This window comes from Caulobacter sp. 602-2, from assembly GCF_011043625.1.
Lineage (GTDB): Bacteria > Pseudomonadota > Alphaproteobacteria > Caulobacterales > Caulobacteraceae > Caulobacter.
On record NZ_JAAKGT010000005.1, the window covers coordinates 279187 to 336556 of the forward strand.

The following is a 57370-nucleotide window of genomic DNA, read 5'->3' on the forward strand; positions in this document are numbered from 1 at the left end:
GGTGGAAAGGCTCGCACACCGCCCGGCGGATGATCGTGGAATACTGCAAGTACCTGGCGATCCTGGGACGCGAGGCGTTCCTGAACCTGGGTCCGAAAGACAAGCCCGCCGAGACGTCGGCAACGGGGAAAGACTCTTGATCTATCTGCGCTCGTTCCTGTTCCAGCTGTTCTTCTGGCTGTGGTCGGCGACCATGGCCATCCTGATGCTGGTGACCCTGGCCCTGCCGCGCCCGGTCAATCGCGCCGCCATGCGCCTGTGGTCGCAGGGCGTGATCCTGGGCCTGCGCTTGCTGGCGGGCGTGCGGGTCGAGGTGCGCGGCCAGGTTCCCACCGGCCCGGCCCTGGTGGCCGCCAAGCACCAGTCGATGTTCGACGTCTTCAGCCAGTTCGCCATCCTGCCGGACGCCTGCTTCGTGATGAAGAAGGAGCTCCTGATGGTGCCGCTGTTCGGCTGGCACGGTCTGAAGGCCAAGATGATCGTCGTCGACCGCGACGGCCATTCGACCGCCCTCAAGAAGCTGGTGCGCGACAGCGTCGACCGCATGAAGGAAACCCGCCAGGTGGTGATCTTCCCCGAAGGCACCCGCGGCAAGGTCGGCGAACCGGGCGACTACAAGCCCGGCATCGCCGCGCTCTATCGCGAACTGGAGCTGCCGGTCACCCCGCTGGCCCTGAACTGCGGCCAGCACTGGGTGCACAAGAGCCTGCTGATCCAGCCAGGCGTCATCGTCTTCGAATACCTGCCGCCCATCCCCGCCGGCCTCAAGCGCGGCGAGTTCATGCGCGAACTGCAGACGCGCATCGACACCGCGACCAAGGCCCTGGAGGACGAGGGGATCTGATCCGCCTGCGGCGGATCCCCCTCAGTCGCTCCGCGACAGCTCCCCCAGAGGGGGAGCATCTAGAGCGCCAAGATCCTCCCCCTCCGGGGTGAGGTGGCCCGGAGGGCCGGAGGGGGGCTGCGCGTCAGCGCAGCTCAGCCCTCCAGCCCCTCCACCATCTTCAGCAAGGCCTCCATGGCGTGGTCGCGCACGCCATCCTCGCGCAGGTGACCGACCAGATCGCGCAGATAGTCGATGTTCGGCCCCGACAGCCCCCTGGCGCCGGCGATCAGCTGCGCCTGCTGCTCGAGGGTCAGCGCCCCGGCCCACTGGCCGTGCTTGCGATCCGACAGGAACACCAGGGCCGGGACCTCGCCGTTCCCGTCGATGCGCAGCTTCGACCAGGCCTCGAAATAGGTCTCGGTCGGCTGCTCGCGTTCGCGCAAGTAAGCGTAGACCTCTGGCCAGGCGCTTTCCGCCACCCGATAGGCCACGCCGCGCACCGCGCCGCCGGGAGCCAGGCCCAGCACCAGCCCCGGCCGGTCGTAGGTGCCGCGGTGATGCACCGAATAGATGCAGAACGCCCGCCTGCGCCCATGGAGAACCGCGGTTCTTCGGTCTATGAACGGGAACCCGGGCCGCCACATCAGCGATCCGTAACCGAACACCCAACGATCGCCGCCCTGCGGCTGCTCGCTCGCCACGCCCAAAACCCTCACCGACCGGAACAGCCCCTTCGCCCATGACCCATAGCGACCCGACGCCGTCCCGCAAGCCCCGCCGTCGCGGCCTCGTCTTGCCTTTCGTGCTCGCGGCCCTGGTCTGCATCGCCTGGAGCGTCGGCTGGTTCTATCTGCGCAACGAGATGATCAAGCGCATGGACGCGACCTCGGCCCACCTGAAGGCCGAAGGCTACGACCTGTCGTGGACCAGGCGCGAGGTCACCGGCTTTCCGTTCCGCCTCGACGTCACGCTGGAGAACGCCCGAGTCGCCGAGCCCTCCGGCTGGGCCGTGCGCGCGCCGCAGCTGAAGGGCGAGGCGATGATCTACGGCATCGGCCACTGGATCATCGTCGCCCCCGCCGGCGTCGTCCTGACCCGTCCCGAGAAGGGCGACGTGACGATCACCGGTCAGGCCCTGCGCGCCAGCCTGGCCGGCTTCGACCAGTATCCGCCGCGCATCTCGGTCGAGGGCGCCAAGCTCGCCTTCACCACCGCCGCGGACGTCGAGCCGTTCCCGATCAGCTCCACCGAGGCCTTGCAGTTGCACCTGCGCTCGGGTCCCGATGACCAGGGCGCGATCCTGTTCAAGGCCGACGGCGCCAAGGTCGCGTTCACGGGCCTCTTGGGCCGCATCGCCCAGGACCGCACCGCCTCGCTCTACTGGGACTCGCGCCTGGCCAAAGTCTCGGCGCTGCGCGGCGACAACTGGACCGACGCCGTCCGTGACTGGACCGCCGCCGGCGGCGCGATCACCGTCGAGAGCGGCAAGCTGACGGCCGGCGACGCTTTGATCGAGGCCAAGTCGGGCGCCCTGACCGTCGACCCGAACGGCCGCCTGCAGGGCGCGCTCGACGTCACCGTGCGCGAGAAGCCGACCCCGGCCGAGGCGATCACCGACGCCCGCTCGGCGGCCGCCGCCCTGGCCACGGCCGTCGGCAAGGACCCGACGCTCAGCGCCACCCTGGAGTTCCAGAACGGCCGCACGCGCCTTGGCCCGTTCGACACGGGCCCGTCGCCGATGGTCTATGTGCCGCGCTAGGAAGACCAGCGCCTCACGTCGCAGGACCCGTCGGACCGCATCTTCAGCAGGTGTTCGTGCAGGCTCGTCCCGCCGGCGATCTCGGCGCACCGTCGCGGATCCTTCTCGTGGACCACCTTTGAGCCCGCAGGAGACGCGTGCTGGCAGCCCGCCAGGATCGAGGCCGCGAGGCTCAGGGTGATGAGACGTCCGTTCTGCATGGCTCCAGACATGCAAGCGATGCGGCCAAGCCGCAAGGCGCCGACAGCCCTTCGGCCGCCCAACGGGGCAGCTCTCCGCCCCGCCGAACGACGCAATTTCCTTCCCCGGCGACGCGGCTATTGCACCCTTCGCGGCAAGGACTATGTTCCGCCCCTCATTTTCGGGGATAGACATGGGTCGCGACGCGGACGAGACGCCGCCCTCGCTGGACGAGGTCCGATGGCGCATCGACGCCATCGATAGCCAACTGCTCGCGCTGATCGACGAGCGGGCCGGTCTTTCGCGCGCCGTGGCCGCCGCCAAGCAGGCCGCCGGCGACACCGGCTTTGGCCTGCGTCCCGGCCGCGAGGCCCTGATTGTCCGCAAGCTGCTGTCTGCGCAGCGCGAGCACGCCCCCGACGGCCTCGTCATCCGCATCTGGCGCGAACTGATGGCCGACAGCCTGTCGCGCCAGGGTCCGTTCCACCTGACCGTCTGGGGCGACGGCCGCACGGTCGAGCTGGCCCGTTCGCGCTTCGGCGCCGCCCCGCCGATGCAGGTCGTGGCCGCCGACAAGGACGCCCTGGCCGCCGCCAAGACGCCGTGGGGCGTTTCAGTCCTGGGCCTTTTGCCGGGAAACGCCTGGTGGGGCCGGCTGCTGGCCGAGCCGACGCTGAACATCTTCGCCGCCCTGCCCTGCCTGACCCGCTGGGGCCCGCAGGCCGCCTTCGCGGTGGCCCAGGTCGAGGTGGAGCCCACCGGCGGCGACCAGACCTTCTGGGTGACCGACAGCGCCAGGAGCGCGAGCGCCATCGTCGAGGCCCTGGGCGCCGACGGCGTGGCGGCCGAGCCCCTGGCCGAGGCCGGCGGCCTGAAGCTGTTCTCGCTGTCGGGCTTCTACCAGCGCGACGACGAGCGCCTGGTCCGCGCTCCGGGCCAGCTGTCCGGCGTCATCGGTGCTGCCCCCGTTCCGTTCGACGTGTAAGTAGGGCCGCGCCTTCCAGAGGCGCCCCGCCGAGACCCGTGATGACCGCTTCCGACCGCTCCGCCTCGCCCCGTCCGCTGCCCAAGCCGGGGATCCTCGACATCGCCGCCTATGTGGGCGGCAAGTCGAAGGTCGAGGGGATCGCCCATCCGGTGAAGCTGTCGAGCAACGAGAACGTCCTGGGCTGCAGCGAGCAGGCGAAAGCCGCCTATCGTGACGCCGCCGACCGCCTGCACGTCTATCCGGACGGCAAGGCCAGCGGCTTGCGCGCCGCCGTATCGCAGCGCTACGGCCTGGAGCCCGAGCGCCTGACCTTCGGCGACGGCAGCGATGAGATCTTCGCCCTGCTGTGCCAGGCCTATCTCGAACCCGGCGACAACATCGTCCAGGGCGAGCACGGTTTCGCCGCCTATGCCATCGGCGCCCGCGCCTGCCAGGCCGAGGTCCGCTTCGCCGCAGAGCCGAACCGTCGCATCGACGTGGCCGAGGTCGCCAAACAGGTCGATGCGCGCACCCGCATCGTCTTTGTCGCCAATCCGGCCAACCCGACCGGAACCTGGCTGACCGGCGAGGAGATCCGCGACCTGCACGCGACCCTGCCGCCCTCGGTGATCCTGGTGCTGGACGGCGCCTATGCCGAGTTCTGCACCGATCCCCGCTTCGAGGACGGCCTGGCCCTGGCGCGCCACGCCCAGAACGTCGTCGTCACCCGCACCTTCTCCAAGATCCACGGCCTGGCGTCCTTGCGGGTCGGCTGGGGCTATGCGGACGCGGACATCATCGAGCCGATCGAGCGCATCCGCCCGCCGTTCAATACCTCGATCCCCGCGCAAGAGGCCGCCGTCGCCGCCCTGGCCGACCGCGCCTTCGAGGCCGCCTCGGTGGCCCTGGTCGAGCAGTGGCGGCCGTGGCTGGCCCAGCAACTGGGCGGACTTGGCCTGGCCGTCACCCCGTCGGCCGCCAATTTCGTGCTGGTCGACTTCCCGGCCACGCCCGGCAGGACGGCGCTGGAAGCCGAGGCCTTCCTGGCGAGCAAGGGCTACCTCGTCCGCGCGGTGGCCAACTACGGCCTGCCCAATTCCCTGCGCATCACCATCGGCCGCGAAGAGCACAATCGCGCCGTCGTCGACCTGCTGGCGGAGTTTATGAACCGATGAGCCCCACCGGCCTGCTCTATCCCAAGATGACCGTCGTCGGCGCCGGCCTGATCGGCGGCTCGGTGATCCTGGCCGCCCGCGCCCACGGCGTGGTCGGCGAGGTGACCATCGCCGACGCCAGCGAGGCTCACCGCGCCCGGGCGCTCGAGATCGGCCTGGCCGACCATGTCACCGGCGACCTGGCCGAAGCGGTCAAGGACGCCGACCTCGTCGTCATCGCCACGCCGGTGCTGTCGATCGGCGACGTCGCCGCCGCCGTCGCCCCGCACCTGAAGCCCGGCGCCACCCTCACCGACGTCGGCTCGACCAAGGCCACCATCGCCGAGGCCTTCCGCTCGCCCGCCCTGGCCAAGGTGTTCCCGATCCCGGGCCACCCGATCGCCGGCACCGAGCAGTCTGGCCCCGACGCCGGCTTCGCCGAGCTGTTCGAAGGCCGCTGGACCATCCTGACCCCGCTGGCCGACCGCGAGGACGAAGCCTACGCCGCCGCCGTCGCCAAGCTGTCGGCCTTCTGGCGCTCGTTCGGCGCCCAGGTCGAGCTGATGGAGGAAAAGCACCACGACCTCGTCCTGGCCGTCGTCTCCCACCTGCCCCACCTGATCGCCTACACCATCGTGGGCAGCGCGGCCGACCTGGAGAACGTCACCGAGAACGAGGTCATCAAGTACTCGGCCTCGGGCTTCCGCGACTTCACCCGCATCGCCGCCAGCGACCCGACCATGTGGCGCGACATCTTCGTGGCCAACAAGGACGCGGTGCTGGAGATGCTGGGCCGCTTCACCGAAGACCTGCAGGCCATGAGCCGCGCCATCCGCTGGGGCGACGCCGACACCCTGCACGCCCACTTCACCCGCACGCGGGCGATCCGGCGAGGCATCGTCGCGGCCGGCCAGGAAAGCGCCGAGCCGAACTTCGGGCGCGATCGCGGGAAGCACTGACGCCTGATCTCTCTCTTTGAGAGAGGGAGGGGCCCACGCCGCAAGGCGTGGGAGGGTGAGAGGTTTCACTGCTTGCCGGCGGAACCTCCGAACCCGCGCCTCAATCCGACAATCTGACCCCCCTCACCCTTCCACTGCTTCGCAGCGGGCCCCTCCCTCTCCCCATGGGAGAGGTTTCACAGGGCCGCCCCTGGACTATTTTACACTCGTATAGCAACCTCTCCCCAGACGCCTCCTGGGGAGAGAGACGATGACCGACACTCGTGACGCCGTGATCATCGGCGGAGGCCACAACGGCCTCGTCTGCGCCTTCTACCTGGCCAGGGCCGGGATGAAGGTCACCGTCTGCGAGGCCCGCGGCGTGGTCGGCGGGGCCGCCGTGACCGAGGAGTTCCATCCCGGCTTCCGCAACTCGGTGGCCAGCTACACGGTCAGCCTGCTCAATCCGCGCGTCATCGCCGACATGGACCTGCACGGGTTCGGCCTGACCTTCCTGGAGCGGCCGATCTCCAACTTCCTGCCGATCAGCGACGAGAAGTTCCTCAAGCTCGGCGGCGGGCTGGAGCGCACCCAAGCCGAGTTCCGCAAGTTCAGCCGCCGCGACGCCGAGATCCTGCCGGCCTACTACGCCATGCTCGACGAGATCGGCGATGTGCTGCGCGATCTCGCCCAGGAGACCCCGCCCAACCTGGGCGACGGCCTGCCGGGGATCTTGCGCGCCCTGCGCCAGGGCGGGCGTCTCGCCATGCTGTCGCGCGAACGCAAGCGCGACCTGCTCGACCTGTTCACCAAGAGCGCGCGCGACTTCCTCAATGGCTGGTTCGAGAGCGAGCCGGTCAAGGCCGCCTTCGGCTTCGACGCCGTGGTCGGCAACTACGCCAGCCCCGACACGCCCGGCTCGGCCTATGTGCTGCTGCACCACACCTTCGGCGAGGTGAACGGCAAGAAGGGCGCCTGGGGCCACGCCGTCGGCGGCATGGGCGCGATCACCCAGGCCATGGCCAAGGCCTGCGAGAAGGCCGGGGTCGAGATCCTGCTCAACGCCCCCGTCGAGGGGGTGCACGTCGATGGAGGCAAGGCTGTCGGCGTACAGCTGGTCGACGGCCGCCAGATCATGGCCCCGATCGTCAGCGCCAACGTCAATCCGGCCCTGCTGTACAAGAAGCTGGTGCCGCCTTCGGCCCTGCCGGCCGATTTCAGGAAGGCGATCGACGGCTACAAGAACGGCTCGGGCACCTTCCGCATGAACGTGGCCCTGTCGGAACTGCCCGACTTCACGTCCCTGCCCGGCAAGGCGCCAGCCGAGCACCATCAGAGCGGCATCGTCATCGCCCCCAGCCTCGACTACATGGACGCGGCGTATCGCGACGCCAAGGCCGGCGGCATGAGCCGCGCGCCGATCGTCGAGATGCTGATCCCCTCGACGCTGGACACCAGCCTGGCCCCGCCCGGCCAGCACGTGGCCAGCCTGTTCTGCCAGCAGTTCGCGCCGACCCTGCCCGAGGGCCGTTCCTGGGACGACGAGCGCGAGGCCGCCGCCGACCTGATCATCGACACGGTCGATCGCTGGGCCCCCAACTTCAAGGCCTCGGTGCTGGGTCGCGTGATCCTGTCGCCGCTGGACCTGGAGCGGAAGTTCGGCCTGATCGGCGGCGACATCATGCACGGCCACATGAGCCTGGATCAGCTGTGGGCCGCGCGTCCGCTGCTGGGCCACGCCAGCCATCGCGCGCCGATCAAGGGCCTCTACATGTGCGGCGCGGGCGCGCATCCCGGCGGCGGGGTGTCGGGTAATCCCGGCCGCAACGCCGCCCGCGAAATCCTGCGCGACAAGGACTTCACCACGGCGGTGAAGCTGGCCGTGGTGGGACGGTGAGCGTCATGACCGCCCTCCCCAACCACGACCCCCTTTCGGACTGGGGCCTGCCCGGCTGGATCTACGGCTCCGAACGGTTCTTCCGCGAGGAGCAGGACAAGGTCTTCCGGCCGTCGTGGCAGATCGTCTGCCACCTGAACGACATTCCGAAAGCCGGCGACTTCCACACCTTCGACTTCGTGGGCGAGAGCATTGTGGTGGTGCGCGGCAAGGACGGCGGGGCGCGGGCGTTCGCCAACGTCTGCCGGCACCGGGGCGCGCGGCTGCTGGACGGCCCCACCGGCCGCTGCGGCCGCATCGTGTGCCCCTACCACGCCTGGACCTACGACCTTGAGGGTCGACTGATCGGCGTGCCGATGCGCGACGACTATCCGGCGCTCGACATGGCCAAGGAGGGCCTGGCCAGGCTGGACACCGAGATCTGGCGCGGCTTCGTCTTCGTGCGGCTGGAGGGTGACGGCCCGTCGGTGGCGGACATGATGGCCCCCTACGAGCACGAGGTCGCCCACTACCGGTTCGAGGACCTGCAGCCGTTTGGCCGCGTCACCCTGCGGCCGCGCGACGTCAACTGGAAGAACATCAGCGACAACTATTCCGACGGCCTGCACATCCCGATCGCCCACCCGGGCCTGACCCGCCTGTTCGGCAAGGGCTATGGCGTCGAAGCCGAGACCTGGGTCGACAAGATGTGGGGCCAGCTGATCGACGAACCGTCGAACAACGCGTCCGAGCGGCTGTACCAGGACGTGCTGCCAGACGTCCCCCACCTGCCCGAAGACCGCAAGCGCCTGTGGACCTATTTCAAGCTCTGGCCGAACTTCGCCTTCGACATCTATCCCGACCAGGTGGACTTCATGCAGTTCATCCCGGTCTCGGCCACGACCACCATGATCCGCGAGATCGCCTACGCCCTGCCTGATGAGCGGCGCGAGATGAAGGCGGCGCGCTATCTGAACTGGCGCATCAACCGCCAGGTCAACGCCGAGGACACCGAACTCGTCGCCCGCGTCCAGCAGGGCATGGCCTCGCGCACCTTCACCGCCGGTCCGCTGGCGGCCAGCGAGGTGTCTTTGCGCAGCTTTGGCCGCAAGCTGCGCTCGCTGATCCCCGAAAGCCGCCTGCCGCGGCCGCCGGAGGGGTGGTGAGCGCCCCCTCCGGCCCTCCGGGCCACCTCCCCCAAAGGGGGAGGATCCAGGTTCGCGCCCTTCAGATGCTCCCCCTCTGGGGGAGCTGTCGCGGAGCGACTGAGGGGGTCATCCCCTGACCCGCGCCCCCTTCACCCGCGAAGCGCCCGACGTCCGCCGCCAGGCCCTGGTCGCGGCGGCCGAGGCCGTGCTGGCGCGCGAGGGCGTGGCCGGGACTTCCGTGCGGACCATCTGCGCCGAGGCCGGAGTCTCGGCCGGCCTGCTGCGCCACTATTTCGAGGGCGTCGACGAGCTGATCGCCGCCGCCTACGAGGGGGTGGACCAGCGGATCGACGCGGCGCTGGAGGCGGCGGTGGCCGCCGCCGGCCAGGCCCCTCGCGCCCGTCTTTCGGCCTATCTGGCGGCCAGTTTCGCCCCGCCGGTTCTCGACCCCGATCTGCTGGCGGCCTGGATCGGCTTCTGGGGGCTGGTGAAGACCAAGCCGCGCATCGCCGCCATCCACGCCGCCTCCTACGCCGCCTATCGGGCGCGGCTGGAGACCCTGCTGGCCGACTGCGGCGCGCGCGACCGGCGCCTGGCGGCCATCGCCCTGACGGCCATGGTCGACGGGCTATGGCTGGAACTGTGCCTGGACCCCAGCACCTTCAGCCCGGGCGAGGCCGTGCTGGCGCTGGAGACGGCGGCCCGGGCCTGGCTGCCTTGAGAAAAAGGCCGCCCCGACGGTGTCGGAGCGGCCTGGAAGTCAGCCTAGATTGGAAGAATTCGCGATCAGGCCGCGACGGCGGCGGCGCCGGCCAGGCCCTTGCGGCCCCAGGTCGGGCGGCGGGCTTCCGGCTCGGCCACATGCACTTCGGCGTAACGGCCCTGGCTCGTCATGTGACGGGCCAGAAGCTGGGCCAGGGCGACGGCTTCGTGCTGGCTGGGGCACGAGCTGATCAGGTCGGGCGAGTCGTTCCAGGTCACGTGCCAGACGCCGGCGACGGGACGGACGTAGTAGTGGTTCGAGTCGGCCATGGGGAGGCTCCTGCATCGAGGCTGACGCCAGCTTTCCCCCACGGACCGCTTCGCGACAGCTGTTTCAATGCTGCACAGCAACATTGAGTTGCGGCGCACAATGCACGCACCGAGCCAGCCGCGAAATGGCTAATTCTCCGGCAAGGTTTCGCCCTTGTAGATAACTCCGCCCTTCATGACCTTGGCCACGTTCGCCAGCACGCCGACATCGGCCAGCGGATCGCCGGCCACCGCGATCAGGTCGGCGTAGCAGCCGGCCTGGACGCAGCCGACGTCCTTGTCCTTGCCCATCAAAGCCGCCGCGCTGGTCGTCGCCGACTGGATCGCCTGCATCGGCGTCATGCCGTAACGGACCATGTAGGGCAGCTGGCGCGCGTTCAGGCCGTGCGGATAGACGCCGGCGTCGGTGCCGTAGGCGATGCGCACGCCCGCCTTCACCGCCTTGCGGAAGCCCTCGCGCTGGGCGTCGGTCGTCTCGCGGTTCTTGCGCAGGGTCTCGGCCGGCCAGCCGTTCTTCGTGCCGATCTCGTCGATGTAGTCGCCGTTGTAGATGTCGGCGACCAACCAGGCGCCCCTGGCCTTCATCAGGGCGATCCCCTCGTCGTCGATCAGCGAGCCGTGCTCGATCGAGCGCACGCCGGCCCGGACGGCCACCTTGATCCCTTCGGCCCCATGGGCGTGGGCGGTGGCGTAGGTCCCGCGCTTGGCCGCCTCCTCGACGGCGGCCTCGATCTCTTCCTTGGAAAGCTCCAGCTGGCCGGGCTCGGTGCCGACGGTCAGCACCGCGCCGGTGGCGATCAATTTGAGAAAGTCGGCGCCGTGCACCAGGATGTCGCGGGTCTTGCGGTGGGTGTCGGCCACGTCCTGCACCACGCCCCGGCGCATCTCGGCGGGAATGCCGACGTCGGCGGCGATGCCGGTTACCTCCCCACCCCCGCCCGGCGTCGTCACATAGGCCCCGGCGACCGACATCCGCGGCCCGGGGACCAGGCCCTTGTCGATGGCGTCCCTCAGCGCCACGTCGCCGAACGCCCGCCAGGTCCCGACATCGCGCACGCTGGTGAAGCCGGCCATCAGGGTCGAGCGGGCATGGGCCGCGCCGATGTAGGCCTGCTCGGCGGCCGTGGTCAGCAGCGGCTCTGCGATGTTCTCGGTCTGCTCCTGGTCGACGATGTGTGTGTGCATGTCGATCAGGCCGGGCAGCACCGTCAGGCCCGACCAGTCGCGCACGGGCCCGTCGGCCGGCGCGCCGGTCCAGGCGCTCACGGCCGTGATCCGCTCGCCCTCGATCCGGATCACGCGGTCGGTCAGCACCTTGCCGGCCACCGGATCGACCAGCCTGCCGGCCCGCACGTAGGAGACCTGGGCCAGGGCGGAACCGGCCGCCAGCAGCGCCAGGGCGGCGACGCCCGCCGTCAGGGTCGAGCGCAGGATCATGGGTCGGTCCTCAGGCGCGCGCCGTACGGCGCATCAGGAGATGGACGGGAAGGCCGGCGGCCAGCAGCACGAGACCCCACATCACGGCCTCCCTGCCCGCGCCGAACAGGGTGAAGACGGCGTAGAGGCCGGCCAGGATCGCCACCACGGTGAGCAGGCGCGAGCCGGGAACCAGGCCCTTGGCCTGCAGCTTCAGCGCCGCCAGGGCGCAGGCCAGGTAGGTGAACAGCGAGGCCGTGGTCGCCAGGAGGGCAATGAAGGTGAAGAGGTCGGCCATCGACTTGGCGTAGTTGATCGCGACCAGTGCGGTCAGGAACACGCCCGAGACCAGATGCGCCCGCACCGGCGTTCCCCTGCCCGACGACTTGGCGAGAAACTTCGGAAACACCCCGCCCCTGGCCATGGCGTAGGGCATCTCGCCCTGCAGCAGCACCCAGCCGTTCAGCGCCCCGAAGGCGCTGATCGCGGCGAAGGCGGCCACGGCCATGGCCGCGCCCGAGCCCCAGAACCGGCCGATGAACTCGGCCATCGGCGCGTTGGAGGCCTTCAGGGCGTCAGGGGGCGAAAGCAGCACCACCGCCGAGCAGACCAGCAGGTAGACCACGCCGGTGAAGGCCGCGCCAAACAGGGTGGCGCGCGGGATGGTGCGGGCCGGATCCTTGACCTTGTCGGCCGGTACGGTGGCCGACTCCAGGCCGAGCAACGCCCACAGCGTCAGGGCCGAGGCGGCGACGAGGCCGGGGCCGCCCAGTTGCGCGGTGTCCAATGGCGCGGTGATCGCGGCCGCGCCATCGCGGCCCAGCAGCCAGGCCGACAGGCCCAGCACCGCCGCCAGCGGCAGCAGCTTGAGCACCGTGGTCACCACCTGCACCTCGCCGGCCAGCCGCGCGCCCAGGCAGTTGACGCCGATCAGGCCCCAGATCAGGGCCAGGGTGACCAGGGCGTGCAGGCCCGGGGTCTTGGCTATGGCCGGGACGAGAACCGACAGATAGCTGACCGCGCCGGTGGCGATGGCCGCGTTGCCGACCCAGAGCGAGATCCAGTAGGCCCAGGCGACGACGAATCCCGCCGTGCGGCCGAAGGCCTCCTGGGTGTAGGCGTAGGGACCGCCCTCGCGCGGCAGGGCCGCCGACAGTCGGGCGAAGACGAAGGCCAGGCAAAGGCCGCCGGCGATCGTGATGATCCAGCCCAGCACGCCGTTCCAGCCGTACGGCGCCAGCGACGCGGGCAGCATGAACACGCCCGAGCCGATCATGTTGCCCACCACCAGGGCGCTGCACATCCAGAATCCGAGGGCCTTGGGCGACGAAGTACTCATACGGCCATGCTTTCACCCCCGTCCCGGACGCGCAACCGCCCCCGTCGCGAGACGGGGGCGGCGCGGGCTTTCGTCAGCGATCAGAACTTCTGGCCGAACTTCAGGCCGAAGGTCCGGGGCTGGTTGGGAATGACATAGACCTTGTCGGCGCAGACCGCCTCGGCGCACTGCACGAACCGACTGGCGCTGGCCCGCTCGTCCGTCAGGTTGGTCAGATAGGCCGAGACCGACCAGCTGGCGCGCGAGAAGCCCGCCGACAGGTCGAAGGTCGCATAGCCCTCCTGCTTGCCGAGGATTCCCGCCTCGACCGTGCGCAGGTCCGAATAGGACGAGGTCTGCCCCACGACCGAGCCCTGGACGAAGGCGTCGTAGTCGCTCCAGGTGAACTCGTAGCGCGCCGTCAGGTTGGCCTTGAACTTCGGCGTGATCGGCAGGCGGGTGCCCTTGGGCGCCTGCGGCCCGTCGGGGAACTCGACCGAGCCCGGCGGACAGTCGGTGATCGGCACGCCGGCGCTGTCGGTGGCGCCGCAGTAGTTGGCCGTCAGCTTGGCGTCGGTGTAGGCGGCCGCGGCGTTGATCGTGAAGCCCTCGGACACCGCCAGGGTCAGGTCGGTCTCCGCGCCCTTGATCTCGGCCTCGTTGGCGTTCTTGATCTCGGTCAGGCCGTTGGCCCCCAGGATCGAAAACTGGAACTTGTTCCACTTCTCCAGATAGACCGCGCCGTTCCAGCGAAGGCGGTTCTGGGCCCAGCTGGTCTTCCAGCCGAACTCGTAGTTCTTCAGATAGTCCGACAGATAGGGCGGCAGCGTGCCGCGACGGTTGATGCCGCCCGGCCGGTAGCCTTCCGAGTAGGTCACGTAGACCAGCTTGTCGGGGTCGATCTTGTAGGTGAGGTTGACCTTGGGCGTGTTGCCCGTCTCCTTCACCCGCTTGTCGAGGTTGGTGCAGGGCGAACCGGCGATCACCGGCCCCTTGAAGCAGGCCCGCTCGCCCGTCGAGCCGTAGCCCGCGCCGTAGCCGTAGAAGCCGACCAGCGAATTGTCGGCCTCGAAGAAGCGGATGCCGGCCGTGGCCGTCAGGTTGGGCAGGATGTCGAACGACACCTCGCCGAACGCGGCCGTGTCGCGGTCGACGCGCTTCTGCTCGGTCAGCCAGATGGTGCCCGGGTGGCCCGGAACCGACAGCGACTCGCCCAGGGCCGAGATCTGGTAGTCCTGGTGGATGCCGTGCGCCTGGCGCTGGTAGAACAGGCCCGCGACGAAGCGCAGGCGCGCGTCCTGCGGCGAGCTGACCCGCAGTTCGTGGCTGATCCGGTTGTAGCGGTCCTTGCCCTGGATGAACTGCGACGGGTCCACCGGATTGCCGGCGTCGTCGGTCCAGTAAGCGCCGTAGCCGTACAGCGTGTCGTAGAAGTACGAGTAGTCGGTGTAGTCCTGCTCGGTGTCGGTCGTGCGCTGCAGGTACGAACCGGAATAGACGATGTCGAGATTGCTGATCTTGCCCTCGACCGTCATGGCCGCCTGCCACCAGCGGTCGTCGGCGCTTTCCGGATAGTAGTGGCTGACCTGCAGGTCGCCGATGTCGGGATCATAGCCGAAGAAGCCGCCGCTCTTCTGCACCTGGCCCATGACCTGGGGCGTGATCGTCCAGTTCTCGCCCAGCTCGACCTTCACGGCCGCCCGGGCGCCGTGGGTCTCGACCTCGTTGTAGTTCTGCTCGGCCACGCCGGCGTTGTTGATGGTCACGCCCGAGGTCGGATAGGTGCGCGTCCCCGGCACGTTGTCGATGTAGCCGGCGTCGCGCTTGCTCCACCCCACCATGCGCACGGCGATGGTGTCGGACAGCGGCTGGTTGACGAACCCCTCGGCCACATAGCCCGTGCCGCCGTGGTCGACCTTGTTGACCTCCAGGCTGTAGCCGGCCTTGAAGCCGGCCGTGCTGGGCTTGTTGGTGATGATGCGGATGGTGCCGGCCTGCGAGCTGGCGCCGTACAGCGTGCCCTGCGGCCCGGCCAGGGCCTCGACCCGTTCGATGTCGTAGATGTGGACGTCGAGCGCGCCCTGGATCGTGGTGATCGGCTGCTCGTCCAGATAGATGCCCACGCTGGGCAGCGAACCGGAGTGGTTGCCGTCGCCGCCGCTGGCGACGCCGCGCATGTAGACCTGGTTGAAGCCCGGCCCCGAGCCCTGGAACGACACGCTGGGCAGGAACTTCACATAGTCGGCGAAGTCGGCGACCTCCAGCTGCTCCAGCTTGGCCTGGCCCAGCGCTTGGATGCTGACCGGCACGTCCTGCAGATTTTCCGAACGCTTCTGGGCGGTGACGACCACCTCTTCCAGCGCCACCCCGCTTTCCTGCGCCAGCGCCGCCCCACAAAGCGCGCTGCTTGACATCAGGGCCGTGACCAGAAGGCCCGACCGCATTGTTTTTGAACGCCTAATCGACACGTGTTCGCTCCTTGGCCCCAGAGAGAACGACGTTCTTTCAATGTCGTGAGTCCGACAATCCGGCAAAGCTCGGCGGCTGCGCAATTCACCGGACTGTTGCAAAAACGGCAGCGCCGTCTTCCGGTGGTCAAATAACAGGCGCGGCGGGATAGGCCGTCAGGACAGGGCCCAGAGCCGCCTTCAGCGGACCAAGCCACGGTTCATAGTTGCGCCACTGATCCACGCCGTCGCGGAAAATCGGCTGGCGCACCTGTTCGGAGCTCGCCGTGCGCACGGCGCGGTCGTTCTGGTGGAAATCCAGGCATGTCGCCTCGAACGGCAGCCCGCAATGATCCAGCAACCGGCGAATCTGGCCTTCCGGATCCTCGACCATCTCCTCGTAGATCACCCGGTGCACGCGCCCCGGCAGCACGGCGTCGACGTGCGCCATCAGGTCCACGTAGTCGGCGTAGTAGCGCCCGATGTCCTCCAGGCCGTAGCTGAAGGTCTGGCCCCGCGCGAAGTGCTGCTTGAACCCCGAGAAGCAGCAGCCCAGCGGGTGGCGGCGCGCGTCGATGATCTTCGCATTGGGCAGCATCAGGTGGATCAGCCCGGCATGGGCGAAGTTGTTGGGCATCTTGTCGACGAAGAACGGCCGGTCGGTCTTGCGCTGCACCCGGGTGCGCTCGACGTACTCCTCGCCCAGCGCCCGCAGGGCCTCGGCGTCCAGCCCGGCCAGCGCCTCGGGGTACAACCCCTCGCCCCGGCGCCCGCCCAGCCGCTTGGCGATGGCGATGATGTCGGGCAGCTCCATCGTGCCCTCGACCTGCGAGTGGCTGGCCAGGATCTGCTCGATCAGGGTCGAGCCCGAGCGCGGCAGGCCGACGACGAAGATCGGGTCGGGCGCGGCCGCACCCCAGCCCTTGCGCTCGGCGAAGAAGGCGGGCGTCAGCAGCGCCTTGCTGCGCTTCGCGTGGGCGGTGGTCTCGTCGGCGTCGTAGCGGATCTGGACACGACGCAGCTCGGCCCCCTTGGCGTAGTGACCGAACGACGCCTCGTAGCGGCCGGCGTCCTCCAGCGCCTTGCCCAGGGCGTAGTGCAGGTGGAAGCGATCCTCGTCGGCCAGGTCGTCGCGGGCCAGCTGGCCCTCCATGACGGCCAGGTCCTCTTCCGAAAAGCGCAGGGTCTTGAGGTTGGCCAGGCTCCACCAGGCCTCGCCCAGCATCGGCGCCTGTTCGACGGCCTTGCGATAGGCCGCCTCGCACTCGGCGCGGCGGCCCAGGGTCTTCAGCGCGTGGCCATAGCTCATCCAGCCCTTCGGCTGGTGAGGATGACGCTCCAGCACCTGGCGATAGATGGCCACGGCCGCCTCGTACTCGCCGATCCGCACCAGGGCGGCGGCGCGCAGGTTGGCGTAGGCCGGATGGCGCGGGTCGGCCGCCTGCAGCAGATCGAGCTGCGCCAGCGCCTCCAGGGTCTTGTTCTGGCGATAGAGCAAGGTGGCCAGGTTGTGCCGCGCGGCGGTGAACCCGGGGGCGAAGGCCAGGGTCTCCGTCAGGATCCGTTCGGCGTCCTCGTAGCGGCCCAGGCGCGCGGCCACCTCGGCCAGCATGCGCAAGGCGGCCGGCTCGTCGGGGCGCGTCGCCAGGTAAGCCCGCAGGCCATGCTCGGCCTGCGGCAGCTTGCCCTCGACCAGGGCCGAGGCCGCCGCGATCAACGCCGGATCGCGCACCGAGGCCCTCACCTGCCGGTCGCCCGCGGCCTGGGCGCCGACCAGGTCGCCCAGCACGGTCAGGGCCACCGACAGCGCCCGCCAGGCCTCGCCCAGGTTCGGGTTGAGCGTCGTGGCTCGCCGCAGCGCCGCCGCGGCCTCCTGCGTGCGGCCAAGATCCAGCAGGACGAGGCCATGCTCCAGCTGCACCTCCACTGCCTGGGGCAGGCCGCGCGACAGTGGATCGATCACCGGCAAGGCCGCGGCCGGGTCGCCCGCCAGCCGCAGGGCCGCGGCCAGGATCAGGGTCGCGCCGGGATGACGCGGCGCGGCTTCCAGAATAGCCAGGGCCTGCTCGCGCGCCAGTTCGGGATCGTGCGACAGCAGCCGCGCCGCATGGCCCAGCGCGGTGGCCAGACTGCCCGTCGGCTCAGAAACCTGCCCTTGCATCTCACCCCGCCACGCTTGGTACCGACGGTATCGGAGAACGCCGGTGGGCGGGTGTCAATCAGGCGGCGCGCGGATCAGCGTCGGGATGCACTATATGCCCTCCAACCCCTCTCTCATGGAGAGAGGGAGGGGCCCACGCCGCAGGCGTGGGAGGGTGAGAGGGTACACCCTCTCCGAATAGAGCGCGGTCGCCAGAACTTGAGTCGAACCGAAGGATCATGCCTGGGAAGCCGCGATGCTCCAGGTCGAGAGCTTTCCGGCCAAGGCTGTAACCTCTCACCCTCCCACCGCTTCGCGGCGGGCCCCTCCCTCTCTCTAAGAGAGAGGGACTTTCAAGTCATCAGCCCCCAGCTTCGTCCACCGCGATGATCACCGGCTTGCCGCGCGACCAGGGCTCCCAGCCGGCTTCGAGCGCCGAGGCGATGGCGGTCGCCACCAGCTTCTTGGGCACCTGTTCGGTCTTCAGCTGCGGCGCGCCGTAGCGGGGCTGCTCGCCCGGCGGAAACTCGATGACGACCTCGCGCTTGCCCTCGACGTGATGGACGGCGATGGCCATGCCGTGCCGCTCGGTCGGGTCCTTCGACCAGTGGGGCGTGCGTTGCAGCCGCCAGACATAGGTCTCGCCGTCGACCTCGATCTCGAATTCAGGGTTCAGCTTGGTTCGCGCCATGACGGGGTGTTAGCGCGACGCGAAGGCGGAGGCCAGTCGCCGCTTGACTCATTTCGATGATTAGCTAATCGTCTTATCATGAGCCAGGTGTTCAAGGCCCTCTCCGATCCCACCCGCCGACGGGTGCTGCAGCTCCTGCGCAAGGGGCCGCTCAGCGCCGGCGAGCTCAGCGACCAGTTCGACGTCTCCAAGCCGACCATGTCGGCCCATTTCGCGGTGCTGCGGGAGGCCGACCTGGTGCACGCCGAGAAGTCGGGCAAGTCGGTCATCTACCACCTGAAGCTCTCGGTGCTCGAAGAGGCGCTGCTGGGCTTCGTCCATTCGTTCGGCGTCGGCGAGCAAGCATCGGCGCCCCGACAGGAGGTTGCGGAATGAAGAAGGAAGTGATCGCCGACCTCGCCTGGGGCGTGGGCATCGTCGTCCTGGCCCTGGCCGCCAGCCTGGCGCGCAAGCTGGGCTATATCGACACCGACACGGTCAACCGGCTGGTCATGGGCGCCATCGGTCTGATGGTCGCCTGGTTCGGCAACCGCATGCCCAAGCGCTTCGTCCCCAACGTCCTGGCGCGGCGGGTGCATCGGGTCGGCGGCTGGTCGATGGCGCTGAGCGGCCTGGTCTATGCCGGGCTGTGGGCCTTCGCGCCCTTCGACGTGGCGGTCATGGGCGGCTCCGGCGCGATCCTGGCCGGGCTGGCCGTGACGATCGCCTATTGCCTGTCGCTGCGGGCTCGGTCCAAGGCCCTATAGCCGGTCGCGCAGCGCGTACCAGGAAAGCCCCGCCACGGTCAGCGGCCAGCGCAGCAGCCGCCCGCCCGGAAACGGCGGCGTCGGCAGCCGCGACAGCAGCTCGACCCCGGCCGGCTCGCCCAGGGCCGCATCGGCCAGCAGCTTGCCGAACCACGGCGCCAGCATCACCCCCTGCCCCGAATAGCCGGCCGCGACCCGCACCCCCGGCGCCAGCTCGCGCACGTAAGGCGAGCGGTGAACGGTGATCCCCAGGGTTCCGCCCCAGGCGTGGGTCACCTTCACGTCGGCGAGGTTCGGATAGATCTTCAGCATGTGCCGGCGCACGAAGCCGGGCAGATCCGGCGGGAAGCCCGGCCGGTAGTTCTCGCCGCCGCCGAACAGCAGCCGGCCATCCGGGCTCTTGCGGAAGTAGTTCACGACGAAGCGGCTGTCGGCGACGGCGGCGTTCGAGCGGATGACCGTCTCGGCGCGCTCGCCCAAGGGTTCGGTGGCCAGCACGAAGTTGTTGATCGGCATCACCCGGGCGCGGGCCTCGCCGCCGGCCAGTTCGTCCAGATAGCCGTCGCCGGTCAGGATCAGTTGGTCGCACAGCACCCGGCCCGCCGCGGTCTCGACCACGATCCGGCCGCCCTCGCGCCTCCAGCTTCGGGCCCGGCTGCGCTCGTGGATGACCGCGCCCTTCGAAAGCGCCGCCCGCGCCAGGCCCAGGGCCAGGTTCAGCGGATGCAGATGCCCGCCGCCGTTGTCGCGCACCCCGCCGTGATAGACCCCCGTGCCCAGGTCCTCGGCCAGGGCGTCCTCGTCGATCGGCTCCAGCTCGTGATAGCCGTAGCGGGCGGCCATGAACTCGATGTGGTCGAGATCCTCGCCCTCGCCTCCGCTCTTGTGGCGAGCGTGGATCATGCCGGGGACGAAGTCGCAGGCTATGGCGTGCTCGGCGATCGTCGCGGTCAGGTGCGAGCGGGCGTCCAGCGCCATCCGCCACAGCGCCGTCGCGTCGTCGCGGCCGAGCGTCTTCTCCAACCAGGCCTGGTCGTTGCGCTGGCCCATGTGCACCTGGCCGCCGTTGCGCCCCGAGGCGCCGGACCCGACCTGCGCCGCCTCCAGCACGACGACGGACACGCCCCGCGAGGCCAGCTCCAGCGCAGCGCCAAGGCCGGTGTAGCCCGCGCCCACGACGCAGACGTCGGCCGTGGTCTCGCCGTCCAGCGCCGGCAGCGGCGGCAGGGCGTGCGCCGTCTCGGCGTACCAGGAGGCAGCGGGGTGGCCGGTGTTCATCCGCCCCTACACGTTCAGCAGCAGGAACTCCCGCTCCCACGGGCTGATGGTGCGCATGAAGGTCTCGTACTCGGCCTGCTTCACCCGGGCGTAGGCGTTGCAGAAGGTGGCCCCGAGGATGTCGGTCAACGCCTTGGCCTCCTCGAACAGGGTCACTGACTCCAAGAGGCTGCGCGGCAGCTCGATCCCCCGCGCGCTGGCGTCGATCTCCACCGGCGCGGTCGGGGCCAGGTTCTGGGTCATGCCCAGGTATCCGCAGGCCAGCACCGCGGCGATGGCCAGGTACGGATTGGCGTCGGACGAGGGGATGCGGTTTTCCACCCGGCGGTTGGCCGGGTCCGACGGCGGCACCCGCAGGCCACAGGTGCGGTTGTCGTAGCCCCACTGGGTGTTGACCGGCGCGCCGCTGTCGCGGGCGATCCGGCGGTAGCTGTTCACGTAGGGCGCCAGGATGGCCATGATCGCCGGCAGGTAGCGCTGCTGGCCAGCGATGAAGGCGTAGAAGGCCGGTGTCGCCTCGCCCGTCTTCGGATCAGAGAACAGGTTGTCGCCGTCCTCGGTCAGGATCGACTGGTGCACGTGCATGGCGCTGCCCGGCTCGGTGGCCATCGGCTTGGCCATGAAGGTGGCGTAGATGTCGTGCTCCAGCGCCGCCTCGCGGATGGTGCGCTTCATCATGAACACCTGGTCGGCCAGCTCCAGCGGCGTGCCGTGGCGCAGGTTGATCTCCATCTGCGCAACCCCGCTCTCGTGGATCAGGGTGTCGATCTCCAGGCCCTGGCGCTCGGAATACTCGTACATGTCCTCGAACAGGGCGTCGAACTCGTTGACGGCGCTGATCGAATAGCCCTGGCGGCCGGTCTCTGGGCGGCCCGAGCGGCCGACGGGGGGCTTGAGCGGATAGTCCGGGTCGACGTTCTTCTCGACGAGGTAGAACTCGATCTCCGGCGCCACGATCGGGCTCCAGCCCTTCTCGCGATAGAGCGACAGCACCCGGCGCAGCACCTGGCGGGGGCTTTCCTCCACCGGCCGGCCGTCGGGGTGGAAGGCGTCGTGGATCACCTGGGCCGTCGGGTCCTGCGCCCACGGCACGGCGGCCAGGGTGGCGAAGTCGGGGGTGAGGAAGATGTCGGTGTCGGACTGCACCGCGTTCACCGCCCCCTCGAACTCGGGGAAATCGCCGGTGATGGTCTGGTAGAACACCGCCAGCGGCAGGTTCATCGACGGGGTGCCCAGGAACTTGCGCACCGGCATGATCTTGCCGCGCGCGACGCCGGCCAGGTCGGGCACGACGCACTCGATCTCCTCGATGTTCTGGCTGCGGAACCAGGCCTGGGCCTCGTCCAGTGTCTTGACCCCCCGGGTGACCTTCGGACCGTCGTGGTTCTTCTTGTGCTTGGGCTTCATAGGGGCGCTCCTCGCGCTTGCTGAAGTTTGGGCTAGTGGAATGGGTTGATGATGCGGACACCCTCGACGACTTGGCCTTGCGAGAGATCCTCGGTGAAAAGTTCGGTGCAGCCGGCGGCGCGGGCCGCCGCGATCACGGCGCTGTCCCAGTAGGAAAAGCCATAGCGCGCCTTGATCTCCAGGGCCGAGAGCAACACGGCTAGGGTGTTGTCCTGCACCTTGAAGCGGGTCCAGGTCCGGACGAACTCAGCCGCGTCTTCAGGCTCCAGCCGTCCAGGACGCGACGGACGCGTGGCCTGAACGTAGAACTCCTGCAGCACCTGCACCGACAGCACCCCGTCGGTCCGATCCAACAGGATCCTGGCGGCCTCGCGCTTGGCGGCCTCGTCCGGCGCCTCGCTGATCGAATAGATCAGCACGTTGGTGTCGAAGAAGACCGCCACCTACTCCCCGCGCCGATAGAGTTCGTCGCGCGGCACGTTGTCGGCCGCGCGGAAGCCCCGGATCTTCGCCCGCAGTTCCGCCTCGCGCCGCTTCAGCCGCTCGAACTCGCTCTCGTCCTGGGCCACCTCGACCAGGAACTTCCGCACCAGAGCCGAGACAGACGTCTCCTGCTCGGCGGCCTTGATACGGGCCCGCCGATAGGTCTCGTCATCGATAGAGACTGTGATGTTTTTCATGATTTCACAGTATCACAGTTTCACAGTGACGCCGATCTTCACACCTCCTCCTTCGGCTTCAGCGCCCGCAGCACCGGCTCGGCCTCGTCGAGCGACTTCCTGATGATCCCCACCAGTTCGTCGATCTGGGCCTTGGTGATGATCAGCGGCGGGCAGCAGACGATGCTGTCGCGGATGGCCCGCACCATCAGGCCGTTCTTGATGCAGAGGTCGCGCACGATCGGACCGGCCTCGCCTTCCTTGTCGAGGAAGCGATGGTTGGTCCCCTTCTCGCGCACGATCTCGACCGCGCCGATCAGGCCCAGCGAGCGAGTCTCGCCCACCAGCGGGTGGTCGTTCAGCGACGCCAGCGCCTGGGCCAGATAGGGGCCGGTCTCGCTGGCCGTGCGCTCGACCAGGCCCTCGCGCTCCATGATCTCGATGTTCTTGAGGGCGACGGCGGCCGCGGTCGGGTGGCCCGAATAGGTGAAGCCGTGGATGAAGTCGCCGCCCTTCTCGCGCAGTTCGGCGACGATGTGGTCGGCCACGCCCACGGCCGAGATCGGCAGGTAGCCCGACGACAGACCCTTGGCCATGGCGATCATGTCGGGCTTGATCCCGTAGTGCTGGTGGCCGAACCACGCGCCCAGCCGCCCGAAGCCGCAGATCACCTCGTCGCAGACCAGCAGGATCCCGTACTTGCGGCACAGGGCCTCGACCGCCGGCCAGTATCCGTCCGGCGGGATGATCACCCCGCCCGCGCCCTGCACCGGCTCGCCGATGAAGGCCGCGACATGCTCGGGGCCCACCTCGAGGATCTTGTCCTCGATCGCCTTGACCGCCCGGTCGCGGAAGGCGGCCGGATCCTCGCCGAAGCCGTCGCCGAACTGATACGGCTGCATCACGTGCTCGACGCCCGCGATCGGCAGATCGCCCTGCTTGTGCATGTGCTTCATGCCGCCCAGGCTGACGCCGGCCACGGTCGAGCCGTGATAGGCGTTCCAGCGGCTGATGAAGACGGTGCGCTGCGGCTCCCCCTTCAGTTTCCAGTAATGGCGCGCCAGGCGGAAGACCGTGTCGTTCGCCTCCGACCCCGACGAATTGTAGAAGACGTGAGACAGATGCCCGCCCATCTTCTGAGCGATCTTGGCCGCCAGCTCGATCGGCGGCGGCGTCGCGGTCTTGAAGAAGGTGTTGTAGTACGGCAGCTCCAGCATCTGGTCATAGGCGGCCTTGGCCAGTTCCTCACGCCCGTAGCCGACGTTCACGCACCACAGCCCGGCCATGCCGTCGAGGATCTGGTGGCCTTCCCCGTCATGGATGTAGACGCCTTCGGCCCGGGTGATGATCCGGCTGCCGCCCTGCTCGGCGATGACCTTGTGGTCGGCCTGGGCCGGCAGGTGGTGGGCCAGGTCCAGGCGCTTGAGCTCGGCGATGTCGTGATTGCGGAGGGGAGCGGTCATGTCTGGGTTTCCCGTACGACGAGCGGCGAGCCTCTGAGGGCCCGTCCGAAAAGCTGGAAGAAGGTCTGGGACTGAGGGTTGGCCTCCGGCTTCCACTCCGGGTGCCACTGCACTGCCAGCACCGGCGCGCCGTTGACGCTGGCCGACACCGCCTCGACGACGCCGTCCTGCGCGCGGGCCTCCACCGACAGGCCCTCGCCCAGCCGGTCGACGCCCTGGTAGTGCACCGAGTTGACCACCGCCTGCTCGGCGCTGAAGGCCGTGGCCAGCACCCCGCCGGGGGTCAGGTCGACCGGATGACGGTGGTCGAACATGCCGTTGAAATCGACCTCGTCGGGCGCGTGGTGGGCGATCAGCTCAGCGCTGGTCGCCATGTCGCGCCGCAAAGAGCCGCCGAACGCGACGTTGATCTCCTGGAAGCCCCGGCAGACCCCGAACACCGGCCGGCCCAGATCCAGCATGGCCTTGATCAGGTCGCGGGTCATGACGTCGCGATCGCGGTCGAACGGCCCTGGCGCGTCTTCGACGGCCTCGTCGTAGAACACCGGATCCAGGTTCGACGGGCTGCCGGTCAGCATCAGGCCGTCCAGCCGGGCGGCGACCTCCGAGGCCTTCATCAGCCCCGGCATCGACGGCACCAGCAGCGCGGCGGCGTCGGCGTACCGCATCGCGCCTTCGACATAGCGGTTCATCACCGCCTGGGCCGGCTCGATCCCGACGGTGCGGGTGCAGCAGATGACGCCGGCGACGGGTCTCACCTGCCTTCCCCCTTGATGGGGGAAGGATTGGAAAGAACCCAGATCACGACAGCAGCACCGCCGGCGAGCAGGCATGCCAGGCGATCCACACCGCCTCACCCAGGCGGAAGTCCTCCTGGTCCCAGCGCGTCAGGTTCGGTCGCTGCACCTTCACGCGGCGACCTCCCTCGATTTCCACCTCGTAGGTCGACACCCCGCCCAGATAGGCCTCGTGCTTGATGACGCCCGCCACCGCGTTCGTGCCCTTGGGCGCATCGCCCATGTTGGGCGGCTCGCCGTCGTCGGGACGCTTGTGCAGCTCGATCTTCTCGGGGCGTATCGCCGCCCACACCGTGCCGCCGCGCGGGCCGGTCACCCCGTGGTCGAGGAAGATGTCGGTCGGCAGCCCCGGCGAGCGGATCACCGCGTGGCTCGGCTCGTCCACCGCCAGCACGCCCTCGAACAGGTTCACGCTGCCGATGAAGTCGGCCACGAAGCGGCTGTTGGGAAACTCGTAGAGGTCGTTGGGCGCGGCCACCTGCTGCAGCACGCCCTTGCTCATCACCGCGCAGCGCGACGCCAGCGCCAGCGCCTCGTCCTGGTCATGGGTGACCATGATGAAGGTGATGCCCACCTTCTCCTGCAGGGTGCACAGCTCGGTGCGCATCTGCTCGCGCAGCTTGGCGTCCAGGGCCGAAAGCGGCTCGTCCAGCAACAGCACCCGCGGCCGCTTGACCAGCGCCCGGGCCAGGGCGACGCGCTGCCGCTGCCCGCCCGACAGCTGGTCGGGCTTGCGCTGGCCAAGGCCGCCCAGCTGCACCAGCTCCAGCGCCTCCTCGACCCGGCGCTCGCGCTCGGCCTTGCTCACCCGGTCGACCTTCAGGCCGTAGGCGACGTTGTCGGCCACGGTCATGTGCGGGAACACGGCGTAGGACTGGAACACCATGTTCACCGGCCGCTTGTTGGGCGGCACGTTCGAGATGTCCTGGCCGTCGATCAGGATCCGACCTTCCGTGGGCGTCTCGAACCCGGCCAGCATCCGCAGCAGGGTGGTCTTGCCGCAGCCCGACGGCCCCAGAAGCGCGAAGAACTCGCCCTCCCGGATGCTCAGCGACACGTTGTCGACCGCCGCCAGCTTGCCGAAGCGCTTGGTGATGTTCTCGAAGGTGATGATGGGTTTGGCTTCGGTCACTTCGTCATTTCCCCCGAAAACGTCAGCGGCCTGTGCTCCTCGGCTCCCGAGGAACCTCCCCCTCTTGGGGAGGCGATCGCGTAGCGATCGGTGGGGGGCGTGACTGCGAGCCCTCCAAGACTGCGGCGGCTGAGAACTTCCCCCCACCGGCCTTCGGCCGCCTCCCCCACGGGGGGAGGTTCCAATCGGGCGACACTCATTTGCCATCCCCCCCATGCGCCCCGGCGGCCGCGGCCGGATCGCCCTGCAGCTTCAGCGCCACGGCGGTCAGGATGACGGTCAGCACGATCAGGATGGTCGAGGCCGCGTTGACCTCGGGCGTCACCGAGAAGCGCACCATCGAATAGACCTTCACCGGGAAGGTCACGGTGTCCGGGCCCGCCGTGAAGAAGGTGATGACGAAGTCGTCCAGGCTGAGCGTGAAGGCCAGCAGGGCCCCGGCCACCAGCGACGGCGTCATGTGCGGCAGGATCACGTCCTTGATGGTGCGGAACTCGCCGGCCCCAAGATCGCGCGCGGCCTCCTCGAGCTCGCGGTTGAAGCTGGCCATGCGGGCCCTCACCACCACCGCCACGAACGGGAACGAGAAGGTCACGTGGGCGATGATGATCGCCCCCAGGTTCAGCGGCCAGACCAGCCCTTGCGGCCAGGGCAGCACCTTGGCGAAGAACACCAGCATGCCCACGCCCATGCAGATTTCGGGCACCACGATCGGCAGGGCCAGCGCCCCGTCCACCACCGTCTTGCCCGGAAAACGGAAGCGCCACAGGGCCAGGGCCACCAGCGCGCCCAGCACGACGCTGAGCAGGGTCGAGACCGCCGCGATGGTCAGGCTGTTGGCGAAGGCCTCGATCAGGCCGTCGTTGTTGAAGGCCTTCTCGTAGTATTTGAGCGTGAAGCCCTTCCAGACGATGTTCCGGCGGCTGTCGTTGAAGCTGAAGGCCATCAGGGCGATCAGCGGCGCGTAGAGGAACACCCCCACCGCCAGCAGCCACAGCCGGATCGGCCAGCGGCGCAGATATTCCAGGGGGCCTGGCGGGGCGCGCTTGGTCATCCCACGCCCTCCTTCTTCTTGCCCCTGGAGAGCAGCGCCTGCACGGCGATGGCGATGAAGGTCAGGTACATCAGCAGGAACGACAGGGCCGCGCCGAACGGCCAGTCGTTGGCGCGCTTGAACTGGCGCTCGATGACGTTGGCGATCATCTGGCTGTCGGGCCCGCCCAGCAGGTCGGGCGTCAGGTAGGCGCCCAGCGCCGGGATGAAGGTGATCAGGATGCCCGAGGCGATGCCCGGGAGGGCCAGCGGCACGACGATGCGGAACAGGGTGCGCAGGTGTCCCGCGCCGAGGTCCAGGCTGGCTTCAAGCAGCGACTTGTCCAGCCGGTCCAGCGCCGAATAGAGCGGCAGCACCATGAACGGCAGGTGCACGTAGACGAGGCCCAGGATCACCGCGAAATTGTTGTGCAGCAGCTCCAGCGGCTGGTAGGCGCCCAGCGGCGCGACCTTGGCCCCGAGGTTCCAGAACCACTCGAAGGTCTGGTTGACGTAGCCCTCGGTCCGCAGCACCGCGATCAGCGCATAGGTGCGGATCAGGAGGTTGGTCCAGAACGGCAGCATGACCAGCAGCAGCAGCCAGGTCTTGGCCTTCTGCGAGGCGAAGGTGATGGCCAGCGCCACCGGGAAGCCGATCACCAGGCACAGCGCCGTCGTCAGCGCCGCCACCCAGGCCGACTTGACGAAGATCTTCAGGTACAGCGGCTCCAGCGCTCGGGCGTAGTTGGCGATCGTGCCGGTGAACGAGATCTCGGTCAGCCCGACGTTGTGGCCGAAGCTGTAGGCCCAGACGATCGCCATCGGCGCGACGAAGAACACCACCAGCCAGACCAGCGGCGGTCCCAGCGCGGCGGCGAACACCGCCTTGGCCTTCTTCCAGCTCTGTTCCATGCCTTCCCCGCAAAAAAGCTCGTCATCCCGGAAGCGCCGCAGGCGCTATCCGGGACCCAGGGGCGGTGCGCACGGCCCCTGGGTCCCGGCTCTTCGCTGCGCTACGGCCGGGATGACGACCCGAGCGCTTGAACGATCAGGCCGCCCGCACGCGGGTGATGATCTCCTCGTAGAGGCTGGCCTTTTCCGCCCCTTCGAAGGCCCCGTACTCGCACTTCGACATGATGTCGGCGGGCGGGAAGATCACCTTGTTGTTCTTGTAGTCGTCCGGCATCAGCGCCTTGGCCGCCGCGTTGGGCGTCGGATAGAGGATGGTCTTGCTGATCTCGGCGCCGGCCTGGGCGTCCAGCAGGTAGTTGATGAACTTGTGGGCGTTGTTCGGACGCGGCGCGCCCTTCGGAATGCACAGGCAGTCGGAATTGATGAGGCTGCCTTCCTTGGGCACCACGAAGTCGATGTCGTCGTCGTCCTTCATCGCCTGGGCGATGTCGCCGTTGTACTCCAGCACCAGATCGACCTCGCCGGAGAGCAGGAGGTCCTGGCCGTTGTCGTCGTGGAAGGCCTTCACGAACGGCTTCTGCTTGATCAGCATCTGCTCGATCTTCGGCAGCATGTCGGCCGGGATGTCGTTGACCGAGTGGCCCAGGTACTTGGCCGCCAGGCGCACCAGGTCGGCGCTTTCCGACAGCAGCGCGATCTTGCCGGCGTACTGGTTGCTGTCGAACAGGTACTTCCAGCTGTCGGGCACGCCCGCGACCTTGCTCTTGCGATAGCCGATGCCCAGCAGCAGCCAGGTGTAGGGCAGCGAGAACTTCCGGCCCGGGTCGAAGTCCGGGTTCAGGAAGGCCGGATCGATGTTCTTGATGTTCGGGATCTTGGCGTGATCCAGCGCCTCCAGCATGCCGGCCTGGGCCATGCGGGTGACGAACTCGTTGGACGGCACGATGACGTCGAAGCCCGGATTGCCCGCCTTCAGCTTGGCGAACAGCTCGTCGTTGGTCGCGAACAGGCTCATGTTCACGTCGACGCCGCTGGCCTTCTTGAAGTCGCCCAGCGTGGTCTCGCCGATATAGGTGTCCCAGTTGTAGAAGTTCAGCTTGGCCTCTTCGCCGCCGGCCTCGCCGGGCTTGGGCTTCTCGCCGCAGGCGGTGAACGACAGACCGATGGCCGCCGCGCCGAACGCGGTCAGCAGCGAGCGGCGCGAGGCCCCCCGGAAGTGGTTGGTGCTCATGGCCTCGAAACTCCCTCTTTCGTTCGCATGAAGCGGACGAGGCCCCTTCCCCGCCGCCGGTTCAACCTAAAGCCTTAACTCCAGCGCCCCGCCGTCAGGCGTTGCGCAGATACCAGTCATAGTCGAGCTGCCCGACCACCTCGAAGAACCGCGCCTGCTCGGTGCGCTTCACCGACACGAACATCTCGACGAACCGCTCGCCCAGATAGTCGGCCAGCACCTGCGACTTCTCGAAGAGGTCGACGGCGGCGAACCAGTTGGACGGCAGGCGCACGTTCTCCTTGGCCGCGGCGGCATAGCCGTCGCCGACCACCGCCGGGCCAGGATCGATCCGGTTGGTGATGCCGTGGTGCGCGGCCGCCAGCAGCGTCGCCATCACCAGGTACGGATTGCCGTCGGCGCCCGCCACGCGGTGCTCGACGTGCCGCGTCGGCGCCGGCCCTGCGGGCACGCGCAAGCTGACCGTGCGGTTGTTGACGCCCCAGGTCGGCGCCACCGGCGCGTAGCTGTTGGCCTTGAAGCGGCGATAGCTGTTGGCGTTGGGGGCCAGGATCGCCATGCCCTCGCCCAGCAGCTGCTTCATGCCGCCGATGGCGTGCTTGAGCAGGTCGGAACCTTCGGGATCCTCGGCGGCGCACAGGTTGTTGCCGTCCGCGTCGTTGAAGCTGACGTGCACGTGGAAGCCGTTGCCCGCCCGATCGGCCCAGGGCTTGGCCATGAACGTCGCCTCGCAACCATGGCGCAGGGCCACCCCCTTGGCCGCGCGCTTGTAGAGCACCGCATCGTCGGCGGCCCGCAGCGCATCGGGCTTGTGCTTGAGGGTCAGCTCCACCTGGGCCGGGGCGAATTCCGAGATCGCGCCTTCCAGGGGAACGCCGATCGTGTCGGCGGTGTCCCACAGCTCGCGCAGGAACGGGGCGTTGGCCTCCAGTTCGGGCAGGCCATAGACCTGGATGCCGGTCGGCCGCTGGCCGGTCAGCACCGACTTGGCCGGCAGCAGTTCGCCGTTCGGGCCGCGCTCGATGTCGACGAGGTAGTATTCCAGCTCGCAGGCGGCGACCGGCGTCAGGCCATCGGCGGCGTAGCGATCCAGAACGCGTTGGAGAACGTGGCGCGGGTCCAGGTCGTTGGGCGTCCCGTCCAGCTCGTACAGCGAGAGCATCACCTGAGCGACGTCGGGACCCAGCCACGGCGCCAGCGTCAGCGTGCCCGGCACGGGCCGCGCGCGGCGGTCGGCGTCGCCGTCCTCCCAGACTAGGCCCGTCTCCTCGCAGTCGGCCCCGACGGTGTCGACCACCAGGATCGAACCCGGCAGGAACCGGCCGTAATCGTAGATCGCCTGCAGTTCATGCACCCGCAGGCGCTTGCCGCGCGGCACGCCGGTCATCGAGGTGAAGAACACCTCGACGTACTTCACCTGCGGATGGGCGGCCAGGAAGTCGCGGCACTCCTGCGGATCGGCGACGGCGCTCATGCTTGCAACTCCCCGACGGCCACGGCGAAGGCGTCCACCGCCGCGACCAACCGATCCAGCGCCGCGTCCTCGGTGACGGGCGAGACCAGCATCATGTTGTGGAAGGGCGCGATCAGCGCCCCCCGGTTGATCAGCCACAGATGCAGCGCTTCCACCGCACCAAGGTCCAGAACTTTCCGCATCGCCCCCGCGTCGCGCGGCGGCGGATCGGCGAAAACCAGCTCCACCCGCGCCCCGACATGCACCACCGACCAGGGCAGGCCGCGCGCGGCGATCACGCCGTTCAGCCCGGCCGCCAGGCGCTGTGCGCCGGCCAGCATCCTGCCGTAGGCCGCGTCGGTCATGACCTCCGACAGCATGGCCCGCATGGCGGCCATGGCCAGCGCATTGCCCGACAGCGTCGTGCCGATGCCCGACTGGCCCGGACCGATCCGCGCCTGCGCCTCGTCCATCCGCGCCGACAGCTCCGCCGTAACGCCCCAGACGGCCGCCGGCACGCCGCCGGCCACGGCCTTGCCCAGCACGAAGACGTCGGGCTCCAGCCCGTGGGCGCGGGTGTAGCCGCCAGGACCGGTGGAGATGGTGTGGGTCTCGTCGATGATCAGCAGGGTTCCGGCCCCGCGCGTCAGCCGGCGCAGGGCGTCGTGGAAGCCGGGGTCGGGCAGGATCATCCCGCAATTGGTCATCACCGGCTCGGCCAGCACGGCGGCGACGTCGCCGGGCGCCAGGGCCGCTTCCAGGGCGGCGAGATCGTTGAACGGCACGACGCGGGTGGTGGCCGTCAGGTCCTGGACCTGCCCCAGCAGGCCAGGCTTCATCGAAGGCGCGCCGTCTCTCAGCACGACGAACGCGTCCTCGACCATGCCGTGGTAGCAGCCGTCGAACACCAGCACGACCGGCCGCCGGGTCACCGCCCGCGCCCAGCGGATGGCCGCGCGGTTGGCGTCGCTGGCCGTGGTCGCCGCCTGCCACAGCGGCAGGCCGAACCGCTCGGCCAAGAGCTTGCCGACGATCACCGCCGAGGCGGTGGGCAGCATGAAGCCGGCGCCGCGCCTGGCCTGGTCGGCCACGGCCGCCGCCACGGAAGGCTCGCCATGGCCGAACATCGACGGCGTGTCGCCCAGGCAGAAGTCGTCATAGAGCTTGCCGTCGACGTCGGTGACCTGCGCGCCCACGCCCTGGGCGGCGAAGATGGGGCTGGGGCAGGCCCAGTCGCCCATCCAGTGCATCGGAACCCCGCCCCGCCACACGGCCGAGGCCGCCTTGGCCATGGCCACGCTGCGCGGATGCTCGGCCAGGAACCGCGCGCGCTCGGCGGCGATCAGGTCGGCGAGGGTGCGGGTCAGCTCAGCGATCATGCTGCGCTCTCCCCCATACGCCCGTCATTCCCGCCACAAGGGCGGGAATGACGGGAGGAAAGGAAAAGGCGGCGCGACGACGTCATGCCACCCCGCCAAAGCACAGGTACTTGGTCTCGAAATACTCATCGAGGCCCTCGGACGATCCCTCGCGGCCCAGGCCCGATTCCTTGACCCCGCCGAACGGCGCCACCTCGGTCGAGATCAGGCCTTCGTTGATGCCGACCATGCCGGCCTCGATGGCCTCGGCCACGCGCCAGCAGCGGCCGACGTCGCGGCTGTAGAAATAGGCCGCCAGGCCGAACGGCGTGGCGTTGGCCAGGCTGATCGCCTCGTCCTCGGTGTGGAACTTCACGATCGGCGCGACGGGGCCGAAGATCTCCTCGTTGAAGAGGCGCATGTCCGGCGTGGCGCCGGTCAGCACCGTGGGCTGGTAGAACAGGCCGCCCATCTCGTGGCGCTCGCCGCCGACCTCGACCCGGGCGCCGGCCGCGACGGCCTCCTGCACCAGGTTCTCGACCTTGATCAGGGCCTTGTCGTTGATCAGCGGGCCGATCACCACGCCCTCGCCCGCGCCCGGCCCCACCTTCATCGCCGCCACCTTTTCGGAAAGGCGCGCGGCGAAGGCGTCGTGGATGCCGGCCTGCACGATCAGGCGGTTGGCGCAGACGCAGGTCTGGCCGGTGTTGCGGTACTTGCTGGCGATCGCGCCGTCGACGGCGGCCTCCAGATCGGCGTCGTCGAAGACGATGAAGGGCGCGTTGCCGCCCAGCTCCAGCGACAGCTTCTTCATCGTGCCGGCGCACTGGCCGTAGAGGATCTTGCCCACCGGGGTCGAGCCGGTGAACGACAGCTTGCGCACCCGGCCGTCCTCGCACAGCGCCTTGCCGATGGCGCTGGAGTCCGTGCCGGTGACGATGTTGAGCACGCCGGCCGGCACGCCCGCCTCCACCGCCAGCCGGGCGATGGCCAGGGCGCACAGCGGCGTCTCGGCCGCCGGCTTGACCACCACGGTGCAGCCGGCCGCCAGGGCCGGGCCGACCTTGCGGGTGATCATGGCGATGGGGAAATTCCACGGCGCGATCGCCGCGCACACCCCGATCGGCTGCTTGATCGAAGCCAGGCGCTTCTTCGGGTCGGGCGTCGGGATGGTGTGGCCGTAGCCGCGTTTGGCCTCCTCGGCGAACCAGTCGATGAAGCTGGCGCCGTAGGCCACCTCGCCCTTCGACTCCGCCAGCGGCTTGCCCTGCTCGGCGGTCATCAGCCGGGCCAGGTCGTCGGCGTGGGCGAGCATCAGGTCGCTCCACTTGCGCAGGATCGCGCCCCGCTCCTTGGCCGTCCTGGCCGCCCAGCCCGGAAACGCCCGATGCGCCGCCTCGATGGCGATCCGCGTCTCGGCCGCGCCCAGGTCGGCGACCTCGGCAATCGTCTCGCCGTCGGCCGGATTGGTGACGGCGAAGGTCGCCTCGCCCTCGATCCACAGGCCATCGATCAGGGCGGCGGTTTCGACAAGGTTCAGGGCGGTCATGGGAAGCTACCTCAGCGTTACGGACACCGACTTCAGGTCGGCGTACTTGTGCAACGCATGAAGGCTGCGGTCACGGCCGAAGCCCGACTGCTTGAAGCCCCCGAACGGCATGGTGATGTCGCAGGCGTCCCAGCCGTTGACCCAGACCAGCCCGGCCTTGAGCTTTCGCGCGCCCTTCAGGCCGCGATTGATGTCGCTGGTCCACAGGCCCGCGGCCAGGCCGTAGACCGTGTCGTTGGCCAGGGCGAAGGCTTCCTCCTCGCCCGTGAAGCTCATGACGCCCAGCACCGGCCCGAACACCTCTTCCCGGGCCAGCCGGTGCGAGGGCCGCACGCCGTCGAAGATCGTCGGCTCCACATAGAAGCCGCCGGTCTCGATGCGCACCTGCGACCCGCCCAGCACGGGCGCGCCGCCTTCCTCGCGGGCCTTGTCGATATAGGAGAGCGCGGTCTTCATCTGCCGCTCGCTGACCATGGCCCCAAACCCGGTCTGCGGATCCAGCGGGTCGCCGACTTGGATGGTCTTGGCGACCGCGACCACCTTCTCCAGGAACTCGTCCTTGACCTGGGCCTCGACCAGCAGGCGCGAGGCGGCCGTGCAGACCTCGCCCTGGTTATAGAACACGCCCCAGGCGGCGGCCTCTGCCGCCGCATCCAGATCCGGGCAGTCGGCGAAGACGATCTGGGGCGACTTGCCGCCCAGCTCCAGCGACACCCGCTTGAGATTGCTCTGGGCCGCATACTCCATCAGCCGACGGCCGGTGGGGCCAGAGCCGGTGAAGGCGATCATGTCGACGTCCATCGACCGCGCCAGGGCCTGGCCCGCGATCGCCCCAAACCCGGGCACGACGTTCAACACGCCCGGCGGCAATCCGGCCTCGAGGGCCAGCTCGCCCAGCTTCAGCGCCGTCAGCGGCGATTGCTCGGCGGGCTTGAGGACCACGGAGTTGCCCATGGCCAGCGCGGGCGCGACCTTCCACATCGCCATGTGCAGCGGGAAGTTCCACGGCACGATGGCGCCGATCACGCCCAGCGGCTCGTGGGTGGCGAAGGAGAGGCGATCGGCCGGCGAAGCGCCGACCTCGCCATAGACCTTGTCCAGAGCCTCGGCGTACCAGCGGGTGGTGTTGATCGCGAGCGGGATGTCGACGGCCCGGGCGTCGCGGATCGGCTTGCCGACGTCCAGGCTCTCCAGCAGGGCCAGTTCCTCGGCGTCGCGCTCCATCAGCTCGGCCAGGCGGAACAGCACCTTCTTCTTCTGGCGCGGATGCAGGTCGCGCCAGCGGCCGTCCTCGAACGCGGCCCGGGCGGCGGCCACCGCGTGCTCGACGTCGGCGACGTCGCAGGCGGCCACCTGGTTCAGCACCGCTCCGTCGCGGGGCCCGATATTGTCGAAAGTTCCGCCGGAGACCGCGCCGACCAGCGCGCCGTCGATCACCGCCCGGCCGGGAAGGGCCAGTCGGTTCAGTTGTTCGGAGATGGCTGCGGGAACGCTCACGTCCGACCTCATGAAACTGTGATCACAGTTTGCCCCGTCGGGGCGGCTGTCAAGCCGGCGCCGGCCTCGACCGCCGCGCGCATCTTGTCCATGCCTTCGGACAGGTCAGCGGCGATGGCGCGGCGGGCGCCCTCGGCGTCGCGGGCCTTCAGGGCGTCCATGGCCTCGGCGTGACGATCGGCGGGCAGGCTGCCGGTGCCGACCCGGCCGAACACCACCCGCATGAACGGTCCGATCTGCAGCCACAGCCCGCCGGCCATGGCCAGCAGCACCTCGGCCCCGGCCCGCTCGTAGATGGCGAAGTGGAAGGCGTGGTTGGCGACCATGTAGCGGTCGACGTCGCCCACGCGCAGAGCTTCCTCCAGGTCCTGGTCGATGGCTCTCAGCTTGCGCACCAAGGCTTCGTCGGCTTTCGGCGCGGCGCGGGCGGCCAGCTCCGGCTCGATCCACTGGCGCGCAAGTTCCAGCTGCTCCAGCCGCTCGGCGCTCAGCGACGGCACGCTGAGGCGCTTGTTGGCGGGGTTGATGGCCAGGGCCCGCTCGGCGACGAGGCGGCGCACGGCGTCGCGCACCGGCATCGGACTGACCCCCAGCTCGGCCGCCAGACTGCGCAGGGAAACGCCCACGCCCGGGGCGATCTTGCCGGTGATCAGGGCCTGGCGAATGGCGTCGTAGACCTGGTCGTGAACCGCCGTGGAATCGGCCAGGGGACGGCGCGCGCGAACTTCCTTCACCTATCCCCCTCCTTTCCGATCATCCCCGCGAAGGCGGGGATCCGAGCCGACGCTCGATCCATGCGCGGCGCCATCCAGGTCCTGCACCCAAGGCCGCCTGGTCCCCGCCTTCGCGGAGATCGAACGGTTTAGGGTTGCGCGACCACGCGAAATTGCGATCACAATGCACGAACCATCGCGCAACGCCAGACCCGAGCCCGCCATGCCCGACTTCGGCGCCAACGACCTCGACGCCTATTGGATGCCGTTCACGCCCAACCGGCGGTTCAAGGCCAATCCGCGCCTGCTGGCCGGCGCCAAGGGCATGCACTACGCCACGCCCGACGGTCGCCAGATCCTCGACGCCACCTCGGGCCTGTGGTGCGTCAACGCCGGCCACGGCCGCGAGCAGATCACCGAGGCCATCCGCAAGCAGGCCGGCGAGATGGACTATGCGCCGAGCTTCAACCTCGGCCACCCGCTGGCCTTCGCCTTCGCCTCGCGCCTGGCCCAGGTGACGCCCAAGGGCCTCGACCGGATCTTCTTCACCAACAGCGGTTCGGAGTCGGTCGACACCGCGCTGAAGATCGCGCTGGCCTATCACCGCGCCCGCGGCAAGGGGACCAAGACCCGGCTGATCGGCCGCGAGCGCGCCTATCACGGCGTCGGCTTCGGCGGCATCTCGGTGGGCGGCATCCCCAAGAACCGGATGTACTTCGGCAGCCTGCTCACCGGCGTCGACCACCTGCCCCACACCCACGGGATCCCCGAGAACGTCTTCGCCCAGGGCCTGCCAAAGCACGGCGCGCATCTGGCCGACGATCTGGAGCGGATCATCGCCCTGCACGACGCCTCCAACATCGCCGCCGTCATCGTCGAGCCGGTCTCGGGCTCCACGGGCGTGCTGGTGCCGCCCGAGGGCTACCTGCAGAAGCTGCGGGCGATCTGCGACAGGCACGACATCCTGCTGATCTTCGACGAGGTGATCACCGGTTTCGGCCGCGTCGGCGCGCCCTTCGCCGCCGACCGTTTCGGCGTCACGCCCGACCTTCTGTGCATGGCCAAGGGCCTGACCAACGCCGCCGTCCCGGCCGGGGCCGTCGCCGCCAGCACCGCCATCTATGACGCCATGCTCGACGGCGCCGACGCGCCCATCGAGCTCTTCCACGGCTACACCTATTCGGGCCATCCGCTGGCCTGCGCGGCGGGCCTGGCGACGCTGGAGATCTATCAGGGCGAGGGCCTGTTCGACCGGGCGCTGGCGATCGAGCCCTACTGGCGCGCGGCCATCCATTCCCTGCGCGACGCCCGCCACGTGATCGACATCCGCGACTTCGGCCTGATCGCCGGCATCGAGCTTTCGCCCCGCCCCGGCGCCCCGACGGCGCGGGCCATGGAGGCCTTCGAGGCCGCCTTCGACCAGGGCCTGCTGATCCGCGTCACCGGCGACATCATCGCCCTCTCCCCGCCGCTGATCATCGAGCAGGGGCAGATCGACCAGATCGTCGAGACGATCAGGAAGGTGCTGGCCGCGGTGGAGTAACCCTCACCCTCTGGCGGCGGCCGGAGGGGGCCGGCGCAGCCTGTGCCGCTTCTCCACCCGTAAAATCCCCGCGAAAGCGGGGATTGGACGGATTTGTGGCCCGGACGGGGATAGAGCAGCGTGGATCCCCGGCGCTTCCCGAAAAGAGTTCCACGAACTCAACCGCTTACAACTTTCTCACGCTCGCCGATCAGACGCGCCGACACTCGCCGTATAATCATCGGGTCCCGTCGCGGGGAGAGGGCGCAAGGATCCGGCCCGAAGCGGCGACGTGGATGCGATCGAGCGGGGCCGCCGGAGCTGCGTGAGCAGGGCCGGGCCAGGCTTAAATGAGGATGGGGGACGTAAACCCATCCATCGGGAAGCTGCCGACCCATGGCTTCCCGCCCGCCCAAGGGTCCGCGCCGCCATGCACGCCTGGCCGCCAAGAAACGGGGCGCATTGCATGGGGAAGGGGCAAAAGGCGGAAGAGGCCTGCGCGCCCCGGCCTGAGGCATAACGATCGCGCGGGGCGTTCCAGCTTCGTCGAAACGGTACTTAGAACTCACACATCCGGGCGAGGCCCGGACGCCCCGCGCCCTCTCCATCAACTTCCGTGGTTTCCACGAGAGGCTGCAAGGCCGCGCCCGAATATCCTCCCCCTGAAGGGGGAGGTGGCCCGGAGGGCCGGAGGGGGAAGCATCTGATGAGGTCAGTGCGCCCCTAACGGCAGCAATCCCTTCCCCCTCAGTCGCGGAGTTTATCCTCGGGCCGGCCTTTGGCCGGACCCAGGGGCGACAGCTCCCCCTTCAGGGGGAGCATCCTGGCTAGGCCTTCAGTCGCAGCACATTATCCACGACCCGCTCGGCCACCGGCAGCGGCGTGTCCACCGCCTGGCGCTGCACCAGGCAGCCGTACCAGCCCAGGCCCTTGTAGGTCTCGTAGCCCGGGGTCAGGGCGTAGCCGATGGTGCGGTCGCCCTGGGCGTAGCTGCCCATCGTGCCGTGCGAGGTGTCGAGCTTGAAGCTGTCGGTCAGCACACCCTGGCCGTCCGACGCCGCCAGGATCCGGTGGTTCTGGTCCAGCAGCAGCACGCGCGAACGGCTCTTTTCCTCGTCGGTCATGCGTACGCCGTCGACGATGGCCTGGGCCTGCGGGCGCCAGTCGAAATGCACGCCCAGTACGCCGATGACCTTGCCCCTGGCCTGGCCGCCCTCGCGGATCGCCGTTGCGTAGGTGGCGACCGGCGCCTCGTCCAGCAGCCGCTGACGGGCGATGTCGGCGACGGCGAAATCATCACCGCTCTTGGTGCGCAGCGCTTCCTGGAACCAACTGGCGTTGGCCACCGAGGCGCCCTGCACGCCGCGATACCGGTCGGGCCGGCCGCTGGCGATCACGCGGCCCGCCGCGTCGCAGATCCACAGGTCCAGATAGACGGTGTAGGCGTCGAGAATGACCTTCAGGCGCTGGCTGGCGTAATCGGCCGCCTCGCGCGAGGGCGCCATGGCGCAGTCCACAACAGCGCTGTCGGTGGCCCACCAGCGCACGTCGCAGGTGCGCTCATAGAGGTTGCGGTCGATGATCTCGATGGCGTTCAAGGCCAGGTCGGCCAGGCGCTGGCCGCGCAGGTGCGACAGGATCGCCCCGCCGATCGCCGTCAGCTCGTCGAGGTCGGCGCGCACCTGGCTCTCCAGGGCCCCCGCCACCTCGTCGATCTGGGTCGAGATCTTCTTGAACTCCTCGGCCACGATGGCGAAGCCCTTGCCGGCCTCGCCCGCGCGGGCGGCGACGATCAGGGCGTTGATCGCCAGCATCTTGGCGGCGCGGTTGACGGTCGAGATCTCGCCGATCTTCTGCCCCGCCACCACGCTCAGGCGCTCGGACAGGTCAAGGATGCGCTCCGGGCGGAGACTGGCTTCTTCGGCGGACATGGCGTGCTTCCCCCCCGGGACGCGAATCGACGGCAATCCGGTAAGGTTGACACCAGCGTCAGGTTCGACCGCCCATTTTCGGAAGAAAACTTCGCCTGGCGAGGCCCGGCCGCAATGCGCCTGCCAGGTTCGCCCGGATTTCGAGCACGAATTGATCAGGCGAGCGGCAATCCCCTGCTCGTCATAGGGTTACCGTCACGCGCCGTCGGCAGGCCATTCCGAATGACACCGGTGGACATTTTCAGATCTCCCGGGCAGGGTCGAACCATCCGGACGATGCGCGACCGACGCTCGCCGGCCTCGGGGAGAACCGCATCATGATCCGCCGCCCTTCGCGCCGCCTGCTCGCCGGCGCCGCCGCCCTCGCCCTCCTGGGCCTCGCCGGCCAGGCCGCCGCCCAGACCCTGGCCTTCCCCGGCGCCGAGGGTGCGGGCCGGCTCTCGCAGGGCGGCCGCGGCGGGGCGGTGATCAAGGTGACCAACCTGAACGACGCCGGTCCCGGCTCGCTGCGCGCCGCCGTCGAGGCCAAGGGCCCGCGCACCGTCGTCTTCGAGGTCTCCGGCACGATCCAGCTGAAGTCGGACCTGAAGATCAGCGAGCCGCGCATCACCATCGCCGGCCAGACCGCGCCCGGCGGCGGGATCACCCTGCGCGACCACACCCTGGTCGTCTCGGCCGACGACGTGGTCATCCGCTTCATCCGCTCGCGCCTGGGCGATGAGAGCAAGACCGAGAGCGACGCCATCTGGATCAACAACGGCCGGCGGATCATCCTCGACCACGTCTCGGCCAGCTGGTCGGTGGACGAGACCCTGTCGGCCTCGGCCCGCTATGGCGAAGAGGGCCAGGGCTTCTTCGACCTGACCGTCCAGTGGTCGATCATCGCCGAGTCCATGGCCCGGTCGCTGCATGCCAAGGGCGACCACGGCTACGGCAGCCTGATCCGCGGCGGCAAGGGCTCGAGGATCAGCTTCCATCACAATCTGTGGGCCAACCACATGGCCCGCATGCCGCGCCCCGGCAACTACGACGGCCCCGACAAGGACCCCGTCGGGGCCCTGTTCGATTTCCGCTCCAACGTCTTCTACAACTGGGGCAAGGGCTATGCCGGCTACGACGCCGACAAGGCGGCGGTCGTCGCCTACAACTTCGTCGACAACGCCTACATCATGGGCCCGCAGAGCACCAAGGCGGTGGCCTTCCAGGAGAGCAACGGCCTGGCCCGGGCCTACTTCGCCGGCAACAGCATGCTCACCAACATTCCCGCCGATCCTTGGAGCCTGGTGACCTTCACCATCCCCGAGCCGGCCGGCTATCGCCTGCCCGCGCCGGTCGAGGTCGGCCCGGTCAGGCCCGAGCCCGCGCCGCTGGCCTATGAGCGGGTGCTGGCCGACGCCGGCGCCTCGGTGTTCCGCGACAGCGTCGACGCCCGCGTCGTCGCCGGCGTGCGCGACCGCACCGGCAAGGTCATCAACAGCCAGAACGACGTCGGCGGCTGGCCCGCCCTCCCCGCCGGCAAGCCGGCCAGGGACAGCGACGGCGACGGGATCCCCGACGCCTGGGAGAAGGCCCACGGCCTCGACCCGAAGACCGCCGCCGACGGCGCGGCGCCGGCCAAGGACGGCTCGGGCTACACCAATCTCGAACTCTATCTCGCCGCGGCGGCCGCCCGGCGCGGCTAAACCCCGGGAAACACCCAGAACGCAGAAAGCCGGCGACCGCGAGGCCGCCGGCTTTCGAAACGCCAGGTCCGGCGCGCCCCTCGCGGAGCGCGCCGTCCAGGATCAGTAGCGCAGGCGCGCGTTCAGGAAGAACACGCGGCCAAGCACGTCGTAGACGGCCGGGTAGCCGCTGTTCGACGGCGAGGCGTTGCCGCCCAGGATCGGGTAGGCTTCCTGGGTCAGGTTCTTGACGCCGCCGGTGAAGGCCAGGTTGTCGTTGACGTCCCAGTCGGCCGACAGGTCGAAGTAGTTCTTCGGGCCGATTTCCTCGACCGTGTAACGGGTCGTCGGAGCGTCGTCGATCACGTCGTCCAGGTAGTTCCAGACCAGGTTCACGCCGAACTGCTTGAAGCGCCAGTTGGCCGAGGTGCTCAGCTTGTGACGCGGCAGCGGGTTGACGCCGGCGCCCGAGCAACGCGTGCCGAACTTGTCGGCGCACTTGATCGGCTGCGAGATCTCGTCCGGGATGATCGTGTACTCCCAGGTGTTGGTGTACAGCGAGCGGACCGCGAGCGAGCCCCAGTTGGGCAGGCCGATGTCTTCCAGTTGCGTGCGGTAGGTAACGCCCAGGTCGAAGCCTTCGAGGTTACGCGCAGCGACGTTCTGGTTGATCGACGAGACGTAGTCGATCGAGCCGTTGCCGAGGCGGTTGATGGCCTGGCAGTAGGGCGAGTTCGGGTTGCCGTTGACGATCGGGCCGTAGCAGACCGCCATCAGGTTGGCCGTGCCGCCGCCGAAGGTGTCGATGGCGTCCTTCAGCTCGATCTTGAAGTAGTCGAGGGTGAACGACAGGCCCGAGGCGAACGACGGGGTGTAGACGACGCCGACCGTGGTCGTTTCGCCCTTTTCCGGCTTCAGGTTCGGGTTGCCGCCCGACAGGGTCTGGGTCTGCTGGTTGGCGTTCAGCACACCGACCTGCGAGGCCGCGACGCCCGAATTGATACAGGCCTGACGGACCTGAGCGTTCGGGTTGGCGCGAGCCGAGCACGGGTCGGTCGAGGTCGGGAAGCCGTTGCTCTGCGGAGCGTACAGTTCGCCGATCGACGGAGCGCGGATGGCGCTGTTGTACGACACGCGCAGCATCAGGTCGTCGAAGGGCTTCCAGGTGCCGGCGACCTTGTAGGTCTTCACCGGATCCGGCTGGGTCGTGTAGTCCGAGATACGACCGGCCAGTTCCAGGTCCAGCGACTTGACGAACGGCAGGTCCTTCAGGATCGGCACGGCCAGTTCGGCGTAGGCTTCGTAGACGTCGAAGCGACCCGAGACGGGCGGGCTGGCGTTGAAGCCGGTCAGGTTGCCGGTCGCCAGGTCCTGGCTGGGGTTGAAGGCGAAGTCTTCGGCGCGGTATTCGCCGCCGACGGCGAAGCCGATCGGACCAGCGGGCAGCGAGAAGAAGTTGCTGGTGTCGCCGTAGAAGTTCAGGCCCGCGTAGAGCTGCTCGTAGTCTTGCGACGAGTTGATGCGGGTCTTGATGAAGTTCGCCGCGGCGGCCGAGATGTTGCCTTGGCCGAACAGGTTGATCGGCACGCAGCCGCCCGACGGATCAAGACAGCCGGTGCCCGAGGCGTTCAGCAGCAGGGCCTGCTGGATGCGGGCCAGGCTGGTGTCGCCCAGCAGCGAGTTGCTGCCGTGGGTGTTGCCGTACTGGAAGTAGCTGTCGAAGCCGCCGTTGATGCCTTCGATCTCGCCCTTCAGGCCCAGTTGGACCTGGAAGCCGCTGAAGTCGAAGCGCGAGATACGCGGGCCGACTTCCGACAGGCGGCGGTTGAACACGCCGGTGACGGTGTCGTAGAGGCCGTCGCCGTCGCTGTCGACGTCGGTGAAGGTGCCGGCGGTCCACGAGGCGCTCGACGGGATCGTGTAGGCGGTGCTCGAACCCAGGCTGTTCAGCGCGGTCTTGGCCGCGGCCGTCAGGAACGGGTTGTTGTCCAGCGTGAAGCGGAACGTGCGGTTGCCGATCGGCGTCGGAGCCAGCTGGGTGATGACCTTGCTGCTGACGAAGTTGCCCTTGGCGTAGGCGGTCAGGCCCGGCTTGATCTCATAGCTGGCCAGCGAGGTGACCGAGTAGCGCTCTTGCGGGGTCTGGACGTAGTTGACCGGCGCGAAGTTGTAGGTGTCGGTGTTGGCGTTGTAGAGGCGCACGTTGCCGTCCGTCAGGAACAGCGCGGTGTTGGCCGAGTTGTTGGCCACGCCCGGCAGGGTCACGAAGCGACCCGAAACGAACGAGCCGACCTGACCCGGTTCGTTCGAACCCGAACCGCTGGGGACCAGGCCCGTGCGGGTGGCGTTGTCGCCCCAGGCGGTGCTGAGCATGCCGCCGCGCTCGCCCTGGGTCAGGGCTTCACGCTTGTTGTAGCCGAGGCTGAGGACGACGTTGCCCTTCTTGTCGCCGCCGAAGTTGGCGCCGAAGGTCATCGAGCCCGAGTAGATCGGGGCTTCGCCCTTGTCGGTGGCCTGGTAGCCGGCCGACACTTCCATGCCTTCGAAGTCGTCCTTCAGGATGAAGTTGACGACGCCGGCGATGGCGTCCGAGCCGTAAACGGCCGAACCGCCGCCCGACAGCACTTCGATGCGCTTGATCAGGGCCGGCGGGATCAGGTTGATGTCGACGCTGCCGGCTTGGGTGGTCGGCGTCTGGCGCTTGCCGTCCACGAGCACCAGGGTGCGGTTGGAGCCGAGGCCGCGCAGGCTGACGGTGGCCGTGCCGTTGCTGCCGTTGTTGACCGTCGAGGTGATGCCCGGGACGGCTTGCGGCAGGGTGTTGATCAGGTTTTCGGTGTTCACCACGCCCGACTGCTGCAGTTCCTTTTCGCCGACGGCGGCGACGGGGCTGCTGGAGGTCAGGTCAGGACGCGCGATGCGCGAACCGGTGACGACGATTTCCTCGACCGCGGCAGGTTCTTCCTGCGCGAAAGCCGGCGAGGCCACCACGACCGGCGCGATCACGCCGCAGAGCAGGGTGGACGCAAGCAAACGCTTACGCATGGACAAGGCGTGCAACATCAAACCTCCAAAACATATCGCAGCGCCGCTCGTGTTCCCCCGTGCGGCGCATTTTTGCCCCCCCGCGTCGGGCTCGAAGCGGGTCTGCGCCATGAACGTCGTTTGCCGAACTGGGGTCAATCTTGCCCTGATGGATCGGATTACATTTGGTTCACACTGTAACAAAAGGGACGCACTCCGCCCCAAACGCGCCACACATTGCTGCGTTTTCGCCCATTATGGTCGAACAAGTCCTGGAAATGTTTCTAGAACAGAAACAATTCATATCGATAATCGACCAATGCCCGCGACCAAGTCGGCTTGAGCATCATCGGCAATTTGTTCCAGCTTTGCCGGTAAGAATTCGATCAATTGTTGTGTTGTCGACGGTATACGAAAACTCGCGTTCGCCAGTTTTCAACTCAAAAGCACGCAATGGATAACATTGCAATTTGGTAATCCGCCGTCATTCACCGAAGCCGCCGGCCTGACGCCGTGAAGGCGAGGCGCCCGTTTTTTCGGCGCCCGACATATGACGCTTGCCGGGGGTGATTGAACCGGCGAACGTCGATCTGTTAGCTAGAACCCGTCGTCGCCCTCGCCGCGACGGGGGAGATTCGCCGTGAACCACGCCGCCCGATGACGGCCCTCAAGCCCGCCTTGCGCATCCGCGCGGATCTCGACCCTTCGTCGTACGCCGAAACCTTCGCCCGCGAGGGCGTCGTGCAGATTCCCGTGTTCCTGCAGCCGATCGACGCCGAAGCCGCCGGCGACCTGCTGGACGCCGTCTCCTCGTGGGCGATCGTCGCCCCCGACGAGAAGAACGAGACGCTGGTCATCACCAACGAGGCCATCCGCAAGTTCGGCGACGCGGCCGTGCGCCAGTTCCTGCAGAGCGCGCTGAAGCGCGCCTCGCGCGGGTTCTCGTTCATTCACCTGTCCTACCCGCTGCAGGATGAGTACGCGCGAGACCCCTCCCCGTCCGTCCACGCCCTCACCGAACTGGCGCAGAGCCGGGCGTTCCTCGACTTCGGGGCGAAGGTGATCGGCGCGCCGCACGTCGCCGGCGTTCGCGTGCAGGCGTCGAACTACCGCCCGGGCGACTTCCTCACCCTGCATGACGACAAGCACGGCCGCGACACGCGCCTGGCCGCCTTCACCCTGGGCTTCACGCGCGGATGGCGGCCCGACTGGGGCGGCCAGCTGCTGTTCCACGACACCGACGGCCAGATCGAGCGCGGCTTCATGCCCGGCTTCAACGTGCTGACCCTGTTCAAGGTGCCCCGCCAGCACTCGGTGGCGCCGGTCGCCGCCTATGCCGCCGCCAAGCGCCTGTCGATCACGGGCTGGCTGATCGACGACCCCCAAGGAGCGCCGCGATGAACCGCCTTTCCCTTCCTTCGCCCCGCGCGCTCGTCGCCACCGGCGTCGCCGCCGTCCTGGCGGTGGGCGCGGCCCAGGCCGCCGCCCCGGTCGTCCGCGACGTCGCCCCCGCCCTGAAGGCCCTGCTCGACTGCCGGGGCGTCGCCGAGAACGACAAGCGCCTGGCCTGCTACGACGCGGCCGTCGACTCGATCACCGCCGCCGAGAAGAAGGGCGACGTCATCATCGTCGATCGCCAGCAGGCCCAGGCGGCCCGGCGCCAGGCCTTCGGCCTCGACCTTTCGGCCCTGTCGATCTTCGACCGCGGCGACAAGGCCGAGGAGGTCGACCGCATCGCGGGCGAGGTGACCAAGGCCGTCCGCGGCGCCGACGGCCGCTGGATCCTGACCCTCGCCGACGGCGCGACCTGGCGCCAGGCCGACGACCGCTCGCTGTCCTCGCCGCCCAAGGCGGGCTCGAAGGTCGAGATCCGCAAGGCCGCCGCCGGCAGCTACCTGATGAACATCGACGGACAGACCGCCGTCCGCGCGCGGCGGGTCGTCGGTCCCTGACAGCACAGGCCGGGAGGCCAGCAGATGATGAAGTACCTCGACACGGTTCGCGAACTGCTCGTCGCCTATCTCGTCATCCTGCTGGCCGCCGCCGGCGCCTATGCGTTCTTCGAGGGCAAGTCGTATCTCGACGCCATCTGGTGGGCCTGCGTGACGGCCACCACGGTCGGCTATGGCGACTTCTACCCGGCCACGCCCGGCGGACGGGTGGTCGCCGTGCTGCTGATGCACGTCACCCTGCTGCTGATCCTGCCGCTGTTGATCGGCACCATCTGCTCGCGCTGCATCAAGGACGCCAACGAGTTCAGCCACACCGAGCAGGAAGAGATCAAGGCGACGCTCGCACGGCTGGAGGCGCGCCTCGCTGAGCTGTCGAAGCCGGACTAGCCCATCCGCTTCATGCTCAGGATCTGGACGGGGGCCTTCAGCATCTCGTCCTTCATCGCCTCGGTGTAGGCGGGGCCGCCGGTCGGCATGGCCAGGATCTTCTTCACGATCGGCAGGCCCTCGACGACAGTCCCAAAGGCGGCGAAGCCCAGATTGTCCCCTTTCGCGCCCGGATGGGCGTCGAGATACGGCATGGCGCTGGCGCAGATGAAGAAGTCGCACGTCGCCGTGCCCGGCGCGTTGCGGGCCATGGAGATCACGCCCGGCTTGTGGCGAATGCCGGTCTTGGTCGTGCTCTCGTGGGCGATCGGCGCGAAGCGGCGCGCCCGCTGCGGCGGCGCGCCCTGGATCGAGCCCGCGCCCTTCACGCCCTTGGTGCGCGAGGCCCGATAGAAGGTCCCGCCGTCATACTTCTTGGCGTCCACATAGCGCAGGAAGTTGGCCGAGGTGACCGGCGCCTTCTTGTCCTCCAGCTCGACGATGATCGTGCCCGCGCTGGTCTGGATGGCCACGCGCGGCTTGCCGGCGGCCAAGGCCAGGCCCGGCGCGGCGACCATCAGGCCGGCGGCGCCGATCAGGGTGCGGCGGGCGATAAAGGGGGCGCGGCTCATGCTGGTGACGTCTCCTGTGGCGCCCTGCTGGCTTAGCGGCCCCGCGCCGCGCCGTCGACCGCTCAGAACGGCCCGCGGGTCACCCGGTCATAGGCCCATCGCAGCAGTAGGCTGCGTACGGCCCAGGCCAGTCCGGCGAAGACGGCCACGCCCAGGACGAGCAGGACCATGATGATCCGTCCCTCGGCGTCGCCCTCGGCCACGAAGAACACACGCATCAGGACGGGAAAGCCAACGGCCCCCAGCGTCGCGCCGAAGGCCTTGAGGAAGGACATGCCCGGACCATCCGGTTCTTTCAGCAACCGCCCCACGATCGCGCTCAGGCCTTGCCCCAGCCGCCGCCGCCCGGCGTCTCGATGACAACGCGATCCCCTGCGCCGACCTGGGCCTCGTCGGTGGCGGCCAGGGCCTGCACGCTCCCGTCGGCCCGCTCGATCCGCGCCAGGCCCAGCGCGCCGCTGGCCCCGCCGTGCAGGCCGAACGGCGGCGCGCGGCGGCGGTTGGAGAGCAGGGTCACGGTCATAGGCTCGCGGAAGCCGATGGTGCGCACCACGCCGTCGCCGCCGTGATGCTCGCCCGCGCCACCCGAGCCGCGCCGGATCGAGAAGGCCTCGACCCGCACCGGATAGCGGGTTTCCAGCACCTCGGGATCGGTCAGGCGGCTGTTGGTCATGTGGGTCTGGACGGCGTCGGCGCCGTCGAAGTCCGGCCCTGCCCCAGCGCCGCCGCAGATGGTCTCGTAGTACTGCCGCCGTTCGTCGCCGAAGGTGAAGTTGTTCATCGTGCCTTGCGCGGCGGCCATCACGCCCAGCGCGCCATAGAGCGCGTCGACCACCACCTGGCTGGTCTCGACATTGCCGGCCACCACCGCCGCTGGATAGCGAGGCTTCAGCATCGAGCCCTCGGGAATGACCAGCTCGACCGGCCGCAGGCAGCCGTCGTTCATCGGGATCTCGTCATCCACCAGGGTGCGGAAGACGTACAGCGCCGCCGCCCGGCAGATCGAGGCCGGGGCGTTGAAGTTGGTCGGAACCTGGTCGCTGGTGCCGGTGAAGTCGACCCGGGCCGTGCGGGCGGCCTGATCCACGGTGATGGCGACCTTCACCAAGCTGCCGTCGTCGAGCTCGTAGGCGAACTGGCCGTCCGACAGCCTGGCCAGCACCCGGCGCACGGCTTCCTCGGCGTTGTCCTGCACGTGGGCCATGTAGGCCTCGACCACGTCCTGGCCGAACTCGGCGACCAGGCCGGTCAGGCTTTCGGCGCCGCGCGCGCAGGCGGCGACCTGGGCCTTGAGGTCGCCGATGTTCTGGTCGGGATTGCGGGCCGGCCACTTGCCCGAGGCCAGCAGGGCGCGGGTCTCGGCTTCCAGGAACCGCCCGCCCTCGACCAGCAGGAAGTTCTCGATGAGGACGCCCTCCTCCTCGACCGTCTTGCTGCCGGGCGGCATCGAACCCGGGGTGATGCCGCCGATGTCGCCCTGGTGGCCGCGCGCGGCGACGTAGAACAGCAAGGCGCCGGCCGCGTCGAACACCGGCATGACCACCGTCACGTCCGGCAGGTGGGTGCCGCCGGCATAGGGGGCGTTCAGCATGTAGACGTCGCCCGGCTTCATGCCCCGGCCGTCGCCGCTGCGGCCATCACGGATCGCCCGCACGCTGTCGCCCATCGAACCCAGGTGCACGGGCATGTGCGGGGCGTTGGCGATCAGGTTGCCGTCGCGGTCGAACAGGGCGCAAGAGAAGTCCAGCCGCTCCTTGATATTCACCGAATAGGCGGTGTTCTGCAGGGCGAACCCCATCTCCTCGGCCACGGCCATGAAGAGGTTGTTGAACACCTCCAGCATCACCGGATCGGCTTCCGTGCCGGCGGCGCGGCGCGGGGCCAGGGCCTCGACGCGGTCGAGGATCAGGTTGTGATGCGCATCCACGCGGGCCCGCCAGCCGGGCTCGACCACCGTGGTGCCGGTGGCCTCGCGGATGATCGCCGGTCCAGCCACCTCGGCCCCGATCGACAAGCCAGCGCGGTCGAGCACTGGCGCATCATAGGCCTGGCCGGCCAGCCGCGCAGGCACGACGGCCAGCACGCCGCCCGCCCCGCCCTGCCCGACGCCCAGATCGGGCGCGGCGCCGGCGTCGGCATGGCCGATCGCCTCGACGCTCAGGGTCTCGACCACCAGCGGCGTCGCCGGCGAGACGAAGCCGAAGCGGCGCTGGTGCAGGGTCTCGAACGCCGCCTTCACGCCTTCCGCGTCCGTCAGCGGAACCCGCAGGGGCGTGTCGGTGCCGGCGTACTTCACCAGCAGGGCGGCTTCCGTCTCGACCGTCACCAGCGGCGCGTCCTGGGCGCGCAGGGCGGCCTCGGCCTCGGCCGCCAGGGCGGCGGCGCGGGCCGGCAGGGCCGCGGCGACCTCGTCCAGGCGCTGTTCCACCGTCGCCTCGCGCAGCAGGCGCAGGTCGGCTAGGCCCATGCCATAGGCGCTGAGCACGCCCGCGAACGGGTGGATCATCACCGTCTTCATGCCCAGCGCGTCGGCCACCAGGCAGGCGTGCTGCCCGCCGGCTCCGCCAAAGCACGCCAGCACGTAGCGGGTGACGTCGTAGCCGCGCTGGATCGAGATCTGCCGCACGGCCTTGGCCATGTTCTCGACGGCGATGGTCAGGAAGCCCTCGGCGATCTCGGCCGGGGTCATCGCCCTACCGGTCGCGGCTTCGATCTCGCCGGCCAGCGCCTCGAAGCGTTCCACCACCACGTCGCGGTCCAGCGGCTGGTCGGCGTTCGGGCCGAAGACGTGCGGGAAGAACTCGGGCTGCAGCTTGCCCAGCATGACGTTGCAGTCGGTCACCGTCAGCGGCCCGCCGCGGCGATAGCAGGCCGGACCCGGATTGGCCCCGGCCGAGGCCGGCCCCACCCGCAGGCGAGCGCCGTCGAAGCTGCAGATCGAGCCGCCGCCGGCCGCCACGGTGTGGATGTTCATCATCGGCGCGCGCATCCGCACGCCGGCCACCACCGTCTCGTAGGCCCGCTCGTACTCGCCGGCATAGTGGCAGACGTCGGTCGAGGTGCCGCCCATGTCGAAACCGATGACGCGGGAAAAGCCCGCCTCCGCCGCCGTCTTGGCCATGCCCACGACGCCGCCGGCCGGGCCGGACAGGATGGCGTCCTTGCCACGGAAGGCCCGCGCGTCGGTCAGGCCGCCGTTCGACTGCATGAAGAAGAGCCGCGTCTCCTCCCCCAGCCGCGAGGCCACCTGGTCGACGTATCGGCGCAGGATCGGCGAGAGGTAGGCGTCGACCACCGCCGTGTCGCCGCGCCCGACCAGCTTCATCAGCGGGCTGACCTCGTGGCTGGCCGAAACCTGGGTGAAGCCGACCTCGCGGGCGATGGCCGCGACGCGGGCCTCGTGGTCGGTGAAACGGAAGCCGTGCAGCAGCACGATCGCCACGGCCCGGAAACCGGCGTCATAGGCGCCCTGCAGCCCTTCGCGGGCTGCGGCCTCGTCCAGCGGCCGAACCACCTCGCCGTCGACGCCGACGCGCTCGTCGATCTCGACGACGCGGGTGTAGAGCGCCTCGGGCTTGACGATATTGCGGTCGAACAGCTTGGGCCGGGCCTGCTGACCGATGCGCAGGGCGTCGGCGTGACCCTTGGTGATCGCCAGGAGCGTCGGCTCGCCCTTGCGCTCGAGCAGGGCGTTGGTGGCCACCGTGGTGCCCATCTTCACCGCCTCCACCGCCCCGCCGCCGCCCTGGTCGAGCAGGGCGCGCACGCCCGCGACGGCCGCGTCCTCGTACTGCTCGGGGTTTTCCGACAGCAGCTTGTGGGTGACGAGGCGTCCATCCGGCCGGCGGGCGACGATGTCGGTGAAGGTGCCGCCGCGATCGATCCAGAATTCCCAACCGGTCGCGGACGGCATGTCTTGGGTCATGGGCGGGAGACTCCGGAACGTTCGTCCCGCTCATAGCTCCCGCCCCACGCTACGTCATTACTTGAAGAGGCCCAGCAGGCTGGCGATGCCCCACAGGCCGATGCCGAGGAAGATCAGCGCCGCGCCGATGCGCACATACTTCAGCGGCACGATCCTGGTCGCCGCCTCGCCCAGATACACGGCCGGCACGTTGGCCAGCATCATGCCCAGCGTGGTGCCGGCGGCCACCAGGGTCACGTTATGGAACTGGGCGCCCAGGGCCACCGTGGCGATCTGGGTCTTGTCGCCCATCTCGACCAGGAAGAAGGCGACGGCCGTGGTGGCGAACACGCCGTAGCGGCCGACCGCGCCGCCGTCCTCGTCGTCGGCCTTGTCGGGGATCAGCGCCCACCCGGCCATGGCGATGAACGAGATGGCGATCAGCCATTGGAACCAGGCCCCCTGCAGGTACTGGGCGACCAGCGAACCGGCCAGCGCCGCCAGGGCGTGGTTCAGCAGGGTGGCGACCAGGATGCCCAGGATGATCGGGATCGGCTTCTTGAACCGCGTGGCCAGGATGATGGCCAGAAGCTGGGTCTTGTCGCCGATCTCGGCGATGGCCACGACCAGGGTCGAGACGAGCAGGGATTCCATGAAACACCGTTGCGGGGCCGAGCGCAGACAAGACAACAGCGACCGTTTCCCCGCCCAGCCCGGACGGAAAACGACGCCATTGGTCTCGCCAGGAAAGCTGTCGGTGCTTTCCTCGCCCGCGCCATGGTCCCGAAAGACCAAGTATGTTGACGGCGGGCCCCGCTGATAGGCGCGGGCGGCTACTCCCCAAGGGATGACGGGCGTGTAGCCGCACCCGCCGCCCGGATCAAGCAGAGAGCCATTCGCAAGTTGGGGTGTGGTCGGCTGGCGGCAACTTCCAAACCCTCTCTCTTTGAGAGAGGGATTTAAACCGCCGCCGGCGCCTCGAACCTCAGCAGTTGGATCGACACCCGCACCTTGCCGGAAACGAAATTGCCGCCGGCCGCCGTCAGCACCACGGGCGTGTCGGCGTAGTACGCCGTCGGCCCCACCACGCCGATGTTGCTGGCGTTCAGCCCCACGCCCAGCGAGCTGCCGAACTTGCCCGTCTCGCCGGCCACGCCGCAGCTGTAGGAGATCGCGCCGGTGACGGCGGCGCTGGTGCGGGTCGAGACGCCAAGCACGATCGAGCGGGCCGGGATCACGGCGGCCGTGGCCACCGAGGCGCCGGTGAGGCTTGCCTCGGTCTCGCGGATCTCGACGCGCACGTCGGCTCCGAACGGCGAGCGGGCGGCGGTCAGGCCCTGGAAGGTCGACGACAGCGCCGCCCAGGCCGAGCCGTTGAACACCGCCAGCTGGCCCTCGTCGGCGATCCAGGCGGTGAAGCCGGCGGCGGGGGCGATCGCCTCCCAGGCCCCGGCCTCGAAGCGCATCAGGCTGTGAGCGGAGGCGGCGGCCCAATCGGCGCCAGTCGCGGCGGCGGGGCGGATCCACATCGCGCCGTCGGCGGGCGCGGGCGGCTGGACGCTGGTCGTGCGGCTGACCACACAGGGCTGAACCAGGCCGTCCAGCCGGGCGAGGCCCTCGTTGACCGTGATGTGCTTCTGGGCTTGCCCCGCGGCCACGTAGGGCAGCGAAAGGCGGGGCGTGGCGGCGTCGGACATGAGGCGCTCCTGGCGGTTTCGAACCCGCTCAGGATCGCCTTGCCGGAGCAGCCGGGGACGAAGCCGCCTTCGTCCCCGGCGCGATCCCCGTCCTACTCGGCGGCGAAAGCCAGGCGATTACCGGCCGTCAGGGCCGTCTTGGCCGCCAGTTCGGCCTTGGCGTCCTCATATTCCTCCGCCAGCTTGGCGATGCGTTCGGCGACCGGCAGCACTTCCTTGATCGCGCCGATACCCTGGCCGGAGCCCCAGATGTCGCGCCAGGCCTTGGCGTCCTGGTTGCCGCCCGAGCCAAAGCTCATCTTCGACGGATCGCTTTCCGGCAGGTTGTCGGGATCGAGGCCCGCGGCGACGATCGACTGGCGCAGATAGTTGCCGTGCACGCCGGTGAAGAGGTTCGAATAGACGATGTCGCTGGCGTTGGCCTCGGTGATCGTCCGCTTGTAGGCCTCGGGCGCATTGGCCTCTTCCGTCGCGATGAAGGCCGAGCCGATATAGGCCAGGTCCGCGCCCATGGCCTGGGCCGACAGGATCGAGCGGCCGCTGGCGATGGCGCCCGACAGGGCCACCGGACCGTCGAACCAGGTGCGGATCTCCTGCACCAGGGCGAAGGGCGAGATCGCGCCCGCGTGGCCGCCGGCGCCGGCCGCCACCGGAATCAGGCCGTCGGCCCCCTTCTCGATGGCCTTGCGGGCGAAGCGGTCGTTGATGACGTCGTGCAGGGTGATCCCGCCGTACGAGTGGATCGCCTGGTTCAGGTCTTCCCGGGCGCCCAGCGAGGTGATCACCACCGGCACCTTGTATTTCACGCACAGCTCGATGTCCTGCTCGAGCCGGTTGTTGGTCTTGTGGACGATCTGGTTCACGGCGAACGGGGCCGAGGGCATGTCCGGATGGGCCTTGTCCCAGGCGGCCAGCTCTTCGGTGATGCGGGCCAGCCATTCGTCCAGCTGCGACAGCGGGCGGGCGTTCAGCGAGGGGAACGAGCCGACGATGCCGGCCTTGCACTCGGCGATGACGAGGTCCGGGTTGCTGATGATGAATAGCGGCGAGGCGATCACCGGCAGGCGCAGACGGTCGCGCAGGATGGGCGGCAGAGCCATGGGACGGGGGTCTCCTCGTTCCGCGACGTCACGCGCCGCGCATGTTAACAGCGTTAGCTTAAACGCCTGTTCATGGGACTTGCAAGCGCTTGACCTCCGTGGCGGCAGGCGCGCAACTGCGTCAAAATACAAGAATGCCGCACCGCAGGAGAACCCCGTCGTGAGCGAGGCGCCCGCCCAACTGGCCGACGACTTCGGCCCGCCCGACGAAGCCCTGGCCCAGGCCAAGTGGTTGAAACTGGTCGAGAAGACCCTGAAAGGGGCCGATTTCGACGAGACCCTGACGCGCGCCACCCCGGACGGGATCACCATCCGCCCGCTCTACACCGCCGACGACGCCGTGACCGTGGCCCGCGACCTGCGCGCTCGCGACATCGACCGCCCCTGGGACCTTCGCACGAAGGTCGCCCATCCCGACGCCAAGCACGCCAACGGCGAGATCCTGAAGGACCTGGAGAACGGCGCGGCCTCGGTGCTGCTGGCGCTGGATCCGGCCGGCCAGACCGGCGTCGCGGTCGGCTCGCGCGACGACCTGGCCCGCGTGCTGGACGGCGTGCTGCTGGACCTCGCCCCCGTGGCGCTGGACGCCGGCTTCCTGGGCCCCAAGGCCGCCGACTGGCTGGGCGCCCTGGCCAAGGCCGCGCCCAATGCGCCGCTCGCCTTCCACATGGACCCGCTGAGCGCCTGGATGCAGGCCGGCGTCAGCCCCGGCCCGATCGAGAGCCACATCTTCAGCGCCGCCACGGTAGGCGCGCGTCTCGCCGAAACCTACGCCGTGGCCAGCCTGTTCCTGGCGACGGGCCGCGCCGTGCACGAGGCCGGCGGCTCCAACGCCGAGGAGCTGGCGGTGATGGCGGCCAGCGCCGTCGCCTACGCCAAGGCCCTGGTCCGCTCGGGCCTTTCCATGAATGAAGCCTGGTCGCGCATCGTGCTGGGCGTCAGCCTGGACGGCGAGTACTTCACGGGCGTGGCCAAGGTGCGCGCCGTCCGGTCGCTCTGGGCGCAACTGACCCGGGCCTGCGGCGTCGACGTCCCCGCCCGCATCGAGGCCCGCTCGTCGCAGCGGATGCTGGCCAAGGCCGACGCCTGGACCAACCTCCTGCGCCTGACCGCCGCCGGCTTCGCGGGCGCTGTGGGCGGCGCCGACACGGTGGTGCTCGGAAACTTCACCGACGCCATCGGCCTGCCGACCGCCTTCGCCCGCCGACAGGCCCGCAACACTCAGCTCGTCCTGATGGAAGAGAGCCACCTGGGCCGTGTCGCCGACCCGGCCGGCGGCGCCTGGTACCTCGACACCCTGACCGACCAGATGGCCCGCGCCGCTTGGGGTGGGTTCCAGGCCATCGAAGCCGACGGCGGCATCGTCAAGGCGCTGGAAAGTGGCCTGATCGCCGACATCGTCGCCGAAACCCGTGAGGGACAGGAAGCGTCCTTCGCCGACAAGAGCCGCAAGATCCTGGGCGTCACCGCCTTCCCTAACGCCGACGACAAGACGCCGGAGGTCGAGACGCCCGATCCGGCCGCCTTCGCCGTCGACGGCCCCGACCCGCGCCTGCCCGGCCCCGACAGCCGCTGCCCGCCCCTGACGCCCATCCGCTTCGCCGCCGCCTTCGAGGGAGCCTGAGCCGTGAGCAAGTTCCCCGATTTCGCCGACGTCGCCTTCGAGGCGCCCGAACCGGCGGCCGCGCCGCAGGCCGGCAAGGCCTGGAGCACGCCCGAGGGCGTCGACGTCGCCCCCGCCTTCACCGCCGAAGACGCGGAGGGCCTCGATTTCACTGAAGGTCGCCCCGGCGTCGCGCCCTTCGTGCGCGGCCCCTACCCGACCATGTACGTCACCAACCCGTGGACGATCCGCCAGTACGCCGGCTTCTCCACGGCCGAGGACTCGAACGCCTTCTACCGCCGCAATCTGGCGGCCGGTCAAATGGGCCTGTCGGTCGCCTTCGACCTGGCCACCCACCGCGGCTATGACTCAGACCACGAGCGGGTGAAGGGCGATGTCGGCATGGCGGGCGTCGCCATCGACTCGATCCTCGACATGCGCACGCTGTTTTCCGGCATCCCGCTCGACAAGATGAGCGTGTCGATGACCATGAACGGCGCGGTGCTGCCGATCCTGGCGCTCTACATCGTCGCCGCCGAGGAGCAGGGCGTTTCGCCCGACAAGCTCTCGGGCACGATCCAGAACGACATCCTCAAAGAGTTCATGGTGCGGAACACCTACATCTATCCGCCCGCGCCCTCGATGCGGATCATCTCGGACATCTTCGCCTTCACCTCGGCGAACATGCCCAAGTTCAACTCGATCTCGATCAGCGGCTATCACATGCAGGAGGCCGGAGCCTCGGCCGACCTGGAGCTGGCCTACACCCTGGCCGACGGCATCGAGTACGCCCGCGCCGGCGTGGCGGCCGGCATGAGCATCGACGCCTTCGCCCCGCGCCTCTCCTTCTTCTGGGCCATCGGCATGAACTACTTCATGGAAGTGGCCAAGATGCGGGCCGCGCGCCTGCTGTGGGCCCGCCTGATGAAGCGCGAGTTCGAGCCCAAGGACGACCGCTCGCTCTCCTTGCGCACCCACAGCCAGACCTCGGGCTGGTCGCTGGCGGCCCAGGACGTGTTCAACAACGTCTCGCGCACCTGCGTCGAGGCCATGGCCGCCGTGAACGGCCAGACCCAGAGCCTGCACACCAACGCGCTCGACGAAGCCCTGGCCCTGCCGACCGATTTCTCGGCCCGCATCGCCCGCAACACCCAGCTGTTCCTGCAGATGGAAAGCGGCACGACCCGCGTCGCCGACCCCTGGGGCGGCAGCTTCTATGTCGAGCGGCTGACCCACGACCTGGCGGTGAAAGCCCTGGCCCACATCGAAGAGGTCGAGGCGGCCGGCGGCATGGCCAAGGCCATCGAGCAGGGCATCCCCAAGCTGCGCATCGAGGAAGCGGCCGCCAAGACCCAGGCCCGCATCGACTCCAATCGCCAGAGCGTGGTCGGCGTCAACCGCTACAAGCCCGAGGTGGCCGACGTCATCCCGATGCTGAAGGTCGACAACAGCTCGGTGCGCAACCAGCAGCTCGAAAAGCTGGCCCGGCTAAAGGCCGAGCGCGATCCGGCGGCCACGCAGGCCGCGCTGCAGGCGCTGGAGGACGGCGCGCGCGGTTCGGGCAACCTGCTGGCCCTGGCCGTGGACGCGGCCCGCGCCAAGGCCACGGTGGGCGAGATCAGCGACGCGCTCGAGCGCGTGTTCGGCCGCCATCGGGCCGAGATCAAGTCGATCCAGGGCGTCTATATGAAGGAAGCCGGCTCAGACCCCACCACCGCCCGCGCCAAGGCCATGGTCGAGGCCTTCGCCCAGGCCGACGGCCGCCGCCCGCGCATCCTGGTCGCCAAGATGGGCCAGGACGGCCATGACCGCGGCCAGAAGGTGATCGCCACCGCCTTCGCCGACCTCGGCTTCGACGTCGACATCGGCCCGCTCTTTCAAACACCAGCCGAAGCCGCCAGGCAGGCCGTCGAGAACGACGTCCACATCGTCGGCGCCTCATCCCTCGCCGCGGGGCACCTGACCCTGGCCCCGGAACTGAAGGCCGAGCTGGGCAAACAGGGCCGCGCCGACATCATGATGGTGGTCGGCGGGGTGATCCCGCCGCAGGACTTCCAGGCCCTGCGCGACGCCGGCGCCGCGGCGATCTTCCCGCCCGGCACGGTGATCGCCGAGGCGGTGATCGAACTGCTCGACAAGCTGAACAAGCAACTGGGCTACACCCAGGGCGAGGCGGCGTAGCGACCTCTGCACCCTTTCTCCACCGCGAGCGCCAAGCCGGCTGCATTCGCTCGCCCTCTCATCGCCCGATCACGATAGGCGGGAGATGCGGATGCACAGGGCGAGCGAGCGGACGACCATGCCGAGGGTGATCGCGGGGGCTCTGTTCAGCCACCTCGCGCCGTCGCTGATCCTGGGAACGGTGTACGACCTGTTCGTTCCACGCCTTCCGCACAGCGGCGCCGAAGCGGAATCCTACGTTCTCGCCGCGCCGATGATGGGCCTGCTGCTCGGTTGGCCTTACCTGGCCGCCGGTCTCGCGGCCTGGGCCCTGCTCGCCCAGATCGAGCGTCATTATCCGTGGGCTGCGGCCCTGGTCGGAACCGCCGTCGGCGCCAGCGTGGCCTGGTTCTCGTTCCGCGACGGCCTCTTCTTTCAGATCCAAGGCGCCTGGCCGCTCTGCACCGGCGTCGGCCTGCTGACCGGCCTCGGCGTCTGGTGGATCGCCTACGGCCGACAATGGATGCTGAAACCCGTCGCCGAGCCGCCCCGCAGCCGGCTGGTGCTCTGAGCGCACGGCGTTACGCATCGCCACGCCCGTGCTATCGTTCCCCCATGAACGCCCTGGCCCGCGCGCTCGAGACCTCCGAACCGCACCGGTTCACGCTGGAAGACGTCCTGCGCATGCAGGACGCCGGC

Annotated in this window: 51 protein-coding genes and 1 riboswitch (2 of these 52 running past the window's edge); of the genes, 20 read left to right on the top strand and 31 right to left on the bottom strand. The window is 69.1% G+C overall.

Going from position 1 to position 57370, the window contains the following annotated elements:
* Together G5B46_RS13370 and G5B46_RS13375 are read left to right on the top strand one after the other, a co-directional pair.
* Positions 1-140 carry the end of a YdcF family protein gene (locus G5B46_RS13370; RefSeq protein ID WP_165259289.1) on the top strand. Its footprint begins 487 nt before the window's first position, so the window shows 140 of its 627 coding nt (coding positions 488-627); the start codon falls outside the window, past its left edge; the stop codon is at positions 138-140.
* The gene (locus G5B46_RS13375; RefSeq protein WP_165259290.1) at positions 137-844 is read left to right on the top strand and encodes a lysophospholipid acyltransferase family protein; all 708 of its coding nucleotides are present in this window, start codon (positions 137-139) and stop codon (positions 842-844) included. The genes G5B46_RS13370 and G5B46_RS13375 overlap by 4 nt, the downstream gene beginning before the upstream one ends.
* 134 nt (positions 845-978) lie before the next feature.
* Here the strand turns inward: G5B46_RS13375 and G5B46_RS13380 are convergent, their stop codons facing one another.
* Positions 979-1527 (bottom strand): gamma-glutamylcyclotransferase, encoded by a 549-nt coding sequence (locus G5B46_RS13380; RefSeq protein WP_165259292.1) that lies wholly within the window; start codon positions 1525-1527, stop codon positions 979-981.
* Positions 1528-1565: 38 nt separating this feature from the next.
* On the opposite strand from G5B46_RS13380, the gene G5B46_RS13385 reads away from it, so the two are divergent.
* Entirely contained in the window at positions 1566-2585 is a 1020-nt protein-coding gene (locus G5B46_RS13385; RefSeq protein WP_165259293.1) for a DUF2125 domain-containing protein, read from the top strand.
* Here the strand turns inward: G5B46_RS13385 and G5B46_RS24200 are convergent.
* The gene (locus G5B46_RS24200) at positions 2582-2785 is read right to left on the bottom strand and encodes a hypothetical protein (protein WP_205691657.1); all 204 of its coding nucleotides are present in this window, start codon (positions 2783-2785) and stop codon (positions 2582-2584) included. The two genes, G5B46_RS13385 and G5B46_RS24200, sit on opposite strands and share 4 nt — an antisense overlap.
* A 173-nt stretch (positions 2786-2958) precedes the next feature.
* On the opposite strand from G5B46_RS24200, the gene G5B46_RS13390 reads away from it, so the two are divergent.
* The 6 genes from G5B46_RS13390 (at position 2959) to G5B46_RS13415 (ending at position 9569) form a co-directional block, all read left to right on the top strand.
* The gene (locus tag G5B46_RS13390; RefSeq protein WP_165259295.1) at positions 2959-3750 is read left to right on the top strand and encodes a chorismate mutase; all 792 of its coding nucleotides are present in this window, start codon (positions 2959-2961) and stop codon (positions 3748-3750) included.
* A 41-nt stretch (positions 3751-3791) separates the two neighbouring features.
* Positions 3792-4907 carry a histidinol-phosphate transaminase gene (hisC, locus tag G5B46_RS13395; RefSeq protein WP_165259297.1) on the top strand — a complete coding sequence of 372 codons (1116 nt, stop codon included), beginning with the start codon at positions 3792-3794 and terminating at the stop codon, positions 4905-4907.
* Complete coding sequence (locus G5B46_RS13400) at positions 4904-5845, top strand: prephenate/arogenate dehydrogenase family protein (protein ID WP_165259299.1); 942 nt, start codon at positions 4904-4906, stop codon at positions 5843-5845. Before hisC ends, G5B46_RS13400 begins: the two co-directional genes overlap by 4 nt.
* A 250-nt stretch (positions 5846-6095) precedes the next feature.
* Positions 6096-7721: an NAD(P)/FAD-dependent oxidoreductase gene (locus G5B46_RS13405; protein ID WP_165259301.1), complete on the top strand. Its 1626-nt coding sequence runs from the start codon at positions 6096-6098 to the stop codon at positions 7719-7721.
* Positions 7722-7726: 5 nt separating this feature from the next.
* Positions 7727-8866 carry an aromatic ring-hydroxylating dioxygenase subunit alpha gene (locus tag G5B46_RS13410; RefSeq protein ID WP_165259303.1) on the top strand — a complete coding sequence of 380 codons (1140 nt, stop codon included), beginning with the start codon at positions 7727-7729 and terminating at the stop codon, positions 8864-8866.
* 115 nt (positions 8867-8981) lie between these two features.
* Positions 8982-9569 carry a TetR family transcriptional regulator C-terminal domain-containing protein gene (locus G5B46_RS13415; protein ID WP_165259406.1) on the top strand — a complete coding sequence of 196 codons (588 nt, stop codon included), beginning with the start codon at positions 8982-8984 and terminating at the stop codon, positions 9567-9569.
* Between the two features lie 65 nt (positions 9570-9634).
* On the opposite strand, the gene G5B46_RS13420 is transcribed toward G5B46_RS13415, so the two are convergent.
* The 6 genes from G5B46_RS13420 to G5B46_RS13445 all read right to left on the bottom strand — a co-directional run bounded on the left by G5B46_RS13420 (position 9635) and on the right by G5B46_RS13445 (position 17892).
* On the bottom strand, positions 9635-9880 hold the full coding sequence (locus G5B46_RS13420; protein WP_101718012.1) for a hypothetical protein: 246 nt from the start codon (positions 9878-9880) through the stop codon (positions 9635-9637).
* Positions 9881-10009: 129 nt separating this feature from the next.
* On the bottom strand, positions 10010-11317 hold the full coding sequence (locus tag G5B46_RS13425) for an amidohydrolase family protein (RefSeq protein WP_165259305.1): 1308 nt from the start codon (positions 11315-11317) through the stop codon (positions 10010-10012).
* Between the two features lie 10 nt (positions 11318-11327).
* A complete protein-coding gene (locus tag G5B46_RS13430) occupies positions 11328-12635 on the bottom strand; it encodes an amino acid permease (protein ID WP_165259306.1) in 1308 nt (435 codons plus the stop codon).
* Between the two features lie 80 nt (positions 12636-12715).
* Positions 12716-15058, bottom strand: a complete 2343-nt coding sequence (locus G5B46_RS13435) for a TonB-dependent receptor (protein WP_165259308.1) — start codon at positions 15056-15058, stop codon at positions 12716-12718.
* A gap of 151 nt (positions 15059-15209) precedes the next feature.
* A complete protein-coding gene (locus G5B46_RS13440; protein WP_165259310.1) occupies positions 15210-17222 on the bottom strand; it encodes a tetratricopeptide repeat-containing sulfotransferase family protein in 2013 nt (670 codons plus the stop codon).
* A gap of 340 nt (positions 17223-17562) precedes the next feature.
* Positions 17563-17892, bottom strand: coding sequence for a hypothetical protein (locus G5B46_RS13445; protein ID WP_165259312.1), 330 nt, complete (start codon positions 17890-17892; stop codon positions 17563-17565).
* Positions 17893-17970: 78 nt separating this feature from the next.
* Here G5B46_RS13445 and G5B46_RS13450 point away from each other — a divergent pair, with 78 nt between their 5' ends.
* Positions 17971-18267, top strand: a complete 297-nt coding sequence (locus tag G5B46_RS13450) for an autorepressor SdpR family transcription factor (RefSeq protein WP_165259314.1) — start codon at positions 17971-17973, stop codon at positions 18265-18267.
* The gene (locus G5B46_RS13455; protein WP_205691658.1) at positions 18264-18638 is read left to right on the top strand and encodes an ammonium transporter; all 375 of its coding nucleotides are present in this window, start codon (positions 18264-18266) and stop codon (positions 18636-18638) included. The genes G5B46_RS13450 and G5B46_RS13455 overlap by 4 nt, the downstream gene beginning before the upstream one ends.
* Here the strand turns inward: G5B46_RS13455 and G5B46_RS13460 are convergent.
* The 15 genes from G5B46_RS13460 to G5B46_RS13530 form a co-directional block, all read right to left on the bottom strand.
* Positions 18633-19916 (bottom strand): FAD-binding oxidoreductase, encoded by a 1284-nt coding sequence (locus G5B46_RS13460; RefSeq protein WP_165259315.1) that lies wholly within the window; start codon positions 19914-19916, stop codon positions 18633-18635. The two genes, G5B46_RS13455 and G5B46_RS13460, sit on opposite strands and share 6 nt — an antisense overlap.
* Positions 19917-19922: 6 nt before the next feature.
* A complete protein-coding gene (locus tag G5B46_RS13465) occupies positions 19923-21323 on the bottom strand; it encodes a glutamine synthetase family protein (RefSeq protein ID WP_165259317.1) in 1401 nt (466 codons plus the stop codon).
* Positions 21324-21355: 32 nt separating this feature from the next.
* Positions 21356-21766: a PIN domain-containing protein gene (locus tag G5B46_RS13470; RefSeq protein WP_165259319.1), complete on the bottom strand. Its 411-nt coding sequence runs from the start codon at positions 21764-21766 to the stop codon at positions 21356-21358.
* Complete coding sequence (locus tag G5B46_RS13475; RefSeq protein WP_165259320.1) at positions 21767-22003, bottom strand: hypothetical protein; 237 nt, start codon at positions 22001-22003, stop codon at positions 21767-21769. It lies immediately after the preceding gene.
* Between the two features lie 38 nt (positions 22004-22041).
* Positions 22042-23445 (bottom strand): aspartate aminotransferase family protein, encoded by a 1404-nt coding sequence (locus tag G5B46_RS13480; protein WP_165259322.1) that lies wholly within the window; start codon positions 23443-23445, stop codon positions 22042-22044.
* Positions 23442-24203 carry a gamma-glutamyl-gamma-aminobutyrate hydrolase family protein gene (locus G5B46_RS13485; RefSeq protein WP_346764920.1) on the bottom strand — a complete coding sequence of 254 codons (762 nt, stop codon included), beginning with the start codon at positions 24201-24203 and terminating at the stop codon, positions 23442-23444. The genes G5B46_RS13480 and G5B46_RS13485 overlap by 4 nt, the downstream gene beginning before the upstream one ends.
* 43 nt (positions 24204-24246) lie before the next feature.
* Complete coding sequence (locus G5B46_RS13490; protein WP_165259326.1) at positions 24247-25374, bottom strand: ABC transporter ATP-binding protein; 1128 nt, start codon at positions 25372-25374, stop codon at positions 24247-24249.
* 196 nt (positions 25375-25570) lie between these two features.
* Positions 25571-26428, bottom strand: coding sequence for an ABC transporter permease (locus G5B46_RS13495; protein WP_165259327.1), 858 nt, complete (start codon positions 26426-26428; stop codon positions 25571-25573).
* On the bottom strand, positions 26425-27318 hold the full coding sequence (locus tag G5B46_RS13500) for an ABC transporter permease (protein ID WP_165259329.1): 894 nt from the start codon (positions 27316-27318) through the stop codon (positions 26425-26427). The genes G5B46_RS13495 and G5B46_RS13500 overlap by 4 nt, the downstream gene beginning before the upstream one ends.
* A 136-nt stretch (positions 27319-27454) precedes the next feature.
* Positions 27455-28549, bottom strand: coding sequence for a spermidine/putrescine ABC transporter substrate-binding protein (locus G5B46_RS13505; protein WP_165259330.1), 1095 nt, complete (start codon positions 28547-28549; stop codon positions 27455-27457).
* A 94-nt stretch (positions 28550-28643) separates the two neighbouring features.
* Positions 28644-30023: a glutamine synthetase family protein gene (locus G5B46_RS13510; RefSeq protein ID WP_165259332.1), complete on the bottom strand. Its 1380-nt coding sequence runs from the start codon at positions 30021-30023 to the stop codon at positions 28644-28646.
* On the bottom strand, positions 30020-31381 hold the full coding sequence (locus G5B46_RS13515) for an aspartate aminotransferase family protein (protein WP_165259333.1): 1362 nt from the start codon (positions 31379-31381) through the stop codon (positions 30020-30022). The genes G5B46_RS13510 and G5B46_RS13515 overlap by 4 nt, the downstream gene beginning before the upstream one ends.
* An 82-nt stretch (positions 31382-31463) precedes the next feature.
* A complete protein-coding gene (locus G5B46_RS13520) occupies positions 31464-32909 on the bottom strand; it encodes an NAD-dependent succinate-semialdehyde dehydrogenase (protein ID WP_165259334.1) in 1446 nt (481 codons plus the stop codon).
* A gap of 6 nt (positions 32910-32915) precedes the next feature.
* Positions 32916-34406 carry an aldehyde dehydrogenase gene (locus G5B46_RS13525; protein WP_346764921.1) on the bottom strand — a complete coding sequence of 497 codons (1491 nt, stop codon included), beginning with the start codon at positions 34404-34406 and terminating at the stop codon, positions 32916-32918.
* A gap of 8 nt (positions 34407-34414) precedes the next feature.
* Complete coding sequence (locus G5B46_RS13530) at positions 34415-35140, bottom strand: GntR family transcriptional regulator (RefSeq protein ID WP_165259338.1); 726 nt, start codon at positions 35138-35140, stop codon at positions 34415-34417.
* 202 nt (positions 35141-35342) lie between these two features.
* On the opposite strand from G5B46_RS13530, the gene G5B46_RS13535 reads away from it, so the two are divergent.
* Complete coding sequence (locus G5B46_RS13535) at positions 35343-36662, top strand: aspartate aminotransferase family protein (RefSeq protein WP_165259340.1); 1320 nt, start codon at positions 35343-35345, stop codon at positions 36660-36662.
* Between the two features lie 806 nt (positions 36663-37468).
* On the opposite strand, the gene G5B46_RS13540 is transcribed toward G5B46_RS13535, so the two are convergent.
* Positions 37469-38572, bottom strand: coding sequence for a methyl-accepting chemotaxis protein (locus G5B46_RS13540; RefSeq protein WP_165259342.1), 1104 nt, complete (start codon positions 38570-38572; stop codon positions 37469-37471).
* Positions 38573-38889: 317 nt separating this feature from the next.
* Here G5B46_RS13540 and G5B46_RS13545 point away from each other — a divergent pair, with 317 nt between their 5' ends.
* Positions 38890-40254: a pectate lyase gene (locus G5B46_RS13545; RefSeq protein WP_165259344.1), complete on the top strand. Its 1365-nt coding sequence runs from the start codon at positions 38890-38892 to the stop codon at positions 40252-40254.
* Positions 40255-40356: 102 nt separating this feature from the next.
* Here G5B46_RS13545 and G5B46_RS13550 read toward each other — a convergent pair whose 3' ends face one another.
* Positions 40357-43296: a TonB-dependent receptor gene (locus G5B46_RS13550; protein WP_165259346.1), complete on the bottom strand. Its 2940-nt coding sequence runs from the start codon at positions 43294-43296 to the stop codon at positions 40357-40359.
* A 618-nt stretch (positions 43297-43914) separates the two neighbouring features.
* Between G5B46_RS13550 and G5B46_RS13555 the strand changes: the two genes are divergently transcribed.
* Genes G5B46_RS13555 through G5B46_RS24710 form a run of 3 tightly spaced genes read left to right on the top strand, consistent with a single transcriptional unit; the run spans position 43915 to position 45596 of the window.
* Positions 43915-44658 carry a 2OG-Fe(II) oxygenase family protein gene (locus G5B46_RS13555; protein WP_165259348.1) on the top strand — a complete coding sequence of 248 codons (744 nt, stop codon included), beginning with the start codon at positions 43915-43917 and terminating at the stop codon, positions 44656-44658.
* Complete coding sequence (locus tag G5B46_RS13560) at positions 44655-45209, top strand: hypothetical protein (protein ID WP_165259350.1); 555 nt, start codon at positions 44655-44657, stop codon at positions 45207-45209. Before G5B46_RS13555 ends, G5B46_RS13560 begins: the two co-directional genes overlap by 4 nt.
* Positions 45210-45233: 24 nt before the next feature.
* Positions 45234-45596, top strand: coding sequence for a potassium channel family protein (locus G5B46_RS24710; RefSeq protein WP_165259352.1), 363 nt, complete (start codon positions 45234-45236; stop codon positions 45594-45596).
* Here G5B46_RS24710 and G5B46_RS13570 read toward each other — a convergent pair.
* The 6 genes from G5B46_RS13570 to G5B46_RS13595 form a co-directional block, all read right to left on the bottom strand.
* Positions 45593-46207, bottom strand: a complete 615-nt coding sequence (locus G5B46_RS13570; RefSeq protein ID WP_165259354.1) for a peptidylprolyl isomerase — start codon at positions 46205-46207, stop codon at positions 45593-45595. The two genes, G5B46_RS24710 and G5B46_RS13570, sit on opposite strands and share 4 nt — an antisense overlap.
* Before the next feature lie 62 nt (positions 46208-46269).
* Entirely contained in the window at positions 46270-46482 is a 213-nt protein-coding gene (locus G5B46_RS13575; protein ID WP_165259356.1) for a hypothetical protein, read from the bottom strand.
* A 44-nt stretch (positions 46483-46526) separates the two neighbouring features.
* Positions 46527-50120 (bottom strand): hydantoinase B/oxoprolinase family protein, encoded by a 3594-nt coding sequence (locus tag G5B46_RS13580; RefSeq protein ID WP_165259409.1) that lies wholly within the window; start codon positions 50118-50120, stop codon positions 46527-46529.
* A 69-nt stretch (positions 50121-50189) separates the two neighbouring features.
* Entirely contained in the window at positions 50190-50765 is a 576-nt protein-coding gene (locus G5B46_RS13585) for a TMEM165/GDT1 family protein (RefSeq protein WP_165259358.1), read from the bottom strand.
* A 63-nt stretch (positions 50766-50828) separates the two neighbouring features.
* A riboswitch (yybP-ykoY riboswitch) is annotated at positions 50829-50969 on the bottom strand.
* A 101-nt stretch (positions 50970-51070) separates the two neighbouring features.
* Complete coding sequence (locus G5B46_RS13590; protein WP_165259360.1) at positions 51071-51808, bottom strand: DUF2793 domain-containing protein; 738 nt, start codon at positions 51806-51808, stop codon at positions 51071-51073.
* A 92-nt stretch (positions 51809-51900) separates the two neighbouring features.
* Positions 51901-52908, bottom strand: a complete 1008-nt coding sequence (locus G5B46_RS13595) for a nitronate monooxygenase family protein (protein WP_110121457.1) — start codon at positions 52906-52908, stop codon at positions 51901-51903.
* A gap of 181 nt (positions 52909-53089) precedes the next feature.
* Here G5B46_RS13595 and G5B46_RS13600 point away from each other — a divergent pair, with 181 nt between their 5' ends.
* The 4 genes from G5B46_RS13600 to G5B46_RS13615 all read left to right on the top strand — a co-directional run.
* Positions 53090-54532, top strand: a complete 1443-nt coding sequence (locus G5B46_RS13600) for a methylmalonyl-CoA mutase family protein (protein WP_205691677.1) — start codon at positions 53090-53092, stop codon at positions 54530-54532.
* Positions 54533-54535: 3 nt separating this feature from the next.
* Positions 54536-56692, top strand: coding sequence for a methylmalonyl-CoA mutase (scpA, locus tag G5B46_RS13605; RefSeq protein ID WP_165259364.1), 2157 nt, complete (start codon positions 54536-54538; stop codon positions 56690-56692).
* A 91-nt stretch (positions 56693-56783) separates the two neighbouring features.
* Positions 56784-57242, top strand: coding sequence for a hypothetical protein (locus G5B46_RS13610; protein WP_165259366.1), 459 nt, complete (start codon positions 56784-56786; stop codon positions 57240-57242).
* 44 nt (positions 57243-57286) lie between these two features.
* Positions 57287-57370: the beginning of a Uma2 family endonuclease gene (locus G5B46_RS13615; protein ID WP_165259368.1), read on the top strand. It continues 492 nt past the right edge of the window; the window shows 84 of its 576 coding nt (coding positions 1-84); the start codon lies at positions 57287-57289; its stop codon lies beyond the right edge, outside the window.

Coding starts and splice junctions, on each gene's coding strand:
- G5B46_RS13590 (WP_165259360.1), bottom strand. CDS start 51,808: ATGTCCGACGCCGCCACGCCCCGCCTTTCGCTGCCCTACGTGGCCGCG.
- G5B46_RS13390 (WP_165259295.1), top strand. CDS start 2,959: ATGGGTCGCGACGCGGACGAGACGCCGCCCTCGCTGGACGAGGTCCGA.
- G5B46_RS13410 (WP_165259303.1), top strand. CDS start 7,727: ATGACCGCCCTCCCCAACCACGACCCCCTTTCGGACTGGGGCCTGCCC.
- G5B46_RS13580 (WP_165259409.1), bottom strand. CDS start 50,120: ATGCCGTCCGCGACCGGTTGGGAATTCTGGATCGATCGCGGCGGCACC.
- G5B46_RS13420 (WP_101718012.1), bottom strand. CDS start 9,880: ATGGCCGACTCGAACCACTACTACGTCCGTCCCGTCGCCGGCGTCTGG.
- G5B46_RS13550 (WP_165259346.1), bottom strand. CDS start 43,296: ATGTTGCACGCCTTGTCCATGCGTAAGCGTTTGCTTGCGTCCACCCTG.
- G5B46_RS13520 (WP_165259334.1), bottom strand. CDS start 32,909: ATGACCGCCCTGAACCTTGTCGAAACCGCCGCCCTGATCGATGGCCTG.
- G5B46_RS13385 (WP_165259293.1), top strand. CDS start 1,566: ATGACCCATAGCGACCCGACGCCGTCCCGCAAGCCCCGCCGTCGCGGC.
- G5B46_RS13445 (WP_165259312.1), bottom strand. CDS start 17,892: ATGGCGCGAACCAAGCTGAACCCTGAATTCGAGATCGAGGTCGACGGC.
- G5B46_RS13510 (WP_165259332.1), bottom strand. CDS start 30,023: ATGAGCGCCGTCGCCGATCCGCAGGAGTGCCGCGACTTCCTGGCCGCC.
- G5B46_RS13505 (WP_165259330.1), bottom strand. CDS start 28,549: ATGAGCACCAACCACTTCCGGGGGGCCTCGCGCCGCTCGCTGCTGACC.
- G5B46_RS13450 (WP_165259314.1), top strand. CDS start 17,971: ATGAGCCAGGTGTTCAAGGCCCTCTCCGATCCCACCCGCCGACGGGTG.
- G5B46_RS24710 (WP_165259352.1), top strand. CDS start 45,234: ATGATGAAGTACCTCGACACGGTTCGCGAACTGCTCGTCGCCTATCTC.
- G5B46_RS13430 (WP_165259306.1), bottom strand. CDS start 12,635: ATGAGTACTTCGTCGCCCAAGGCCCTCGGATTCTGGATGTGCAGCGCC.
- G5B46_RS13570 (WP_165259354.1), bottom strand. CDS start 46,207: ATGAGCCGCGCCCCCTTTATCGCCCGCCGCACCCTGATCGGCGCCGCC.
- G5B46_RS24200 (WP_205691657.1), bottom strand. CDS start 2,785: ATGCAGAACGGACGTCTCATCACCCTGAGCCTCGCGGCCTCGATCCTG.
- G5B46_RS13425 (WP_165259305.1), bottom strand. CDS start 11,317: ATGATCCTGCGCTCGACCCTGACGGCGGGCGTCGCCGCCCTGGCGCTG.
- G5B46_RS13405 (WP_165259301.1), top strand. CDS start 6,096: ATGACCGACACTCGTGACGCCGTGATCATCGGCGGAGGCCACAACGGC.
- G5B46_RS13465 (WP_165259317.1), bottom strand. CDS start 21,323: ATGAAGCCCAAGCACAAGAAGAACCACGACGGTCCGAAGGTCACCCGG.
- G5B46_RS13555 (WP_165259348.1), top strand. CDS start 43,915: ATGACGGCCCTCAAGCCCGCCTTGCGCATCCGCGCGGATCTCGACCCT.
- G5B46_RS13495 (WP_165259327.1), bottom strand. CDS start 26,428: ATGACCAAGCGCGCCCCGCCAGGCCCCCTGGAATATCTGCGCCGCTGG.
- G5B46_RS13435 (WP_165259308.1), bottom strand. CDS start 15,058: ATGCGGTCGGGCCTTCTGGTCACGGCCCTGATGTCAAGCAGCGCGCTT.
- G5B46_RS13575 (WP_165259356.1), bottom strand. CDS start 46,482: ATGTCCTTCCTCAAGGCCTTCGGCGCGACGCTGGGGGCCGTTGGCTTT.
- hisC (WP_165259297.1), top strand. CDS start 3,792: ATGACCGCTTCCGACCGCTCCGCCTCGCCCCGTCCGCTGCCCAAGCCG.
- G5B46_RS13540 (WP_165259342.1), bottom strand. CDS start 38,572: ATGTCCGCCGAAGAAGCCAGTCTCCGCCCGGAGCGCATCCTTGACCTG.
- G5B46_RS13480 (WP_165259322.1), bottom strand. CDS start 23,445: ATGACCGCTCCCCTCCGCAATCACGACATCGCCGAGCTCAAGCGCCTG.
- G5B46_RS13400 (WP_165259299.1), top strand. CDS start 4,904: ATGAGCCCCACCGGCCTGCTCTATCCCAAGATGACCGTCGTCGGCGCC.
- G5B46_RS13585 (WP_165259358.1), bottom strand. CDS start 50,765: ATGGAATCCCTGCTCGTCTCGACCCTGGTCGTGGCCATCGCCGAGATC.
- G5B46_RS13595 (WP_110121457.1), bottom strand. CDS start 52,908: ATGGCTCTGCCGCCCATCCTGCGCGACCGTCTGCGCCTGCCGGTGATC.
- G5B46_RS13545 (WP_165259344.1), top strand. CDS start 38,890: ATGATCCGCCGCCCTTCGCGCCGCCTGCTCGCCGGCGCCGCCGCCCTC.
- G5B46_RS13535 (WP_165259340.1), top strand. CDS start 35,343: ATGCCCGACTTCGGCGCCAACGACCTCGACGCCTATTGGATGCCGTTC.
- G5B46_RS13460 (WP_165259315.1), bottom strand. CDS start 19,916: ATGAACACCGGCCACCCCGCTGCCTCCTGGTACGCCGAGACGGCGCAC.
- G5B46_RS13475 (WP_165259320.1), bottom strand. CDS start 22,003: ATGAAAAACATCACAGTCTCTATCGATGACGAGACCTATCGGCGGGCC.
- G5B46_RS13610 (WP_165259366.1), top strand. CDS start 56,784: ATGCACAGGGCGAGCGAGCGGACGACCATGCCGAGGGTGATCGCGGGG.
- G5B46_RS13500 (WP_165259329.1), bottom strand. CDS start 27,318: ATGGAACAGAGCTGGAAGAAGGCCAAGGCGGTGTTCGCCGCCGCGCTG.
- G5B46_RS13515 (WP_165259333.1), bottom strand. CDS start 31,381: ATGATCGCTGAGCTGACCCGCACCCTCGCCGACCTGATCGCCGCCGAG.
- G5B46_RS13560 (WP_165259350.1), top strand. CDS start 44,655: ATGAACCGCCTTTCCCTTCCTTCGCCCCGCGCGCTCGTCGCCACCGGC.
- G5B46_RS13455 (WP_205691658.1), top strand. CDS start 18,264: ATGAAGAAGGAAGTGATCGCCGACCTCGCCTGGGGCGTGGGCATCGTC.
- G5B46_RS13440 (WP_165259310.1), bottom strand. CDS start 17,222: ATGCAAGGGCAGGTTTCTGAGCCGACGGGCAGTCTGGCCACCGCGCTG.